The organism is Nonlabens sp., assembly GCF_051251825.1.
Taxonomy (GTDB): domain Bacteria; phylum Bacteroidota; class Bacteroidia; order Flavobacteriales; family Flavobacteriaceae; genus Nonlabens.
On record NZ_JBPOGG010000001.1, the window covers coordinates 1 to 57671 of the forward strand.

The 57671-nt window shown below is 35.7% G+C and carries 51 protein-coding genes and 2 tRNA genes; 33 read left to right on the plus strand and 20 right to left on the minus strand.

Features of this window, described 5'->3' with window-relative positions:
- Positions 1-74: 74 nt before the first annotated feature.
- Positions 75-148: transfer RNA gene (locus ACSHWW_RS00005), tRNA-Ile, on the minus strand.
- 71 nt (positions 149-219) lie between these two features.
- Positions 220-627, minus strand: coding sequence for a methylmalonyl-CoA epimerase (gene mce, locus ACSHWW_RS00010; RefSeq protein WP_435680345.1), 408 nt, complete (start codon positions 625-627; stop codon positions 220-222).
- A 55-nt stretch (positions 628-682) separates the two neighbouring features.
- On the opposite strand from mce, the gene rbfA reads away from it, so the two are divergent.
- Positions 683-1078, plus strand: coding sequence for a 30S ribosome-binding factor RbfA (gene rbfA / locus ACSHWW_RS00015; RefSeq protein WP_435680346.1), 396 nt, complete (start codon positions 683-685; stop codon positions 1076-1078).
- Complete coding sequence (locus ACSHWW_RS00020) at positions 1078-2295, plus strand: ABC transporter permease (protein ID WP_435680347.1); 1218 nt, start codon at positions 1078-1080, stop codon at positions 2293-2295. Before rbfA ends, ACSHWW_RS00020 begins: the two co-directional genes overlap by 1 nt.
- Here the strand turns inward: ACSHWW_RS00020 and dusB are convergent.
- Both dusB and ACSHWW_RS00030 read right to left on the minus strand, forming a co-directional pair.
- A complete protein-coding gene (dusB, locus tag ACSHWW_RS00025) occupies positions 2280-3272 on the minus strand; it encodes a tRNA dihydrouridine synthase DusB (RefSeq protein WP_435680348.1) in 993 nt (330 codons plus the stop codon). The two genes, ACSHWW_RS00020 and dusB, sit on opposite strands and share 16 nt — an antisense overlap.
- Positions 3273-3323: 51 nt before the next feature.
- On the minus strand, positions 3324-5735 hold the full coding sequence (locus ACSHWW_RS00030) for a TonB-dependent receptor domain-containing protein (RefSeq protein ID WP_435680349.1): 2412 nt from the start codon (positions 5733-5735) through the stop codon (positions 3324-3326).
- An 88-nt stretch (positions 5736-5823) separates the two neighbouring features.
- Between ACSHWW_RS00030 and lepA the strand changes: the two genes are divergently transcribed.
- Entirely contained in the window at positions 5824-7623 is a 1800-nt protein-coding gene (gene lepA, locus ACSHWW_RS00035) for a translation elongation factor 4 (protein ID WP_435680350.1), read from the plus strand.
- A 320-nt stretch (positions 7624-7943) separates the two neighbouring features.
- Positions 7944-8261, plus strand: coding sequence for a GIY-YIG nuclease family protein (locus ACSHWW_RS00040; protein ID WP_435680351.1), 318 nt, complete (start codon positions 7944-7946; stop codon positions 8259-8261).
- A gap of 274 nt (positions 8262-8535) precedes the next feature.
- On the opposite strand, the gene ACSHWW_RS00045 is transcribed toward ACSHWW_RS00040, so the two are convergent.
- From ACSHWW_RS00045 to ACSHWW_RS00060, 4 genes are all read right to left on the minus strand, one after another.
- Positions 8536-10380: a cation:proton antiporter gene (locus ACSHWW_RS00045; RefSeq protein WP_435680352.1), complete on the minus strand. Its 1845-nt coding sequence runs from the start codon at positions 10378-10380 to the stop codon at positions 8536-8538.
- Between the two features lie 176 nt (positions 10381-10556).
- Positions 10557-12725: a LamG-like jellyroll fold domain-containing protein gene (locus ACSHWW_RS00050; protein ID WP_435680353.1), complete on the minus strand. Its 2169-nt coding sequence runs from the start codon at positions 12723-12725 to the stop codon at positions 10557-10559.
- Positions 12726-12825: 100 nt separating this feature from the next.
- Entirely contained in the window at positions 12826-13575 is a 750-nt protein-coding gene (locus tag ACSHWW_RS00055) for a LytR/AlgR family response regulator transcription factor (RefSeq protein WP_435680354.1), read from the minus strand.
- A 1-nt stretch (position 13576) separates the two neighbouring features.
- On the minus strand, positions 13577-15553 hold the full coding sequence (locus tag ACSHWW_RS00060; RefSeq protein WP_435680355.1) for a tetratricopeptide repeat-containing sensor histidine kinase: 1977 nt from the start codon (positions 15551-15553) through the stop codon (positions 13577-13579).
- A 263-nt stretch (positions 15554-15816) separates the two neighbouring features.
- Between ACSHWW_RS00060 and ACSHWW_RS00065 the strand changes: the two genes are divergently transcribed.
- The 14 genes from ACSHWW_RS00065 (at position 15817) to ACSHWW_RS00130 (ending at position 32053) form a co-directional block, all read left to right on the plus strand.
- Entirely contained in the window at positions 15817-16665 is an 849-nt protein-coding gene (locus tag ACSHWW_RS00065) for a universal stress protein (RefSeq protein WP_435680356.1), read from the plus strand.
- The gene (locus ACSHWW_RS00070) at positions 16665-18887 is read left to right on the plus strand and encodes a SulP family inorganic anion transporter (protein ID WP_435680357.1); all 2223 of its coding nucleotides are present in this window, start codon (positions 16665-16667) and stop codon (positions 18885-18887) included. Before ACSHWW_RS00065 ends, ACSHWW_RS00070 begins: the two co-directional genes overlap by 1 nt.
- 53 nt (positions 18888-18940) lie before the next feature.
- Positions 18941-19795 carry an MBL fold metallo-hydrolase gene (locus tag ACSHWW_RS00075; RefSeq protein WP_435680358.1) on the plus strand — a complete coding sequence of 285 codons (855 nt, stop codon included), beginning with the start codon at positions 18941-18943 and terminating at the stop codon, positions 19793-19795.
- Positions 19796-19800: 5 nt separating this feature from the next.
- A complete protein-coding gene (locus ACSHWW_RS00080) occupies positions 19801-21429 on the plus strand; it encodes a S8 family serine peptidase (protein WP_435680359.1) in 1629 nt (542 codons plus the stop codon).
- Between the two features lie 153 nt (positions 21430-21582).
- A complete protein-coding gene (locus ACSHWW_RS00085; RefSeq protein ID WP_435680360.1) occupies positions 21583-23445 on the plus strand; it encodes a M1 family metallopeptidase in 1863 nt (620 codons plus the stop codon).
- Between the two features lie 180 nt (positions 23446-23625).
- On the plus strand, positions 23626-24006 hold the full coding sequence (gene rnpA, locus ACSHWW_RS00090) for a ribonuclease P protein component (RefSeq protein WP_435680361.1): 381 nt from the start codon (positions 23626-23628) through the stop codon (positions 24004-24006).
- 104 nt (positions 24007-24110) lie between these two features.
- Positions 24111-25757, plus strand: a complete 1647-nt coding sequence (locus ACSHWW_RS00095) for a S41 family peptidase (RefSeq protein WP_435680362.1) — start codon at positions 24111-24113, stop codon at positions 25755-25757.
- 3 nt (positions 25758-25760) lie between these two features.
- Entirely contained in the window at positions 25761-26813 is a 1053-nt protein-coding gene (locus ACSHWW_RS00100) for an OmpA family protein (protein WP_435680363.1), read from the plus strand.
- Between the two features lie 51 nt (positions 26814-26864).
- Positions 26865-27197: an ArsR/SmtB family transcription factor gene (locus ACSHWW_RS00105; protein WP_435680364.1), complete on the plus strand. Its 333-nt coding sequence runs from the start codon at positions 26865-26867 to the stop codon at positions 27195-27197.
- A gap of 46 nt (positions 27198-27243) precedes the next feature.
- A complete protein-coding gene (locus ACSHWW_RS00110) occupies positions 27244-27714 on the plus strand; it encodes a DUF6428 family protein (RefSeq protein WP_435680365.1) in 471 nt (156 codons plus the stop codon).
- A 10-nt stretch (positions 27715-27724) separates the two neighbouring features.
- Entirely contained in the window at positions 27725-28339 is a 615-nt protein-coding gene (locus tag ACSHWW_RS00115; RefSeq protein WP_435680366.1) for a protein-tyrosine-phosphatase, read from the plus strand.
- Positions 28340-28342: 3 nt separating this feature from the next.
- A complete protein-coding gene (gene arsB / locus ACSHWW_RS00120; RefSeq protein ID WP_435680367.1) occupies positions 28343-29371 on the plus strand; it encodes an ACR3 family arsenite efflux transporter in 1029 nt (342 codons plus the stop codon).
- A 37-nt stretch (positions 29372-29408) separates the two neighbouring features.
- On the plus strand, positions 29409-29726 hold the full coding sequence (locus ACSHWW_RS00125) for a DUF6660 family protein (protein ID WP_435680368.1): 318 nt from the start codon (positions 29409-29411) through the stop codon (positions 29724-29726).
- A 53-nt stretch (positions 29727-29779) separates the two neighbouring features.
- A complete protein-coding gene (locus ACSHWW_RS00130; protein ID WP_435680369.1) occupies positions 29780-32053 on the plus strand; it encodes a TonB-dependent receptor in 2274 nt (757 codons plus the stop codon).
- A 70-nt stretch (positions 32054-32123) separates the two neighbouring features.
- On the opposite strand, the gene ACSHWW_RS00135 is transcribed toward ACSHWW_RS00130, so the two are convergent.
- The 6 genes from ACSHWW_RS00135 to ACSHWW_RS00160 form a co-directional block, all read right to left on the minus strand.
- Entirely contained in the window at positions 32124-32330 is a 207-nt protein-coding gene (locus tag ACSHWW_RS00135) for a YgaP family membrane protein (RefSeq protein WP_435680370.1), read from the minus strand.
- Between the two features lie 73 nt (positions 32331-32403).
- Positions 32404-32844 carry a GNAT family N-acetyltransferase gene (locus ACSHWW_RS00140; protein WP_435680371.1) on the minus strand — a complete coding sequence of 147 codons (441 nt, stop codon included), beginning with the start codon at positions 32842-32844 and terminating at the stop codon, positions 32404-32406.
- Positions 32845-32846: 2 nt separating this feature from the next.
- Positions 32847-33107, minus strand: coding sequence for a hypothetical protein (locus tag ACSHWW_RS00145; RefSeq protein WP_435680372.1), 261 nt, complete (start codon positions 33105-33107; stop codon positions 32847-32849).
- Positions 33108-33217: 110 nt separating this feature from the next.
- Positions 33218-33493 (minus strand): acetyltransferase, encoded by a 276-nt coding sequence (locus ACSHWW_RS00150; RefSeq protein WP_435680373.1) that lies wholly within the window; start codon positions 33491-33493, stop codon positions 33218-33220.
- Between the two features lie 27 nt (positions 33494-33520).
- On the minus strand, positions 33521-33952 hold the full coding sequence (locus ACSHWW_RS00155) for an RpiB/LacA/LacB family sugar-phosphate isomerase (RefSeq protein ID WP_435680374.1): 432 nt from the start codon (positions 33950-33952) through the stop codon (positions 33521-33523).
- A gap of 729 nt (positions 33953-34681) precedes the next feature.
- Complete coding sequence (locus tag ACSHWW_RS00160; RefSeq protein ID WP_435680375.1) at positions 34682-34852, minus strand: hypothetical protein; 171 nt, start codon at positions 34850-34852, stop codon at positions 34682-34684.
- A 167-nt stretch (positions 34853-35019) separates the two neighbouring features.
- Here ACSHWW_RS00160 and rnr point away from each other — a divergent pair, with 167 nt between their 5' ends.
- The 6 genes from rnr (at position 35020) to ACSHWW_RS00190 (ending at position 42189) form a co-directional block, all read left to right on the plus strand.
- Positions 35020-37218 carry a ribonuclease R gene (gene rnr, locus ACSHWW_RS00165; RefSeq protein ID WP_435680376.1) on the plus strand — a complete coding sequence of 733 codons (2199 nt, stop codon included), beginning with the start codon at positions 35020-35022 and terminating at the stop codon, positions 37216-37218.
- Positions 37219-37271: 53 nt separating this feature from the next.
- Positions 37272-38435 (plus strand): vWA domain-containing protein, encoded by a 1164-nt coding sequence (locus ACSHWW_RS00170; RefSeq protein WP_435680377.1) that lies wholly within the window; start codon positions 37272-37274, stop codon positions 38433-38435.
- A gap of 80 nt (positions 38436-38515) precedes the next feature.
- Entirely contained in the window at positions 38516-38977 is a 462-nt protein-coding gene (locus ACSHWW_RS00175; protein WP_435680378.1) for a hypothetical protein, read from the plus strand.
- 277 nt (positions 38978-39254) lie between these two features.
- Positions 39255-40157 (plus strand): T9SS type A sorting domain-containing protein, encoded by a 903-nt coding sequence (locus tag ACSHWW_RS00180; RefSeq protein WP_435680379.1) that lies wholly within the window; start codon positions 39255-39257, stop codon positions 40155-40157.
- 490 nt (positions 40158-40647) lie between these two features.
- Complete coding sequence (locus ACSHWW_RS00185) at positions 40648-41322, plus strand: head GIN domain-containing protein (protein ID WP_435680380.1); 675 nt, start codon at positions 40648-40650, stop codon at positions 41320-41322.
- A 123-nt stretch (positions 41323-41445) separates the two neighbouring features.
- Positions 41446-42189 carry a LysE family translocator gene (locus tag ACSHWW_RS00190; protein WP_435680381.1) on the plus strand — a complete coding sequence of 248 codons (744 nt, stop codon included), beginning with the start codon at positions 41446-41448 and terminating at the stop codon, positions 42187-42189.
- 37 nt (positions 42190-42226) lie between these two features.
- Here the strand turns inward: ACSHWW_RS00190 and ACSHWW_RS00195 are convergent.
- Both ACSHWW_RS00195 and folB read right to left on the minus strand, forming a co-directional pair.
- Positions 42227-42297, minus strand: a tRNA-Cys gene (locus ACSHWW_RS00195).
- Positions 42298-42373: 76 nt separating this feature from the next.
- Entirely contained in the window at positions 42374-42730 is a 357-nt protein-coding gene (gene folB / locus ACSHWW_RS00200; RefSeq protein WP_435680382.1) for a dihydroneopterin aldolase, read from the minus strand.
- A gap of 75 nt (positions 42731-42805) precedes the next feature.
- Here folB and ACSHWW_RS00205 point away from each other — a divergent pair, with 75 nt between their 5' ends.
- The 4 genes from ACSHWW_RS00205 (at position 42806) to ACSHWW_RS00220 (ending at position 45755) form a co-directional block, all read left to right on the plus strand.
- Positions 42806-44485 carry a glutamine--tRNA ligase/YqeY domain fusion protein gene (locus ACSHWW_RS00205; protein ID WP_435680383.1) on the plus strand — a complete coding sequence of 560 codons (1680 nt, stop codon included), beginning with the start codon at positions 42806-42808 and terminating at the stop codon, positions 44483-44485.
- Positions 44486-44761: 276 nt separating this feature from the next.
- Entirely contained in the window at positions 44762-45163 is a 402-nt protein-coding gene (locus ACSHWW_RS00210) for a YtxH domain-containing protein (protein WP_435680384.1), read from the plus strand.
- 9 nt (positions 45164-45172) lie between these two features.
- Positions 45173-45559, plus strand: a complete 387-nt coding sequence (locus tag ACSHWW_RS00215; RefSeq protein WP_435680385.1) for a phage holin family protein — start codon at positions 45173-45175, stop codon at positions 45557-45559.
- Positions 45543-45755 (plus strand): DUF6327 family protein, encoded by a 213-nt coding sequence (locus ACSHWW_RS00220; RefSeq protein WP_435680386.1) that lies wholly within the window; start codon positions 45543-45545, stop codon positions 45753-45755. Before ACSHWW_RS00215 ends, ACSHWW_RS00220 begins: the two co-directional genes overlap by 17 nt.
- Positions 45756-45833: 78 nt before the next feature.
- Here the strand turns inward: ACSHWW_RS00220 and ACSHWW_RS00225 are convergent, their stop codons facing one another.
- On the minus strand, positions 45834-46799 hold the full coding sequence (locus ACSHWW_RS00225; RefSeq protein WP_435680387.1) for an SPFH domain-containing protein: 966 nt from the start codon (positions 46797-46799) through the stop codon (positions 45834-45836).
- 71 nt (positions 46800-46870) lie between these two features.
- Between ACSHWW_RS00225 and ACSHWW_RS00230 the strand changes: the two genes are divergently transcribed.
- Positions 46871-47506: a hypothetical protein gene (locus ACSHWW_RS00230; protein ID WP_435680388.1), complete on the plus strand. Its 636-nt coding sequence runs from the start codon at positions 46871-46873 to the stop codon at positions 47504-47506.
- Here ACSHWW_RS00230 and gltX read toward each other — a convergent pair.
- Positions 47503-49020, minus strand: a complete 1518-nt coding sequence (gene gltX / locus ACSHWW_RS00235) for a glutamate--tRNA ligase (protein WP_435680389.1) — start codon at positions 49018-49020, stop codon at positions 47503-47505. The two genes, ACSHWW_RS00230 and gltX, sit on opposite strands and share 4 nt — an antisense overlap.
- A 182-nt stretch (positions 49021-49202) precedes the next feature.
- Here gltX and ACSHWW_RS00240 point away from each other — a divergent pair, with 182 nt between their 5' ends.
- From ACSHWW_RS00240 to ACSHWW_RS00255, 4 genes are read left to right on the plus strand one after another with little or no spacing between them, the layout of a single operon-like run.
- Entirely contained in the window at positions 49203-52745 is a 3543-nt protein-coding gene (locus ACSHWW_RS00240) for a DUF4175 family protein (RefSeq protein WP_435680390.1), read from the plus strand.
- Complete coding sequence (ybeY, locus tag ACSHWW_RS00245; RefSeq protein ID WP_435680391.1) at positions 52732-53151, plus strand: rRNA maturation RNase YbeY; 420 nt, start codon at positions 52732-52734, stop codon at positions 53149-53151. Before ACSHWW_RS00240 ends, ybeY begins: the two co-directional genes overlap by 14 nt.
- Positions 53152-53153: 2 nt before the next feature.
- On the plus strand, positions 53154-55025 hold the full coding sequence (gene mnmG / locus ACSHWW_RS00250) for a tRNA uridine-5-carboxymethylaminomethyl(34) synthesis enzyme MnmG (RefSeq protein ID WP_435680392.1): 1872 nt from the start codon (positions 53154-53156) through the stop codon (positions 55023-55025).
- A gap of 14 nt (positions 55026-55039) precedes the next feature.
- The gene (locus ACSHWW_RS00255) at positions 55040-55885 is read left to right on the plus strand and encodes a class I SAM-dependent methyltransferase (protein ID WP_435680393.1); all 846 of its coding nucleotides are present in this window, start codon (positions 55040-55042) and stop codon (positions 55883-55885) included.
- A gap of 128 nt (positions 55886-56013) precedes the next feature.
- Here the strand turns inward: ACSHWW_RS00255 and ACSHWW_RS00260 are convergent, their stop codons facing one another.
- Positions 56014-56325 (minus strand): hypothetical protein, encoded by a 312-nt coding sequence (locus tag ACSHWW_RS00260; RefSeq protein ID WP_435680394.1) that lies wholly within the window; start codon positions 56323-56325, stop codon positions 56014-56016.
- A 168-nt stretch (positions 56326-56493) separates the two neighbouring features.
- The gene (locus tag ACSHWW_RS00265) at positions 56494-57624 is read right to left on the minus strand and encodes an ATP-binding protein (protein WP_435680395.1); all 1131 of its coding nucleotides are present in this window, start codon (positions 57622-57624) and stop codon (positions 56494-56496) included.
- Between the last annotated feature and the right edge of the window lie 47 nt (positions 57625-57671).

Genomic DNA, 57671 nt, shown 5'->3' on the forward strand with positions numbered 1-57671 from the left:
CCCATGTGATAAAAGATATTTTAATAATAAAATCAAAGAAATAAAAAAAGCTCCAGCGTTAACTGAAGCTTTTGTGGGCCCACCTGGGCTCGAACCAGGGACTTTCTGATTATGAGTCAGATACTCTAACCAGCTGAGTTATAGGCCCGACATCTATCTTTTAAGAATAGTATGTCTTAAAAAGTCTGCAAATTTAAACTATAATTGCTCTTGTACAAACTATTCTTCAATTTCCTGACATAACTCGACAAGAACACCATTAGTTGTTTTAGGATGTACAAACGCAACCCATTTATTATCAGCGCCTTTCTTAGGTTCTTTATTAAGAATAGTAAAACCTTCTTTTTCTAGTCGCAACAATTCTGCTTTAATATCTTTTACCTTAAAAGCAACATGATGAATTCCTTCTCCTCGTTTCTCAATATATTTTGCAATAGCACTGTCTTCATGGGTCGCTGCGAGCAACTCGATCTTATTCTTTCCAGCTTTAAAAAATGAAGTAATCACGTGTTCGCTATCCACAGCTTCACTTTTATAAGGCTTTCTTCCTAGTAACTTCTCATAGGTTTCATTTGCTAGATCAAGATCCTTAACTGCTATTCCTAAATGCTCAATTTTTCCAAACATGACTCTTTATTTATTTTTCAAAAATATCACAAATCCAATTGCGTACCTTTGTCCCATGGAAGAAAGTAATAGACAGAAAAAAATTAGTGGTATCCTTCAAGAGGATATCTCCTCTGTTATACAGGATTATTTGAGAAAAAACACCGTTAAAAATTTACTCGTATCTGTGACTAAAGTAACGGTAACGCCAGATCTGGGATATGCTAAAGCGTATCTTTCTGTTTTTCCAGCAGATAAGGCTCAGGCTGTCGTAAACGAAATCGTAGAGATAGGACCACAATTAAGACATCAAGTTGCGGCAAAGGTGCGCCATCAATTGCGACGCATGCCCGAACTTCAGTTTTTCAATGATGATTCACTAGAATACATGGATCAAATCGATCGAGAATTAAAAGGACTCAATAACCCTATTGATAATCCAGATATACTGCCGCGTAGAAAAAAATCTTAGTGAACTTTTCTTACTACATCGCTAAGCGATATCTAGTCTCTAAAAATGGTAAAAACGCCATTAATATCATTAATATACTCAGTTTTATTATTACAGTTGTAGGTACAGCAGCGTTATTCATTGTACTTTCTGGGTTCTCTGGGTTGAAAGATTTCAGTACAGAATTTAGTAGTTATTTTGATCCAGACCTCAAAGTAAGTCCTTTAAATGGTAAAGTTTTGGAGGTTCCGCTTTCGCGAAAGCGTGAACTTAACAAGCTCTCAGGCGTAGAAATAATAAGTGCTACTATTGAAGAAAAAGCCTTTTTACACTATGATGGCAAGAATGATATCGCTTACATTAAAGGTGTAGAATCCAGCTATGAACAAATCATCAAAACAGACACGATATTGCTCTATGGCAGCTGGTTAGGAGATAGTGATTTACAAGTAGTCGCTGGTGCCGCAATTGCCGACGAGTTATCACTACAAGTCGATAATTACGGACGTTTTCTTCAAATCATGGTCCCTAAACCTGGTAAAAATGCTATAAACGCAATGAATTATCGAGATTCATTTAGTCAGCTGGATGTGGTGGCAACCGGTGTATTTAGTGTTAATGAAAACCTAGACAGCAAGTTCATTTTCACCACAATTACAGCGGCAAGAAAGTTATTAAATTATAGCGCAGATCAATCGAGTAGCCTAGAATTCAAACTTTCACCTGAAGCAAATGAAGATGAACTGCGTGAAGAAATTCAAGCTTTATTTGACGTTCCAGTAGTTATTAAAAACAGATTACAAATGAATGATGGGCTTTATAAAATGCTTAATTCTGAGAATCTTGCGGTGTATCTTATTTTTACGTTGGTACTTATTATTGCTTTATTCAATGTGATAGGTTCTATCATAATGATGATTCTAGACAAGAAAAGGAATTTAAAAACACTCTTAGATTTAGGTGCAAGTGTAACTTCTCTACGCTCTATATTTTTTGTTCAAGGGACTTTAATGACTCTGGCTGGTGGACTGATTGGGCTTTTTATAGGAATGGCCTTTGTCTATTTACAGATAGAATTCCAGTTGCTTTACATCGCACCAGAGATTCCTTACCCGTTTGCGATGAGATTAGGAAATGTATTTTTAGCCCTGGGAACAATTGCAGTGTTAGGAATTATAGCCAGTTATGTGGCTTCCAGACGTATTAATGAAGAGTTGCTTTCTCAGGCAAAGTTATGATCACCAAATTTTTCTAGTACCTCATCAAAAGCGTCAAAAACACCTTGTGAATCATCACTTGTGACCATTTTCATGCGGTATTCCTTGAAGTTAGGAATTCCTTTAAAGTAATTAGTATAATGACGTCTAGTTTCAAAAACTCCTAAGATTTCACCTTTCCAAGCAATGGACATTTCAAGATGACGTCTAGCTACTTCTACACGTTCTTGCATTGTAGGTTTTGCCATGTGTTCTCCTGTTTCAAAAAAATGTTTCACTTCTCTAAAAAACCAAGGATATCCTATACTTGCACGACCTATCATAGCACCATCAAGTCCATACTCGTCGCGCATTTTCATGGCAAGCTCTGGAGTATTTACATCACCATTTCCAAAAACCGGAATGTGCATGCGTGGATTGTTCTTAACATCGGCAATGGGTTTCCAGTTTGCGTTTCCTTTATACATTTGAGCACGTGTGCGACCGTGAATAGAAATAGCTTTAATACCTACGTCTTGTAAACGCTCTGCAACCTCAACTATTTTTATAGAATCATCATCCCAACCTAGTCGGGTTTTCACTGTAATAGGTAAATCTGTATGTTTTACCATGGCTGCTGTAAGAGATACCATAAGGTCGATATCTTTTAATATCCCAGCTCCAGCTCCACGTGAAACAACTTTTTTTACGGGACAACCGAAGTTGATATCTATAATATCGGGCTTAGTACGTTCCACGATTTCTACAGACTGCAGCATCGAGTCTAGATTTGCTCCAAAGATTTGGATTCCTACAGGACGCTCAGCCTCATAGATGTCTAGTTTCATGGTACTTTTTGCGGCATCACGTATCAATCCTTCACTAGATATGAATTCTGTGTAAACCACGTCTGCTCCATTTTCTTTGCAGAGTGCACGGAAAGGTGGATCACTCACATCTTCCATAGGTGCAAGTAGTAGTGGGAAATCGGGTAATTGTATATCTCCTATTTTAGGCATGCTGCAAAAATAAGGTATAATCTAAATTCCGTACCCTAGAACTTCCATATTTTAAAAACCCTTTGAAGTCTTACCAGTACGTTTTTGATCTTCTGGCTCCTCAGTATCGCGATTTTCTAGCCTGAAGTTTCCAAATTTATAGGTGAATCCTAAACTAAATAATTGAGTTTCGGGTAAGGTTAGTTCTCTATTATCTTGATTTTGGTAACGCGTTACAAAAGGCTGATTTGCCGACAGGAAAATGTCACTATAACTCGCAGTTAGTATGGCTCTATTATTCCATAAACTTTTTGAAAAACCTATTTCACTAGTTAGCATGTTTTCATATCGATAAGTACCAAAAAGAATACTAGAGACATATGATGCATTAATATTCATTTTTAAACTACCGTCTTTAGATATGTCAAAAAGGTTTTGAGAATCCAAATAAAATCCTGTGGTACTCGATTTTTGAAGACTTATAGGAGACTGCAACGCATCAATTTCATTTTCCATATAAAAGGCACTAATGCTTGTATAAGTAAGCCAACTCTCATTTAGCATCTTATAAATAGTTGCATCTACACTATATTGAAATTCATAATTCAGGTTGACTGACTGTTGAACTAGTACATTAGTATCATTATTTTGGAAAGCCACGCTATTAATCATATCACTAGTATGGAGATAATAAGCATCAACAAAAAGCTCATTTTTATAATTCCAGCCCAAGTTGATTTTATTAGTAAAAGCAGGAACTAAACCTGGAGTTCCAGTACTCACGTTATTATCATTAATAAAGTTATTAAACGGATTCAAATCTCCTGAGCCAGGACGATCTATGGATCGCTTGTAACTCAAGCTTAAATCGTTATTATCGTTTAAAGTGTGACCTAATGCTAGGTTAGGGAAAAAACCTAAATAATCTTGTTCATTTACAAGACCTAGTGACTTACTATCGCCTTCTACTTGAGTTTGTTCTAGTCGCAATCCACCAGTAAGAGACCACTTTTCCCAATCTCTTGACACTTGCGTGTAAGCCGCATAAATGCGTTCATCATAATCAAAAACGTCTGATAGCGATGGATCTAAAACAGCTCCCATGTTAGTATCAAAATAATCTTGATTACTCTTATTAGATATGTTTGTATACTTCAATCCCGATGAAAAGGTATAAGAGCCAAAAAGGTCTTCATAATCTACTTTTCCAGTAAAAATGTTAGCCTTTTGGAATCCTGTAGTTCTAAAGCTATTAGTTCCTGTAGTAGTTTGCGTGTTGTCAAAAAAGCGGCTTGAAAAGTCTTGAGTATTGTCGTTATCTGTAAAGATATAGGTTCCTTCTACATTTAAATTCCCACCATTATCATTAAGAACACTGTTCCATGCTAGATTTGCGTGGCCACTAGCATAATCCTGACCTACATCAGAGCTAGTATCAAAACCACTGAATGAAGTGCCACCTTGTGGTAAAATAGATGTCTTTACCTGGCTATCCAGTTCCCTGCCATTATTTAATCCCAAATATCCCATAAAGGATAAGCTGTTTTTTTCATTTAACGTAATATCTATAATACTATTTAAAGCATGTGCATCGCTTCTATTTACTGTGTTTACATCTGTAAACCAGCGCGAATTTCTCGTACCATCACTATTAAAAAAACCTACCTGAGACTCTTGAAGCGTCAAATCCTTACGAGGATTATAGTTGTAGTTTGCATACACATTTAACCAATCGTTTTTATAAAACTGGCTGGTTCCTATTTGATATTTTGCATAGGTGTCAATCTCATAATTTCCTGTTACAGATCCTTTATAACCTAGTGATACGTTTTTACTAGTTATAATATTGATGACCGCACCACCATCAGCATCATATCGCGCCGGTGGATTATAAATAACCTCAACACTCTTTACATTATCACCATTATAACCTCTTAGTAATTGTTGTAATTCTTCATCGCTTAGAAAAACTCGTTTATTATTAATATACACTTGAGCGGTGCTACCTTTAACAGTATAACTTCCATTCATTTCAAAAACTCCTGGTGTAGACTCTAAAATTTGAGAGGCATTTCCTGTACTTAGTGAAGTGTTCTCAACATTAAAAATAATGCGATCTGCTTTGCGTTCGATCGTTGGTTTTTTGGCAGTTACAGTTATTGCATCGAGCTGTGCAGCATCTGTTTCTAACACTAGATTATTGAGAGCAGTATCTTTTTGTAGAGTCAGCTTTCGCGAAAGCGTAACATAACCCACAAACGACGCCTTTAAATCATAATCGCCTGCAGTAACATTTGAGATAGAAAACTCTCCAGACTCGTCTGTGGAAGTCCCGAATTTAAAAGTTCCTTCTTCCACATCAAGAAGTACAACGTTTGCAAATGCGACTGGCGCTCCATCGCTATCTATTATGTTTCCTGTAAGATTAACTTGTGCTAGCGTACTTAAAGAGAAGAATAATGATAAAAATGTAATTAGTTTCATTCAGTAATAATTATGCCTCTAAATTAGGAAAGCTCTCCTAAAAATCGGGCAAGGAATTAGATTATATTTGCAGCAGTATCAACGGACTATGAAGAACATACGCAATTTTTGTATCATCGCACACATCGACCATGGGAAAAGCACGCTGGCAGACAGACTGTTAGACGCAACTCACACGGTTACTAAACGTGAATCTCAAGCACAATTACTAGACAGCATGGATCTAGAACGTGAGCGCGGAATAACGATAAAATCCCATGCGATTCAAATGGATTACACAGCTCCAGATGGTGAGCAATACATATTAAACTTAATTGACACACCAGGACACGTAGACTTCTCTTATGAAGTATCACGCTCGATCGCGGCTTGTGAAGGTGCTCTTTTAATAGTAGATGCTGCACAAAGTATTCAAGCACAAACCATTTCAAATCTTTACCTAGCTCTGGAGAATGATCTTGAGATTATTCCTGTATTGAACAAAGTGGATTTACCTAGTGCAAATCCAGAAGAAGTAACAGATGATATCGTTGATTTACTAGGTTGTGATCCTACCGAGGTGATTCCTGCGAGTGCAAAAACAGGTCTAGGAATTCAAGAAATTCTAGATGCGATTGTAGAACGTGTTCCTGCTCCTAAGGGTAATCCAGACGAGCCGTTGCAGGCACTTGTTTTTGATTCACAGTACAACCAGTTCCGTGGTGTGGAAACAATTTTTAGAGTTATAAACGGTTCTATTAAAAAAGGACAGAAAATAAAATTTGTCGCTACCGGCGAGAGCTATTTTGCAGACGAAGTAGGAACTTTGAAACTCAATCAAGTTCCTAAAAAAGAAATAAAAGCTGGTGATGTAGGTTACCTCATCACAGGAATTAAAGAGGCCAAAGAAGTTAAAGTAGGTGACACGATTACAGATCATGCAAATCCTACGACCAACCCAATCGGTGGATTTGAAGATGTAAAGCCTATGGTATTTGCGGGTATTTATCCTGTGGATACTGAAGATTATGAGGATTTACGCTCCAGTATGGAGAAACTCCAGTTGAATGATGCGTCTCTAGTATTTCAAGCAGAAAGTAGTGCGGCATTAGGTTTTGGTTTCCGTTGTGGATTCTTAGGAATGTTGCACCTAGAAATCATTCAAGAACGTCTAGAACGTGAGTTTGACATGACCGTAATTACCACGGTACCTAACGTATCTTATCATGCATATACTAATAAGAATCCAGATGAGATACTTATCGTAAATAATCCAAGTGATCTTCCAGAACCTTCTAGCTTGAATAGAGTTGAAGAGCCCTATATAAAAGCAACCATCATTACAAAATCTGATTTTGTAGGTAATGTAATGTCTTTGTGTATTGAAAAGCGTGGAATAGTCACTAATCAAACATATCTAACGACTGAGCGTGTTGAAATGACCTTTGACATGCCACTGGCAGAGATTGTTTTTGACTTCTACGATCGTTTAAAAACGGTTTCAAAAGGTTATGCTTCATTTGACTACGCACCTATAGGAATGCGCGAGTCTAAACTGGTACGTGTGGATATTTTATTAAACGCACAAACAGTAGATGCATTAAGCGCCTTAATTCACTTTGATAATGCTTACACCATAGGTAAAAAGATGGTTGAAAAGCTACGCGAATTAATCCCAAGACAGCAGTTTGATATTCCAGTTCAAGCAGCGATAGGTGCAAAAATCATTGCTCGTGAAACGATTAAAGCATTACGTAAAGATGTTACTGCAAAATGTTATGGTGGTGATATCTCCCGTAAACGTAAGCTACTTGAAAAGCAAAAGAAAGGTAAGAAACGCATGCGTCAGGTAGGTAACGTAGAGATTCCTCAACAAGCATTTATGGCGGTATTGAAATTGAATGATTAATTGATTATTCAAAAACCGCATTTCGAGAGCACTTCGGCAAGCTCAGCGACCACCTCAATGCTCGCTTTATCGCATATGCGAGGTCTGAGGCTTTCGAAGACTGGATATAGAAAATGCAATACTCACATTAAACGCGTGAGCGAGGTCTTAGGTACAGGAAGACCGCATTTAAAATAAAACGCAATATTCAAATTGAGTTAAGTAAAATCATGACGATTCTCAAAAACCGCATTTCGAGAACCTCAATGCTCGCTTAAAGTTTCTGGAAGCCGTATAAAAAACTATTATTACATTCAACGTGATTTTAAAAACTTTTAAAAATGGCGTTTAAAGTTGGCTTTACTTATCTTTTAGAATGTAGCGACGGTTCTTATTATACTGGTAGTACCGTAGATATTGAATTAAGGGTAGCTCAACATCAAGAAGGAAATGGAGCAAACCACACCAAAAAAAGACTACCTATAAAATTGCTCTATTTTGAGCAGTATCATCGAATAGATTTAGCCTTTTACAGGGAAAAACAAATTCAAGGCTGGAGCAGAAGAAAAAAAGAAGCTTTGATTGAAGGGAAATTTAATGATCTACCTGAACTAGCTAAAGCATATCGTGATATTGAAGATTATAAAAAGATACGGTGATATTTATGCCGCATTTCGAGAGCACTTCGACAAGCTCAGTGACCACCTCAATGCTCGCTACATCGATAATGCGAAGTCTGAGGTTCTCGAAGACTGGATATAGATTAAAACCATACTGGTATTAAACACGTGAGCGAGGTCTTAGGTACTGGAAGACCGCATTAATATACTATAGAAGCGCATTTCGAGAGCACTTCGACAAGCTCAGTGACCACCTCAATGCTCGCTAAATCGATAATGCGAAGTCTGAGGTTCTCGAAGACTGGATTAATTGTTACTCCATCACAACCTCACCACTTGCTTGTACTACTATCTTTTTACCTAGATAAACCAGCTGGCTGTCTTCTTCTACTTCCATATCTAGTGATGTAGATGGAATGATGTCTATGTCATCCTTTTTTCTAATGAATAATGGGATAATATTCTCGTCAGTCTTTGTGATCTCGATCAATCCTTCATAATGTTCTTGAGATTTAATAGCGATTTCATGAATCTCTCCATAATAACGTGCTACTTCCATCATGTTTACATAATCATCTGTAGATGAGAAAAGTCCATGAGTAGGGTTTTGATCAGGATTGCTGACTTCAGTAGAGTGAACTAAACGATAAGCTCCATTTTCACCAAATCTCGCTGCAAAACGTTCAATCGCATAATCGTTAATTTGTGAATTACCTGTAAGTGCCATTAAGAATCCTATGTTATTGAACTCAATATCATCGGTTATAGCATCACTATAAATATCGGCAGCTACGGCGTCTAGACCTTTTTCTTTTGCGATACGTATGTTATTAGTATTTGTATCTACCAGAACGACACTGCGTCCATGTTTCTTTAAGTAGGTAGCGATAAGCCTTGAGAATTTAGAAGCTCCTACAATCATGATTCCGTCAGACTGTTTTAAGAACACACCTACTATTTTTGCAAACAATCTTGCCGTAGTTGCATTTAATAAAACCGTTCCTAGCACGATCATAAATACCAGCGGTGTAATATACTCAGCTCCTTCGATTCCTTGAGCTACTAACTTGGAACCAAATAGTGAAGCAATTCCTGCCGCAACTATACCACGCGGTCCTACCCATGAGATAAATAATTTCTCATTCAGTTTTAAACCACTATTTGTAGAACTTGCAAATACACCTAGCGGACGAATAATAAAAGCAACTATGGCAAATAATACAGCGGTTTCCCATCTATATATAAGGTATAGATCTTCCATATTAATATTTGCTGCAAGTAATATGAATAATATAGAAATCAGTAGAACACTCAACGATTCTTTGAAATATAATAATTCCTTAAGGTTAGGTAAATTGATGTTTCCTAGCACCATACCCATAACTACTACAGCGAGTAATCCTGATTCATGAGCAAAACTATCACTTAATACAAACACTCCTAATACTGCAGCAAGAGTAAATACATTCAATAGATAATGCGGAATTAATTTTTTCTTTATTGAAAAGGCAAGAGCGTGAGCAAAGGAGAATCCAAACGTAAATCCAAAAAGGACAATTTTACCAAATTCTTCAAGTGCTACTAAAGTAAATTCTCCACCAGCGTTTGCACTAATGAATTCAAATACTAAAACGGCAAATAATGCTCCGATAGGATCAATAAGAATCCCTTCCCATTTCAAAATAGAACTCACGTCTTTCTTAAGCGGTATATTCCTTAAAATAGGTGTAATCACAGTAGGTCCAGTGACAATAATTAAAGCCGAAAATAATAGTGATATTTCCCAGCTCAAATCAAATATGTAATGTGCAGCCACACCAGCTCCAGCAAATGTGATAATCACTGCCACTGATATGAGCTTCCCTATCACGGGTCCTGTATTTAAAATTTCTTCCCTTTTAAGAGTCAATCCACCTTCAAATAGGATAATACTTATAGCAAGTGAAACAAAATAAAACAGACTATCTCCAGGAAATAAGCCTTTCTCACCATTCCACATGGGTTCGATTAATTTTGCAGCATCTTCTGTGTAAAGTGTGGCAAGAGGTCCTACTAGGAGACCTATGATAATTAAAGGTAAAATGGCAGGGATTTTAAATCGCCACGCCATCCATTGCGCAAGTATTCCCAGTATTATAATTCCAGCTAGTTCCAGCATCTTAATATATTTTGGTGGAAAATTACGACTTTTCTTTAACGATGTTGTTGTTTACGCTTTCGCGAAAGCGTAATTCTACATGTATTTAACTATATCCTTAATTTTCAATAATTTAAAAGGCTGCCTCAAACAAATTGAGACAGCCTTACCTTAAATTAATACTCCTTGATAGATATTTATCTTTTTATAAATCGCTTAGCAGCTATGCTGCCTAAATTGTTCTCAATGGTAATAATGTAAATTCCACTATTAAGATTAGAAACATCCAGTTTTTGCGCCGTACTAGTTAAAACTTGTTGTCCTTGCATATTAAAAACGGTTACACTTTTAATTTCTTCATCCATCTTAATATTTAGAATACTTGAAGTAGGATTAGGATAAATAGAGAAATCAATTTCTTTATCTCTAGATTCAATTCCTAATGTAGAGTCAAATTCATAAGCACCTCTATCAACCGTTACATTTAAGATACGTTGATTGCCTAACAAATCTGTAGTTATTCCTGCTGGAACTAGACTATTATCTCCAGAGTCAATAGCAGTAGAGCCCGTAGTTAAATTAAAACTGGTATTCAAATTAGGATTAATTGCGCTCGTTGCTGTGGTACCAGTAATTAAAGAAAGACCATCTTCATCAGTATTATTTTTTACAATTCTAGTCGCATTAGTGCTCCCAAATCTTGTTGAGTTCCCAGACCTACCTACTGCTTTTGCTAGTACTGCTCCATTTTGCGTATTATCCCAAAAGATATTATTTGCTACGGTTATATTTCCCCAGAGACCATTATTTCTTGATATATCTACAACTGGATAATCTGTACTTGTTGTTGATGTTCCATTATTTGTATTATTCACAAAAGTATTATTTACAACCTGAGCGTTAAGTACAACATTGGTGAAAAAGGCTCTTAAACGCATTGCTGCTGCTCCAGAACCTGTTCTGCTTTTTGAAGGATCGTCTTCAGTCTTGTTAGCATTAAATAATGAGTTGGTTATTGAAATATTCATAGTCCCTGTAGAACCTGAACGATGATAATCAATTCCTGCTGCTGCGTTTGCTAAATTGTTTTCAATAATACAAGCGTCTATGACCATGTTTGAATCAGACGACGTGGTTGTTAATGCTAATCCAGCTCCAGTAAATGCTGAATTGTTCTTAACAACACTATTCTTAATAGTAAAACTAGATAAGTTAGTTGCTTTAAAAACTCCACCTCCAAAACGGTCATCACCACTTGTTGCATCTGCATTTCCATCTTGAACAGTCAACCCATCAAGGTAAACGTTCTCAGTTAAAACTTCTACAACGTGATAGCTGTTATCATCTCGAGTTGTATTTCCAAAAGATAATGTCGTATTATCATCACCTAATAAATCACCGCTTAAAATAGATTCGTTTGTCGTGTGAATTAAGCTCATATCTCTATCAGACAATGTTACTTCAGTACCTGCAAAGCCACCATATAAATTAGTATTTACTAAAAAACTCGCGTTTCTATCAGTAAGATGAGGTTTATAAGTTCCTTTTGCAACCCATACTTGATCAGATAAATCAGCAATACTTAACGCGTCTTGTAGACTCACATAAGCATCTGCCCAACTAGTTCCATCATTATTTCCAATAGCAGTTGCATCCACAAAGATTATATCAGGAACTGGAACATGATTGTAAATATCCAGTACTTCTGCTGCCGTTATGGCTCTATCAAAAATCTCAACATCATCAATGTTTCCAAAATAATTAACCGGAGAAATTCTAAAAGTAGCGGTAGAAGTTAAAAAATCTATTACGTTATTTGAATCTATATTTGAAAGCGATGCGTTTAAGGAACCATCAATATAAACACTATTTTCATAGCCACTAGCGGTTGGCTCAATTGTAAAAGCAATATGATGCCATAAGCCATCATAAATTGATACAGCTACATTTGATACTTTATCATGAGGATTATTTTTAAATCTAGAAATTAATCTATTTCCAGATGCGGTTCTCATAGAAAATCCATCACCAGAAGCATCAAAAACGTCAAATATGCGTTGATCACCACTAGTAGGTGCTGATCCAGCAACCCAAAAACTGATGCTCATCTCATTATTTGTTCCTGTAAATTGATAGCCGTTTCTTAAAATTGCATTTGCCCTAATAGCAGCATCTGTTGCACCGAATCGGTCTACTCTCAATAAATTTGAAGGAACCGCTCCGCCAGATAAATTTCCGTTTCCAGGATCTGCGATATTTGTTAAATCACCATTTGTAAATGTGTAATGAGCGATTTGATCTGTTGGGATTTGAGCTAGTGTAAAACTACCCCAAAGTAGAATAATTAAAAGTAATTTAGTTTTCATAATAAATTGTTTAATGTGTTAGTACACAACAAATTTGCTACGAAAAACTGGTGTAAATGCTAATGCGTTTCTGAAATAGGGTTTTGGGTTTTTAAGTCCACTAGATGTTTTGTACAATGGTTAAAAACTCCTCTTTTTTGTCGTTTGAAATTGACACTTCTTTATCGTTTTCCATTACAATATAGCCTCCATCTCTCTTAATATACTCTTTTATGTAGGTGAGATTGATGAGATATGATCTATGTGGGCGATAGAACGTTTTTATATTATGAAGTATATCAACAAAAAATCGCAGCGGTTTACTAACTAATATAGTCTTATTATCTATCGTAGAAACGTTTGTATACATACCATCTGCTTTTAATAAAATGATGTCGTTAAAGTTTACAAACTTGATTCCTTCACTGTAAGGCAGTCCTATTTTTTTAAAGTTAGATTCCTGTAAGCTAGACCTTAACTCTGTAAGGCGTTTATTAATTTGAGAATTTCCTAGAAAAGCAATGGCTTTATCTACTGCTTCTTTAACCTGACTAGGTCTTACTGGTTTTAATAAATAATCAATAGCTGAGAGTTGAAACGCTTGAATCGCATATTCACTATAAGCTGTAGTAAAAATGATTTCAAAATTATGAACTTCTTTTTCTATAAAATTTAGAATCTCTAGACCAGAGTGCTCCGGCATTTCAATATCTAAAAATACTATACTTGGCTGCTCTTGTTTTATAAGCTCCACACCAGATAGTAAATCACTGGCTTCTAATATTTTAGTGATTTTTGGACAATTTTCCTCAATCAAGACCTCTAGAACTTGTCTTGCTTTTTTTTCGTCGTCTATGATTAAAGCCTTCATGTTATTGTTTTTGAATTGGAATTTTTAAAATGACTTTTGTTCCTATAGCGTTACCATTATCATTTAAGTCAATTATCTCTACTCCTATTTTCTTTTCCTTACCATAATTTAATAAGTCTAAACGCTCTGTAGTTGCTTTTAAAGCAAATGATTTATGTTGCGTCTCGCGTTTTGCATTAATTTCTTTTGATTTTGCTCTTCCTATACCATTATCCTCAACAGTGCATTCCACTATTTTATCTGAAACTTTAGAAATCGTGATACTCAATTTTCTTTTATCTTTTTTATGCAATAATCCATGCTTTAATGCATTTTCAACATAAGGTTGAATAAGCATGGTTGGAATATTTATGGCATCAGAATTTGCGTTTTCTGACACATGAAAAGAATAATCTAACTGTTCCTCAAAGCGCAATTTTTCTAACTCTAGATATAAGTTTAAGTTATATACTTCATCTGGAATTGAAATAAATCCTGTATCACTAAAGTGAAGATAATTACGGATCAAGTCGGCAAACTTCCCTAAATAATCGCTTGCTAAATTTTTCTGATTTAATACAATGTAATCTTGAATAGAATTAAGTGCATTAAATATAAAATGTGGATTCATTTGTGCTTTTAAAGCTTTTAATTCTGAATCTCTGTACTGCTTTTCTATTGCCAATCTTTTTTGCGTTTCTTTAAGTTCTATGGCAATTAATTCAGCTTTCTTTTTGGCTTTCAACCTGCTGTAATAAACAAGTGAAACCAATAACAATAAACCAACTATCACTAAAGCACCGATAAACAAATCTCTGTTCTTTTGACTTTCTAAACGTGCAATATCTGTTTCTCTCTGGGCAAGTTCTTTTTCACTGATTGCTTTTTCAGTTTCGTATTTAACCTCATAGTCTGCAATTGCGTTTTGCTTCTCAATACCTAAGACAGAATCTCTAAGGACCATATACTTTTTTTGATACTCTAATGAACTTTCAAATTCTCCTTTATTTTCATATAAAGTAGATAACATACTATAATTATGTTGAAGAGACTTTAAATTATCGCCGTTTTCTAAAAGGGTTTTGGATTTTAAAAGATAATTTTCGGCTAGTGCATACTTCTTCCACATGGTAGCATTGTTGCCTAGATTATTATAAGCCACCTGGATACCATTATTACTATTTAATTCAGTAAAGATATTTAAGCTTTTTAAGTAATAATCGTTTGCTTTTTGATAGTTTTCCTTCTTTTCATATATCGATCCTATATTTATATAAAGGTTAGCTAGACTCCTTGGTCTTGTTTCAATTTTCTCTGCAATTTCAGCATACTCTAGTGCTTTATCTAACTGATTTACTCTTTGCTTAGTTGCTGAAAGATTTATGCATACACTTCTTATTAAAGCTTTATTGCTTTGAGCTAGTGAATCGTTATAAATTGCCTCAAATTGGCGATCTGCAGATTCCCATTCTAACATTTCTTGATATACACCACCTAAATTAAAGGTAGTTACTAAGGCTTGCATTTTACCTTTTTTCCCTTGGCTTTCAAAAAATGAAATAGTCTCTTTAAAGGTTTGTATTGCTTTAGGATAATCAGCTTTTGCTTTATAAACATTTGCTAAAGAGCTTTTTGAAATAAAAACAGATATACTATCATTTGTTGAAGCAAATTTATCAATGGCATTATTATAGCTAATAATTGCCGAATCTAAAGCGCCTTTTTTACGATAATAAATACCTAGTTCTCGAGTGAAAATCGCTTCTTGTCTAGCACTTTTTACTTTAGTTGCATGCATTAACCCTTTGTTAATGATATAGAAATGCACTTTTGAATCCTTTTTTCTATACTGAGTTGCACTTTTGTTAAAATTTACAAACAATAAACTGTCATTTTCTATTGAAGAAAAAAATGTTTCAAGGCTATCTATTTCTTTTTCTTGAGAATGACTCCATTGAATGGAAGCAAAAAAAATAAGTATGAATAAGCTAAGTCTCATATGCATTTTAAAATAATTAAAACAAATATCATCTAATCACAAATGCACTTTTTATCAAACTGCTAAATGGTGGTTTTGAACTTCTAAGTTAATGAAAACTATGGAGTTTCTATGGTGACTGTATTCAACTCTTGAATAATGGGCCTACTGATTATATTTTTATTACATTGAGCCTTTAAATCATTAATGTTGTTTTATCTCGCTTTCGCGAAAGCGTAATTAAGCAATAAATTAACGATATCTATAAAATCTAAATAGCCCTATTGAATTCCCAACCCTTTAAAAACATAGCCATAGGAGTAGCATTCTCGCCTACTCTCGAGGCAAACGTGAGTGAAGCAGCTCGATTAACTTGTAGAATGGGAGCAAAATTATCGCTCATTCATGTAGGTAAAGAAAATCAAGAAAAAAAGCAACAGATTGATGATTACATAAAAAATTGTGGTGAAACACAATTATCCTACGAGCTGATTTTTATGGAAGGTGATCCAGTAGCCGTTATTCTGGAAATCGTACGTAAAAGAGATATAGACCTCTTATTATTAGGTGCCTTAAAGCAAGAAAATTTTGTCAATTTTTACCTTGGTTCTATCGCTCGTAAATTAACAAGGTTTGCAAACTGCTCTGTACTCATGATGACTAATCCTAGCATCATTAAAAAACCTTGTAAACACTTGGTTGTTAACGGATTAAAGGACAAGCATACCGAGCGCACCATAGCGACTGCATTTCATGTGGCTTATAATTTAGGAAGTAATCAACTCACGATTGTGGAGGAAATTGAACAGGATAAGATTTCCATTAAAATTGATGACGATCAGAGTTTGCGTAAAGCAAACTTGCTTAAAGAAAAACTTAAAAGACAAGAAGAAACCCGTGTGAGGGAAATTTTAAGTCATATTCCCGAGGAACAAAAAACAAACATTCATATAGATACTCAACCCATTTTTGGCCAGCGAGGTTACTCCATAGGTCACTATGCACAAATTGTACGTGCCGATTTACTCGTTATGAACGCTCCTAAAAAATCTACTTTTCTAGATCGTTTTTTTCCGCATGATCTGGAGCACATTTTAAATGAATTACCTACTGATGTACTAATAGTAAGATAATGCAGAAAAAAACAGACATCAAAGGGTTTTTCAAATCACTGCCCAAAAATATATTTAGTGGTTTTGTAGTAAGTCTTATTGCTTTACCTCTAGGTCTAGGTCTTGCAATGGCAAGTGAAGCACCACCTATAGCTGGTGTGATTGCAGCGGTTATAGGCGGGATTTTAGTATCCATTTTAGGCGGTAGTCATGTGACTATTTCTGGTCCTGGAAATGGACTGGTAGGAGTGATTCTAGTTGCCGTTGCAGCGCTAGGAATTAATGGAACTTATGCGGCAATTATATGCTCTGGTGCATTAATTATGATATTAGGTTTCTTGAGAATGGGGAAACTAGCAGATTTCTTTCCATCCAGTGCTATTCAAGGTATGCTAGCTGCGATAGGTCTTATCATTCTAGGAAAGCAATTCCATATTATGATGGGAAATGAGATAAAATTAGATGGTAGCATTGATTATTTAATCACTATACCTTCTACTATTATAGGTGCTTTTTCTTATGAAAACTCAGGACTTACATATGCTGCGGTTGCTGGAGTTCTCGCTCTAGCGATTATGGTTTTTTATCCTAGAATAAGGAATAAGTACTTTCATCTGGTTCCTGCGCCCATGTGGATTGTATTGATTTCAATAGGTGTGAGCTATTTCTATGAGTTGGTTTTAAAACAACCTCATCCTGTAGATCCTGCCTACATGATTTCTGGAATTCCTACTGGAGCTCAAATCATTTCAGATATTCCTACGCCTGATTTTGGACTGTTGGGAACTTTTAAATTTTGGGGAAGTGTACTAGCAATAACTTTAATCGCAAGTATAGAATCTTTATTAAGCATTAAAGCGGTGGATCAATTAGATCCCGAAAAACGCAGATCAAACGTAAATCGCGATTTAAAAGCACTAGGTCTTGCTACTATAGGAAGTGGATTTTTAGGTGGACTAAATGTAGTCACGGTGATTGCACGTAGTTCTGTAAACGTAAATAATGGTGGTACTAATCGATCTTCAAATTTTGCTCACGCCACGTTTTTGGTAATTTTCATTTTGCTTTTCAGCACTCAATTGACGCGTATTCCTTTACCAGCACTTATGGCTATTCTAGTTTATACAGGTTATAAGCTGGCAGCTCCTGGAAAAGTGGCAAAGATTTTTAAAATAGGTAAAGAGCAACTTATCATTTTCTTGACCACATTGTTAGTAACTCTATTCGTAGGATTGATTTCAGGAATTCTAGCTGGAGTTGTAATGACGTTTATCATTCATGTGATTCTAAATAAAAACTTAGAGTTATTTGTTAAGAACTGGCGCAAACCTAATGTGTTGATGTTTAAAGAAAGGAAAGGAAATCAGCATTATTATATTCATGTAAAGCATTTTTGTACTTTTTTAAACTTCTATAAGCTCAAAGAAAAATTAAACGCTATTCCAGAAACTGAAGATGTGGTGGTGGATTTATCACTTTGCGATTTTGTGGATCATACAGTAATGGAAAACTTGAGCGTTTATCAAGAGGTTTTTCATAAAAGAGGTGGACACCTTGAATTAATAGGTCTAGACTTGCATGGAACAGAATCTGAGCATCCATTTGCAATGCATAGGTTAATTCCAGGAATTCCTTATTTAACAGACAGTCTTACCAAAAGACAATCGACACTTCAAGAAATATCAAGAGACTATCACCTCAACTATGAAGCAGACGTAAAAGAAGATACTGAGGTGCTGGATGATTTTAGATATTTCAGAACTAAGAGAATTGAAAAAATCTATAATCGATTGTTCAATGAAGATGATTCTTTCTCAGTATTTGATATTCATTATTCTGAAGGTGAATTTATTGCCAAAGAAGATGTGCGTACCACAATGCTCCACATAAAATTAGATCACAGCATTCCAGAATTTACACTCGATAGAGAAGGTTTTCTAGAACGTGTCTATGCTATCGCAGGTTATGATGATATTCCTATAGATAATCATTCTGATTTTTCTAAGCGTTTCTATCTCTTAGGAGATGAATCTCAAATGGTTCAAGACTACTTTAATGATGATCTAGTCATCTTCTTTGAAAGTAACTCCTATTATCATGTAGAATCTGACGGGACATCATTGCTTGTATTTAGATCACAACGTACGGCAGGTGTTAAGGAAATCAAGAAATTGATTGATTTTGGTAACAGGCTGAGAAAAATCGTACTTAAAACTCCTGTTTTAGAGCCTGCAATTCTTTAATAATTCTTAAAGCTATTCCAGTAATCTAGCGGATTTTGTATTTTGCATCGACTATGATAATACATCCTATAGAAGCTGGAGATTTTAAGCTTGACGGTGGCGCCATGTTTGGTGTCGTACCTAAGTCTTTGTGGCAACGCACTAATCCAGCAGACTCTAATAACATGATCGACATGGCAGCGCGCTGTTTACTTGTTGAAAATGGTGACCGATTGACACTCATTGATACCGGAATGGGAAATAAGCAGTCGGAGAAATTCTTCGGCTATTACTACATGGATCACGTTCATAATCTGGATAGCTCGCTTAAAAAAGCTGGTTTCTCTCGTGATGATATTACTGATGTGTTTTTAACGCACTTGCACTTTGACCATTGTGGTGGCGTGATTGAAAAGAAGGAAAAAGACTTTTATGAACCTGCTTTCGCGAAAGCGAAATTCTGGACCAACTCTGAGCACTGGAAATGGGCTGTAGAACCTAACGCAAGAGAGAAAGCGTCTTTTCTAACAGAAAACATCAAGCCAATTCAAGAAAGTGGTCAGTTAAATTTCATCTCACAAAACGGTTCTTTTGAAACCAAAAATGAGATGGATTTTGATATTCTATTTGTAGATGGTCATACCGAGAAGATGATGATTCCACATATTACTATAGGAGATAAGACCTTTGTTTACATGGCAGACCTATTACCTACCGCAGGTCACATTCCTATTCCTTATGTAATGGGATATGATACAAGACCTTTATTAACACTCGACGAAAAAGCAAAATTTCTAAATGAGGCTGCCACTAAAGGCTATTACCTCATCCTAGAACACGATCCTAATAATGAAATAATTACAGTGAAACACACAGAAAAAGGTGTGCGTCTCGATAAATCCCTTACTTTTAACGACTTATTTAATTAAAAACTATGAATTACTCTTTTATTAAAAACACAATGTTAACCGTAGCAGCTGCAGGAATGCTAGCTAGTTGTGGTAGTGGATTCAATATTGTATCTCCACCTATTGAAAACATAGACTCAACGCCTATTAAAACAACAGAATTAACAGATGTTGAGGCAAAAAACTGGAAAGATCTAGATTTACAAACAGACACAATTCCTGGAATGAGTGTCAATAAAGCTTATACTGAAATTATTAAAGGTCGTATGGGAACTACTACTGTAGTTGCTGTAATAGACTCTGGAATTGATATTGAGCATGAAGATCTTGATGGTGTCATCTGGACTAATCCAGGTGAAATCGCAGGAAACGGAATCGATGACGATAAGAATGGATACATCGATGATGTACATGGATGGAATTTCATGGGTAATATTGTTGCAGAGAATCTAGAATATGAGCGTATTATAAGAGATAAAGCTATGTTACCAGCAGCTATCGTTGCCAAAGCTCAAAAAGAATATGACGGTGAACTTGCTCAAGCTTCTCAAGCTAAACAACGTTATGAGGAATTACTGCAACAAATTGTAAGTGCAGATAAAGTAATAACTGCTCATTTAGGAAAGTCAGACTACACTGCAGAAGAAGTAGCAGCTATAAAATCTGAAGATGAAGCAATTGTTAAAGCAAAATCTGATTTAAACTTTTTCTATGTAAGAGGTTTACCTAGTACTAAAGATGCTAAGGAGACCATAACTGGTCTTATCACAGACGCTGCAGATCTATTAAACGGCGCTAAACTTAAAACAAACTACCGTGAAGACGCTATGCCTGGAAACAGTCCTTATTCATATGTTGTAGGTGAAGTTTGGGGTGACAATCAATACAGTGGTCCAGATCCAGAAAAAGCCGATGCTTTTCACGGAACGCACGTTGCTGGTATTATCGCTGCAGAGCGTGATAACGGTCTAGGTGTAAATGGAGTTGCAAATAATGTAAAAATCATGGTACTAAGAGCGGTATCTATGGGTGATGAGTATGATAAAGACATCGCAGCTGCTATAAGATATGCGGCAGATAATGGTGCAAAAGTAATTAATGGTAGTTTCGGTAAATACCACTCTTCAAACCCAGAGTTTGTATGGGATGCTATTAAATATGCAGAAAGTAAAGATGTGCTTTTTGTGAACGCTGCTGGAAATGAAGGTATAGATACAGATTTTACTCAAGTATATCCACAAGATCAAGAACTTGCAGGTTCTGAGATTTCTGATAATTTCCTTACAGTAGGTGCACTTGCTCCATCTTACGGTTCAGACATGATTGCAAATTTCTCAAACTATGGTAAGGCGACGGTTGACGTTTTTGGTCCTGGAGTACAGATTTATTCTACTGGCCCATTAAATGAATATCGCAATGCAAGTGGAACATCTATGGCTTCTCCTGCAGTAGCTGGTGTTGCGGCTGTGATCCGTTCACAGTTCCCTAAATTATCTGCTAGTCAGGTAAAACATATCATTATGGATAGTGGTTTAACTACTGCTGCACGTGTGAATGTAGGTGGTAGTGAAGAAACTAAACCATTCCAAGACATTACTGTTTCAGGAAAAATGGCAAATCTTTATAACGCCTTGATTATGGCGTCTAAGATGTAAGTTCTCATTTAATGTATTATTGAAAAGCCTGTCCAGTTCACGACAGGCTTTTTTTGTACGCTTTCGCGAAAGCGTAATTCAAAAATTCTATCAAATTGTAAAACGTCCCGAAAGCGGTATATTTATCCTCTAATTTCTCAACAAGAATTATCAATGAAAAAAATCATTTTACTTCTCACCACAGCAGTTATTCTAGCAAGTTGTGGCTCTTCTAAAGATGCAGTGGCACAACAAAGCTCTAGCCCCAATGGATACTGGCAGCAAGCAGTGGACTATAAAATGGACGTAGATATGGATGTGGACCGTTATCAATACACGGGAAAACAGACCTTAGTTTACACAAACAATTCTCCAGAAACACTGGATAGAGTCTATTATCATTTGTTTTTTAATGCTTTTCAACCAGGAAGTGAAATGGATGTGCGTTCTCGCACCATCGCAGATCCAGATCGTCGCGTAGGTTCACGTATCGCAGCACTAGAACCTAATGAGGTAGGTTACTTACATGTTTCTAATATGACTCAAGATGGTAAATCCATCCAGCCTCAAGAAGAAGGAACTGTTCTCGTAGTAAAACTTGCTAAAGCACTACAACCAGGACAATCGACTACATTAAAATTAGACTTTGCAGGACAAGTACCTGTTCAAATACGTAGAAGTGGTCGTAATAATAAAGAAGGCGTAGCACTTTCTATGACTCAGTGGTTCCCTAAAATGGCCGAGTTTGACGCTACAGGATGGAACACAAGTCCATATATAGGACGTGAATTTCATGGAGTTTGGGGAAATTTTGATGTGAAATTGACACTTGATAAAGATTATACCGTAGGTGGAACTGGATATTTAAAAAACCCTAAAGACATAGGTCATGGTTATGATAAAGCAAATTCTGGTCCTGCAAAAGGTAAGAACGGTAAACTGACTTGGCATTTTAACGCACCTATGGTTCATGATTTTGCATGGGCTGCAGATCCAGACTACGTTCATGATATTTATAACGGTGCAAATGGAGTAAAACTTCATTTCTTATATAAAGATAACGCGGCGATAAAAGAAAATTGGAAAAATTTACAACCTAAGACTAACGAGATGTTGAAGTATTTCAACGAGCACATAGGTGATTATCCATATAAGCAATACAGCGTTATTCAAGGTGGCGATGGTGGAATGGAATATGCCATGTGTACTTTAATCACGGGTGAACGTAGTTATGGAAGCTTAATGGGCGTGACTGCGCATGAATTTGCACACTCATGGTTCAACCACGTTCTTGCTACAAATGAAATTAAACATGAATGGATGGATGAAGGTTTCACCACTTTTATCTCAAATAAAGCAATGGCATTTATCAACGGTGAAGATCTAGCTACAGCAAATAGCGGCTCTTACAGAGGATATCTAGGACTTGCAAATTCTGGTAAAGAACAACCACAAACTACCCATGCAGATCGTTATGAATATAATGGTGCATATGGTGCAAGCGCTTATAATAAAGGAGCTACGTTCCTAGCGCAATTGGGTTACATTATAGGTGATGAAAAACGTGATGAAGTAGTTAAAGAATATTACAACACATGGAAATTCAAGCATCCAGAACCTAACGATTTCAAGCGTGTTGCTGAGCGTGTGAGTGGTTTTGACCTGGAATGGTATTTACGTGACTGGACCATGACTACAAACGTGATCGACTATGCGGTTGAAAACATGAATAGTTTGGATGGTAAAACGATGGTTTCGCTTACGCGAAAAGGTCTCATGCCAATGCCTCTAGATATCAAAGTAACCATGAATGATGGAACTGAAAAGTGGTTCTATATTCCTCTAGAAGAAATGCGTGGCGAGAAAGCAGTACCAAATAATTGGACTGTTTTGAGCGATTGGGCTTGGGCTTATCCTACCTACGATTTAGAATTAGAAGGTATCAACATAAGGTCCATAAGATCAGTAGAAATAGATCCATTAAACAACATGGCCGATGTGGATAAAGAAAATAACACTTGGCAACTGGAAGAGTAATTTTCAGTAGGCAAGTTCACTTCAAACAAGTTTGAAATGTGAGTAGGCAGTAATTCTTATCGCGGAATTACTGCCTATTTGTTTTTATAGAGTTTTTAAATTCTGTCCAGCTGAACTCAAAAACTAAAACAACTACCTACTGAAAACTGAGACTGAAAACTGAAACCTTATCTTTGCCTCATGCGCTTCACACTAGGAAAAGAAACTAAACTCAAGAGCAAAAAAGCGATTGAACAGCTTTTTACAGATGGGAATTCCATCCGTAAAGGACCGGTGCGTTGTGTATTTCAACTCGTTGATGGAGAGATGCCTCATAAAATAGGTGTCAGTGTTTCCAAGCGGTTCTTTAAAAAAGCTCCAGATCGTAATCGTGTGAAGCGATTATTGCGAGAAGCTTATCGTTTGAATCAACATGATTTACAAGTCAACCTGGAAAACAAACATATCGAGATGATGTTTCTTTTTCAATCTCCTAAAATGCCCGATTTTGATTTTACAGAACAACTAGTAAAAAGGTTGATTTCAGAATTAAATAAAATTCATCGAGAGCCATCGATATAATGGCACTTTAATTGCATGAATCTCAAGGTAAATGATAAGAAAATGAGCTATCTATCGTTTTTATTATATATTTATTGCAATTCGTGCACAACAGCGATCCACTTATGAAAGGTACCATTAATATTAAAAGACAAATTTTACTTCCTATTCTAGGAGCTACTATATTCTTTACTACAGCCAGTTTTCAAAACGACTTTTTTGAAATAGCAAAACAGATTGAGATTTTTACAGAAATGTATAAACAACTCAATATGAACTATGTAGATAAGACTAATCCAGCAGATTTAATGGATAACGCCATTGAAGGAATGCTCTCAGATCTCGATCCATATACTAAGTACTGGACAGAACAAGAAGTAGAAAAATCAATCATTAATAGACGCGGTGCTTATACAGGAATAGGTGCAGTAGTGAGTACTAGAAAAGATAAAGTGATTATCGTAGAGCCATGGAAAGACCATCCGGCAGATCTAGCTGGACTTAAAGCTGGTGATGAAATCATAGAAATAGATGGTGTAAAACTCGCAGACTATAAAGAAAATGCCGGTGATTTACTTAAAGGTAGTGCAGACACAGAATTGAATATCATTTATAAAAGACAAGGAAAAGAAAAAACGGCTACTCTTACACGTAAAGCGGTAGAAGTAAATGCCGTTCCATTTTATGAAATGGCTACTCCTGAAATAGGTTACGTAGTATTATCTAAGTTCAATGCAAAAGCTACAAGAGAAACCAAAGAAGCAATTGCTGCACTTAAAGAAAAAGGAGCTACTAAAATCATCCTAGATTTAAGAGGAAATCCAGGAGGTTTATTAAGTGAAGCTGTTGCCGTTTCTAACCTTTTTATAGAAAAAGACAAATTAATTACCAGTACTAAATCTGTAATTGAACAGTATAATAAAACATACTTGACTAAACGATCTGCATATGATCCAGACATACCAGTTGCTGTACTGATTAACGGTCGCAGTGCGAGTGCTAGTGAAATAGTAAGTGGTAGTATTCAGGATTACGATCGTGGTGTGGTCATCGGTGCGCGTAGTTTTGGAAAAGGACTGGTTCAACGTCCTAAACCACTTTCTTATGGAACACAAGTAAAGATTACTATATCTAGATATTACACGCCTAGTGGTCGCTGTATTCAAGCGCTTGACTACTGGAATCGTGATGAAGACGGTAATGCAGTGCGTACTAAAAAAGAAGATTATAAAGCATTTAAAACAGTAAACAGTGGTCGTACTGTTTATGATGGTGGTGGAGTTCAACCAGATATTGAACTCGCCAGCGCTGCCTACTCACCTATCACAACAGCATTACTTAAAGAAAATGCTATATTTGACTATGCTACAGACTATTACTACAGTCATCCTCAAGTAAGTGATATGGATTCTTTCAGGTTTACTGAAAGTGATTTTAATGATTTTGTAAGTTGGATTGAAAAAAGAGGTTTTGATTTTGACACTGAAACAGAATCTGCGTTTGCACAAGCTTTTAAAACTGCTGAGAAAGAAGAACTGGATGACGATATAAGTACGAGTTATAAAGCAATGCAGGCAGCAATCAATAATGCTAAGAAGAAAGACATTAAAGATAAAAAGGCCGAAATCATGAGCCTGCTTACTGATGAAATCGTGAAAAGATATTTCTATCGTGATGGACTCTATAACTATCAATTAAAATATAATGCAGAAATTCTAGAAGCCGTAAACGTTCTAGAAGATGAAGGTAAATACAAGAGAATCCTTAAATAAAACATGAAACAAATCATATACATCTGTGTATTTCTTATGGCAATTTGCTCCAGTGCGCAAATTACTGTGACGCACTCGGTGTATTTTGACTTAGATAAAGATGAATTCAGTTTTAGTGAAGGAAAGCAGTTAACATCCTTTTTTGATGATTTGATTTATAAACCTATTCTTACGGTTAAGATTTTAGGATACTGTGATGACCGTGGTAGTCACGATTATAATCTAGATCTATCTAATAGACGCGTGGAAACCGTTTCTAAATGGCTAGAAAATCATGATATAGAACTAGAAAATATATCCAAAAAAGTAGAAGGCTTAGGAGAGATTGCTCTTGAAGAAGAACTTGACGCAGAGGAAACTGAAGAAATACGTGCTCAAAACCGTCGTGTAGATGTCGAGTTTTCTCTCAGTGCAGATAAAACAGAGCGCATCGCCATTAAAAAACTGCGCAAAAAAGATCTCACAGAAAAAGAAGCAAAGGAAATTCCTGTTTATGAACAGAAAGTAGTAGCTGCCATAAAAGAAAAACCTACCAGCAAAGAAATCATCCCTACCGCTGCAAAAATTGAAGTTGAAGAAATCGCAGAAGTAGAAAATGAATTTCTAGACATCCCTACTAAGCTTGATCCACCTATTGATAATACTAAAGAACCTTTCAAGACTTTATTGAGTAAAAAGTTAAAAGCTGGTCAGGTCATACGATTAGAAAATATTCTTTTCTATAAAGGTCGTTCTACCATTCTAGAAGAATCGCAGCCACTACTCGATCGCGTTGCAGAGATTTTAATCGCACGTGAAGACATTCATTTTGAAATTCACGGTCATGTATGCTGCATCAACCCATCCTATCCCGACGCTTATAATCGAGACACAAAAAAATCAAACCTTTCTCACGATAGAGCCAAAGCTATTTATAAAACCTTACGCAGTCGTGGCGTTAAACACACACGCATGAAGTTTAAAGGTTATGGGAGAACTAGACCACTAGGTGGGATCGATAAACTGGACCGCAGAGTCGAGCTTTACATCACTAAAATTGATCCGCCTAAAAATTAAAAGCAATTATTCTTTTTTATTTAATTACTTCATCGTAATATTGCGATGAATATGGGAACGACCAAAACAGAAATATTTACTGCACAACAAAACCAAATGGCTCAAATGGCCAAGGCACTTGGTCATCCAGCCCGTATAGCTATTGTGCAATACTTATTACAACAAGATACATGTATATGTGGAGACCTAGTCACAGAAATAGGTCTTGCGCAACCTACTATCTCACAACATCTTAAAGCACTTAAAAACGCAGGGTTGATTAAAGGAAACATAGAAGGTACCAGTACTTGCTACTGTTTAAACTATGAAAATTGGGATCTAATGAAGAGTTTGCTTTCTCCATTATTAAACCTTGAATCTGATAAAACAACAAATTGTTGCTAAAAAAATTTGAATTTATTAATCGTAATATTACAATTAAAGAAAAGCTATGAAATTATCCACATTTAAAAATCAGCTATCACAATTAGAACAAATCGCATTTCAATTACCAGATGGTAGTCTTGTACCATCACACTTTCATGTAACTGAGGTAGGTAAAGTTGTAAAACACTTTATAGATTGTGGTGGTACAGAACGTCTAGAAACTGTAGTTAATTTTCAACTATGGGAAGCAAACGACTATGATCATCGATTACATCCAGAAAAATTAGTTTCTATTATAGAGCTATCTCAGGATAAATTAGGCCTACCAGATGTAGAAATAGAAGTAGAATATCAAGCGGGAACAATTGGTAAATTTGGTATCGATTACAATGGTAAACACTTTCTACTTACTAATAAATTGACCGATTGTCTAGCCAAAGATTCCTGCGGTATACCACCAGAACAATTAAAAAAACCTAAAGTTCAACTTTCTGAGGCCCAAAATACATGCGCTCCAGGATCTGGATGTTGTTAATTTATTGAGTATGTATTTAATCATAAAAAACTTATTGGAAGAATTAGATGTTGCTGTGATTCCGCTTTCGCGAAAGCGTGAACTCGACCAACTTTCCAATTATATAAACGATAGTCTACAAGAACGCGACGCTGCTCAACTTACCTTTATTTGTACGCATAATTCCAGACGAAGCCATTTATGTCAAATTTGGGCACAAATAGCGGCAAATTATTATGGAATCGACCATATTTCCTGCTATTCTGGTGGGACAGAAGTAACTGCCGTATATCCACAGATTATTAATACTCTTGAGGACGCAGGTTTGAGAATTGATCAAAACTTACCGCTGGAAAACCCTAATTATGAGCTAGCATACAGTGATACAGCTCCAGCTATACCAGCTTTTTCAAAACAATTTGATCATGAAGTGAATCCTGTAAGAGAATTTGCAGCGATAATGACATGCGATCACGCCTCAGAAAATTGCCCGATTGTCCCAGGTGCTGAAAAGCGTATTTCAATTACCTACCTAGATCCTAAAGTTAGTGACGGCACACCAGAGCAAAAAGCTATCTACAAAGAGCGCAGCCTTCAAATCGCAACTGAAATGAAGTACGTATTTTCAAATGTGAAACCTCAATAAATAATGAAGAAAAAGCTCTCTTTTCTTAATCAGTACTTGACACTTTGGATTTTTCTTGCCATGGCACTCGGTATAGGACTAGGTTATGCAATTCCTAGTCTTTCAAGTTCTATCAACTCTATGAGTTCTGGAACGACTAATATTCCTATAGCGATAGGATTGATATTGATGATGTATCCGCCGCTTGCCAAAGCTGATTACAAACTCCTGCCGGTTGTATTTAAAAACACAAAAATCCTCAGTATTTCATTAATTCTCAACTGGATCATAGGTCCAGTGTTAATGTTTGCGCTGGCATTAATCTTTTTACAAGATTATCCTGAGTATATGGTAGGGCTTATTTTAATAGGTCTAGCGCGTTGCATTGCCATGGTCCTAGTCTGGAACGATCTTGCCGATGGTTCTCCAGAATATGGCGCTGGTTTAGTAGCGTTAAATAGCGTTTTTCAGGTCTTTGGTTATTCATTCTACGCATGGTTGTTTATCACGGTGTTGCCGCCTTATTTTGGCTTTGATGGCGCCATTGTAGATATTTCTATTGCTACGATTGCTGAGAGTGTCGCAATCTATCTAGGAATTCCATTTCTTATGGGAATCTTGAGTCGTTATTTTCTAGTAAAGGCTCGTGGTAAAGACTGGTATGAAAATGTTTTCATTCCTGCGATCTCACCTATCACTTTAGTCGCTTTATTACTAACTATTGTATTAATGTTCTCGCTTAAAGGAGAGCTTATCGTTGAAATTCCGTTTGATGTATTGTTAATTGCAGTACCATTAATGATTTACTTTATAGTGATGTTCTTGATAGGATTTTTTATAAGTAAATATCGTGGTGCGACTTACAGTGAGAATGCTGCTATTTCCTTCACTGCAGCTGGTAATAATTTTGAACTTGCCATTGCAGTTGCGATTGCAGTTTTTGGATTGAATTCTGGTCAGGCATTTACTGGCGTGATAGGTCCACTAGTAGAAGTTCCTGCGTTGATATTGCTGGTAAGAGTTTCCTTTTGGTTGAAGAAGAGGTATTATTAGACTTAAGAAATAATTCTATGTAGCTTACCTTTACACCGTGAAAATTATACTATTCCTTTTCTCGTTTTATTTTCTAGGTCTGAATATCATGCCATGTAATGATGGAAATATTGAGGTCCATGAGGACGTAGAACAAACTGTAGATAAAGGTGACCATGACGACCATGATCATGAAGATGAATGCTCTCCATTCTGTCAGTGTAATTGCTGCTCGATTCATGTCATTTCTTTTGAGATGGAAACCATAGAGTTTGCCATTTTACCTCAAATAAATTCTCAAATTTCTTTTTACATCACTCCTATTTACGATGGATTTGATGGCTCAATTCTACAGCCGCCACAGTTAAATAGCTAATTTTTCTTAGGAGCAGTGCGCTCCATTTTATTAGTCTATTTAAACTTTATTACATGAAAAAAATATTTTTATGCAGCATGATGTTGCTGTGTTACGCTTTTTGTTTTGGTAACGCTTTCGCGAAAGCGGATTCCAAACAAAAGTTTATCGCGTTGAAGAACGGGACAAAAGTGCAATCTAAAACAACTTACGATATCAACATTACTGTGATGTCTGAAGAAAACAACGAACCATTATTAGGAGCAAACGCAACCATTAAAAGCCTCCAAAAAGGCGCAATGATGGATATTAATGGTAAAGGAACGATTCAAAACCTAGAGGCTGGAACTTATGAACTGACTGTTTCTTTTATAGGTTATGAAAGTCAAAGTGTTACCGCAGTGATTCCAGACCAACTTAATTACAGCTTTAAACTCCATGAGGCTGAAGGTGAACTAGAAGAAATCGTAATTCAATCAACACGCTCATCACGTAGTTTTAAACGCACGCCTACTCGCGTAGAATTTATAGGTGGTGAAGAGATGATAGAGAAAACGGCGATGAATAGCACAAATATTGCTATGGTGTTGAGAGAAAGTACTGGTATTCAAATGCAACAAACTTCTCAAAGCAGTGCTAACCAGTCCATACGTATTCAAGGTCTAGATGGCCGTTATACTCAATTGTTGAAAGATGGATTTCCGCTTTATGGAGGTTTTGCTGGTGGATTAAGTATCATGCAAGTGCCGCCGCTTGATATCTCACAATTTGAGATTATTAAAGGAAGTTCTTCTACACTTTATGGTGGTGGAGCAATTGCTGGACTGGTTAATATGCAGTCCAAAACTCCAAATGATGAGACAGAACTCGATGTAATGCTCGTAGGAACTCAAGCTCTAGGAATCACAGGAAACGTGTTTTACAGCGCTCGTAAAGATAAATGGGGAACAACCATTTATGCGAGCGCAAATTCTCAAAAAGAATATGATCCTGATGGTGATAATTACTCCAACTTACCTCAAGCAAAAACTATATCATTAAACCCTAAGGTTTTTTACTATCCAAGTGAAAACACAACCATATGGCTAGGTCTCAACGGTACATTTGATGATCGTAAAGGAGGAAATCTAGATGCGATAAATGATGATGGTCCTGGTTATACTGAAGAAAATATTTCAAGAAGAATAAGTTCACAAGCAGTTTGGGATACTCGACTCTCTGACCACTCTAGCTTTCAATTTAAAAATAGTGTTTCCTATTTCAATAGAGAATTATTGATTCCTAATATGAGTTTTAAAGGAAATCAAATCAACACTTTTACTGAGGTGAATTATAAAACCAACTCTACTAAAACGGACTGGATCGTAGGTGCAAATTTATATTCTTCAAGTTTTGATGAAGATGCAGTAGTTAATGAGCGCGACCAAAAGGATATCACCGTAGGTGGATTTGTAAATAACATCACAGATTTAAGCGATAACTGGATTCTGGAAACCGGTTTACGTACAGATTATGCAGCTGACTGGGGCTTTTTTGCACTTCCTAGAGCTTCTTTACTTTATAAAAACAACGGTCGTTTCACGAGTCGTTTAGGTGGTGGACTAGGTTATAAAATCCCAGATTTATTTACAGAAGATGCAGAGCGATTGAATTTTCAAAACGTAATGGCCATCGATAAAGATGCGCTCGTTGCAGAGACTTCTTATGGAATGAATCTAGATTTTGATTACGGTTTTTCTATTACAGATGAAATCAATTTCTCCATCAATCAACTATTTTATCTCACTGCTATTGATAATGGGTTGCTTCTTAATTCTAGTACTACCAGTCCTGGAATGTTTGAGTATGCAAACGCTACAGATCTTACTATAAGTCGTGGTGCAGAGACTAATATGAAGTTTTCTTATAAAGACTTTAAATGGTTTTTGAATTACGCTCATATAGACACGCAATTGAATTACCTGAATGGCAATCCACAAAAACCGCTTACTGCAAAACATAATGCTGGTAGTGTGATCATGTATGAAAATGAAAAATGGCGTATAGGTTATGAAACTTACTATACTGGTAAACAGCTATTATTCAACGGTACAGAAACGACAGATTTCTTTACTATGGGATTGCTGGTTATGAAAAACTATGATTGGGGAAATGTGTTTGTTAATTTTGAAAATTTCACAGATCGCAGGCAGAGCCGCTTCTCTCCTACTGTAACGACAGATATTTCAGGTGTTCCTACATTTAATGAAATATATGCACCTACAGATGGATTTATATTCAGTGCTGGGATTATTATAAAGCCATTTGGCAATAAAAGTCATCATGGTCATGGACACCACGATGATTAAATCACATGTTTAAAAGTAAAAAGCTCGATGATGGAATTGAATCAATATCATCGAGCTTTTATATTTAATATCACTTCTTTAAAGGACAAGTGTTAATACCCAAAATACTGTACAACGGGCAAAAATTTATAAAGCTCGTAGCAAGTAAAACACCACCTACCGCTAATAAAACAATACCTACGGTTCCCGAAATTACATTTGTAAAAAATAAAACAGAGACAACTACGGCAAGTAACACTCTGATGATTCTATCGATGGTTCCTATGTTCTTTTTCAAAATCTATAACATTTAAAAGTGAAGCACAATAGTAGTTAAAAAATATAGTCTGGTTTATGATAAATATCAGTTGTTAAAAAACCAAAACCATCGCTTGATGCGGTATTCCATCTTCCAGATATTTTTCACCAGTTGCTACAAATCCTAAGTCAGTATAAAATTTATCGAGGTAACATTGCGCAGATATTTTTATAGTAGGAAAACCTTGAGATTTACAGTAATCTATACTCGCCTGCATGATTTGCTGGCCGTAGGCCTCGCCGCGATTTTTAGGACTTACCACTACTCTACCTATACTGGATTGATTAAAATAATCTCCTGGCTTAAAAATCCTGGTATAAGCCACAATTTGATCATCTACGTAACCTAAAATATGTGTCGCATTTTGATCTTTTCCGTCCATATCTTGATAGACACAATCTTGTTCTACCACAAAAACTTCGGTACGTAATTGTAGCGTTTCATAAAGCTCTTGAATGTTGAAATCCGAAAATGATTTTATAGCAATTTTCATTTCTAGAATTGTTTAGGAACCACTTTAGGTTGTGGTGGCTTTACTCCTATTCTTATATCAGTAATAATTTTTTCTAGCATGTTACCAAATTCCTCATCGCCGGCTGCCATTAATTCCTGACGTCGCGCATCGAGATCATCAAGTGTTTCTTCACGATCATGCTCATCAAATTGTTCTAGATCGCGCCATATTTCCATCAGCTTTTTGTGAGGATGTACTGCAGTTCTTAATTGATGTATTATAATAGAAGCTTCTTTTCTCATAAATTCCCACGTAGGTGGGAATCTCTGAGAAACCAACACCTATTTTAAATTAATTAAATTCTAAAGAAATAGAATTATAGTGTACTTTTTTTACTAAGACGAAAATACCATTATTTCTTACCTCTATAGATCAAAGAAATACGATTGTGTTCTTGTAAAAGTTGTTCGTCTTTCTGATAACTTTTCAATAAATGAATCGCATAATCCAATTGATCTTCGGTGATATTTCTATAAGCTGGCGCAGGCACCACATCACTCCACTTAGCAAATAAGGTATTATCTAATGCGATGCGCCAGTAACAGTGATTATCAAATTTAAGATGATAATATTGATTAGGTAAAGCGTTTCCTAGATCGAGATATTCTTGTCGTTTATTGAGATTCATTTGTGTTTTGCTTTCGCGAAAGCGTACTTATGAACAAGCTATCTTATTCACACGATTTTCATGACGTCCACCGGCAAAATCGGTATCCAGGAATGTTTCAACCATACCTACAGCTTGTTGCTTAGAAGTGAAACGTGCAGGAATACAGATGATGTTTGCATTATTATGTTCACGAGCAAGTCCCGCGATTTCCTTAGACCAGCAAACTGCTCCACGTACCTGAGCATACTTATTAACCGTCATAGAAACACCTTGTGCACTACCGCAAATAACTACTCCTAGATCTGCAGTGTGGTTATCAACATCTTGCCCTACCTTGTGTGCAAAGTCTGGATAATCTACGCTATCAAATGTGTCTGTTCCATGATTAGTCACTTTATAACCTCGTTTTTCAAGCATTTCAACAATGGCTTGTTTATAATCTGGTGCAGCGTGGTCGTTTCCTATGGAGATGTTCATAACAGTGGAGTTTTGTAATACAAATTTAGGGTTAGTTATTGATAATTTAAGGTTATTAACATCGATGGTTTTACACCATTCATAAACAATAGATAACCTGTTGATATCAATTGAAAGAAAGTATTAGGAAGTGAAGCTTGAATAGTCCATCTAACTTTTAAATCCACATAACCAAAATATAACTCATGAATTTAGAAACGAGTTTTAAGACACAAAACAGCGTTCATGAACATGAAATTGAACTAGAGTTTATATACAATCTGTTGTGAATAGTACTTGTGAACAACTGTGTACAAAGTGAGCGATTATCGATTAGAATATTACATAACAATAAGTTAACAATAGGATAACCTGTGTATAAGTCGGGATAAGTCTATAAGTTATCGATTACCTAATTTTTACTTGAAAAGATATACCGCTATTCACACTACATCACCATCATCAATTTTTATTTAAATTTTTAAAAAGAAAATATGATATTGTTTATAATGTGGATAACATTGAAAAAGAGAATTTCTCAGAGTTAAGATTACTCAAGTTATTATAGGAAATGAATTACTGAGTTTGATGCAAAAACTGCTTATCAAAATCTTTAAAATAATTTACAGTGATTTAATTATAAACTATGAGTCAGTAAGATTTCCTATCACTTAAATAATGTGATACATGAATACTTGTTATACTAAATGATATAACCTCTACTCTAAAAAACTTAAAGAATTTTAATATTTAAACTCGAGCTTGAGAAGTATTTTCAATTACTGGAGTAGCGTTTTCATAAATATCTACAGCCTGATTAGTGTCCAGTGCTTTATTTACCAATAGAATAACTAGAATTATCCCTACAAGAAAGATCCCTGTAAATAGTAAAGTGGCCTTAATAGGTTTTCTAGTTTCCATTGTTGAAGTGTTGTTAGTCATAAGACGACTAACATTTAACAAAGTTACAGTAATTTCTTAATTAATTGTTAAATGCATACTATCAAATTGTTAAGAATCCAAGTATTAAGCAGTTATCGTCGCTTGCTCATTTAAAAGATTAACTTTGTAGAAGTATAAAAACGAATATGAAGAAGAAGAAAAGTGGAAGCGCCAAAACAAAGTTTCCCAACCTCACTCAGTCTATACTGAATGTATTAAAAAATGAAGCTAACCAAAGCTTTAACTATAAACAGATTTGCTCAAAGTTGTCTATCACAGACTCAAGTGGTCGCAATCAAGTAATTAAAAAATTACACCAGTTAAAATCTAAAGGTCAAATTGAAGAACTCGATCGTGGTAAATTTAAAATTATCAAAGCGATTGATTATTACACTGGTAGAATAGACATAAGTACACGTGGTACAGGTTATGTGATTACTGAAGAACTGCAAGAAGATATTATGATACCGCGCCGTTCTCTAGGTCAAGCCTTAAATGGTGATCAAGTAGAAGTGTACGTTTATCATAGACGTAGAGGACAACAACCTGAAGGTGAAATTACTAAAGTAATAGAACGCAAGAAAACAGAATTTGTAGGAACGATTGAAGTTCTTGAAAAGTTTGCTTTTGTAAACGTGACAGATCCTAAAATACCTACTGATTTCTTTATTCCAGGTCGTGAGATCAATGGAGCAAAAGATGGTCAAGTAGTTCTTATAGAATTTGTAGAATGGAATGATAAACAAGACTCACCTAACGGTAGAGTAAAAGCTGTCCTAGGAGAACCTGGAGAGCACGATACAGAGATTCATGCTATTCTTGCTCAATATGGATTACCATATGAGTTCCCTGCAGCTGTTGAAAATTATGCAAATGATCTAGATAAAAGTATCACGGCTCAAGAAATAAGCAAGCGTCGCGATATGCGAGAATCACTTACTTATACCATTGATCCTGCCGATGCTAAGGATTTTGATGATGCACTTTCTTTTGAAAAATTAGAAAATGGTCACTATGAAATCGGAATCCACATTGCAGATGTGAGCCACTACGTTAAAGAAGGAACACCACTTGATGATGAAGCTTATGAACGTGCGACGTCTGTTTATCTTGTGGATCGAGTGGTTCCTATGTTACCAGAGGTACTTTCTAACGGAGTTTGTTCTTTAAATCCACATGAGGATAAATTATGTTTCTCATCTGTTTTTGAAATGGATGATAACGGTAAGGTTTATAAACAATGGTTCGGTCGTACCATCATTCATTCAGACCAGCGATTTGCTTATGAAGAAGCGCAACACATTATAGAAACTGGTAAAGGAGAAATTCCTAGTGATATATCGCTTTCGCGAAAGCAAACTACAGTAGATCCTGCCATAGTAGAAGCAACGCTCACCTTAGACAGTATTGCAAAGAAAATGCGTAATGAACGCATGGTTCAAGGTGCATTAAGCTTTGATAAAACAGAAGTGAAATTTAATTTAAACGAGAAAAGTGAACCGGTAGGTGTATATTTTAAAACATCTAAAGATGCTAATAAACTCATAGAAGAATTCATGCTACTGGCCAATAGAAAAGTAGCAGCATTTATAGGAAAACGTGATCCTAAACATACGTTTGTATATCGTATTCACGATGAACCTAATGATGAAAAACTAGGTGCGCTGGCAAAGATTGTAACGCGATTTGGTCACAAACTAGATTTAAGAGATCGCAAGCACATTACTCAATCGTTAAATAAATTATTGAGCGATGTAAAAGGAAATAAAGAGCAAAACATGGTAGATACACTAGCGATCAGAACCATGTCTAAGGCTGAGTATTCTACAAATAACATAGGTCACTACGGTCTAGCATTTGATTATTACTCACATTTCACTTCACCTATACGTCGTTATCCAGATGTTATGGTACACCGTTTATTACAACATTATCTTGATAAAGGAAAAAGCGTGAGCGAGGAACTTTATGAAGAAAAGTGTCACCATTCTACAAATATGGAAATTCTTGCTACTAAGGCTGAGCGTGATTCCATCAAGTATATGCAAGTAAAGTTCATGAAAGATCATGAAGATGAGCAGTTCCTAGGAGTTATATCTGGAGTTACAGACTGGGGAATTTATGTAGAAATTATATCTAATAAATGTGAAGGAATGATACGTCTAGGTGATCTGGATGATGATAGTTATGAGTTTGTAGAAGAAGAGTTTGCTGTGGTAGGTCGCAAGACTAAAAACGCTTACCGTTTAGGCGACGAGGTTTATGTAAAAGTAAAAAATGCAGATCTTGTAAAGAAACATCTTGATTTCTGGATGATAGGAAGTAAAGAAGCGGTAGAGAAATAATAATTAACGCAACCTTTTTCATGAAAATGCATCTAGATGTAAACTACTTAGCTATGAAAAAAATATCATATTTCTTATTTTCTGCTTTACTATTAATTTTTGCTTCTTGTGATGGTGATTCAGCTCCTGGAGATGCTGCTGGTTCGTCTGGAGATTCTGGAATTTTCGGTGGCGGCAATGGTGGTAATAATGATCCTAGTGCTGGATTAATAACTGCAGGAGAATGGAATGATTTGGAGAATTGGAATTTCTGGATAAATTTAGGTCAAAATGAAGATTTTCAAGGCCTCACAGACCAATGGGAAATTTATAATTCAAATCGATTTGATGTTGAAGTTACAGCAACTCAAGGATCACCTGTTAATAATGTCCTGATTGAACTATTAGATCAAGGAGTTGTAAAATGGACTTCGAGGACTGATAATTTTGGGAAAGCTGTTGTATGGTTTGATCCTTATTCAAGTACTACACTCACTGATTTTTCTAACCTAGAATTAAGAGTGAATAACAATATTCAAACTACTCCTGTAATACCTTATAATTCAGGTGTTAATAATGTAAGTATATCAACTTCAACACCTGTTGATGATAGAATCGAACTTTCATTTATAGTAGATGCTACAGGTTCTATGAGTGATGAATTAGAATTTTTAAAAACAGACCTTATAGACATAATGTCTCAAATTGAACAATCACGTCCTAATTCTGAGATAAGGTTAAGCACTGTTTTTTATAGAGACCAAGGAGATGATTATGTAACAAGAGAATTATCTTTCACTCAAGATGTTAATGCGGTTAATACTTTTATCAATCAACAATTTGCTGGTGGTGGTGGCGATTATCCAGAAGCTGTTCATTCTGGAATGGATGTGGCAATTAATAATTTTCAGTGGTCTTCAAATGCTTCTACACGTATTGTTTTTATCTTGTTAGATGCGCCACCTCATGAAGATCCACAAGTTATTGATGAAATTCATTCCTTAACAGCAACCGCTGCTTTAAAAGGAATTAAAATTATTCCAGTTACAGCAAGTGGTATTGATAAATCAACTGAGTTCTTAACAAGATCATTAGCACAGTTGACAAATGGAACTTATACATTTATAACTAATGATAGTGGAATAGGAAATGATCATATAGAACCAACTGTGGGAGATTATGAAGTTGAATTTTTAAATGATCTTATTGTTCGTCTTATTGAAAAATATTCCATGTAGATGTTAATGTGGTTGTCCTAATGAACGATTAATATTCAAACTTAGAATAGTATTTTAAGAAAGGTAAAAGACATTAAATCATGAAAAATACTTTCTTAATAGCAGTTATCATTTTTCTCACTTCTTGTAAAACAGATATTCAACCTGTTATAAATAATGAGATTAATACACCTACGTTCAGTTGGTTGCTCGGCAGCTGGCAACGTGTAGATGATCAACCTGGAAGATTCACTTATGAAGAATGGCACAGAACTACTGAAGGTACCTACTTAGGTAAAGGATTAACACTTCAAGATAAAGATACTGTCTTTCAAGAAGCACTTGCTATTTATAAAGTGGATGATTTATGGGTTCTAGAGGTCATAGGCGTTAATGAATCACCTACTATTTTTGAAATAATAGAATTTTCATCAACTAGTTTCACGGCAGTTAATTTAAAAAATGAATTTCCTACTCATATTGAGTATTCTATAGAAAGAGATAGCCTTAAAGCTATAGTTTATAGCAAGGAAAGGTCTATTAATTACACATTTGTCAAATAATAGTGCACTGAATTAGCATTTCTATAATATACATTTTGAAATGTAAATTATATCGCTATATTTGGTTAACCAAAGTGGTGAACCAATTTTATTCATTTAAACCAATGATTTAGAGTACGTTCTATAAAATTTGAATTATAACTTAGGCATCACTCATTAATACTCAAAAAATTAAATTATGAAAACAAAATTACTTTTTACAAAAAAACCTTCTAACACATTATTCGCAATAATAGCATTCTGTTTGTGTTTCAACTTTGGTTTTAGCCAGAATCTTATGCTTAATCCTACATGTGATCTTCACGGTACAGCTTCAGGAAGTACTACGGATAATGCAGATTCTTATGACATGACACCTAATAATACAATTAAGGATGAAACAGGTGCTGATATTCCTAGTCCTTATCAAGCGGTTTGGGATAATGATGCTCTAGAAGATTGGTTAGAATTACAATACGTAGGTGCTCCAGGATCATTAGATGAGCAACCTGGTTCTACTAGTAGTGGTAACATGTCTAGAGGTGTAAAATTATACGACGATGGTAATCCTGATTTAAATACAGCAAATAATACTACTGGTAACCTTTGCTCCAGACGTATTTATCAAAGAGTGAACGGACTTACAGTAGGGACACAATATACTTTCTCTGTTGAGATGCGTTCTGAAGCGGCTGGAACTCCAGTAGAAATGTATATTTTAAATACTGAAATAGCTGATGAAGTTGGTATTAATACAAATGGAGGTTCTGATGCAGTGGTTGATGGATTTTTAAACTATACCAATACAGCGTTAGATACTTGGGAAACGGCAACTTTTTCTTTTACAGCAAGTGACACTTTTGCGGTAGTTTATTTGAGATCCTTAAACACTACAGGAGGAGCAGATGAGGTGTTTTTCGACAATTTCTCACTTACGGCATCTACAGCGTCTATAGATGATTTTTCTATTGCAAACGTTAAGATGTATCCTAATCCTGCTAGTGATGTTTTAACTATTGAAACAACTAATGGAATGAACATAGCTACTGTAGAGGTATTTGATATCTTAGGAAAGGAAATTATGAATACACCATTGCAAAACAATACTTTAAACGTTTCAGAATTAACTCAAGGATTGTACTTAGTTAAAATGACTTCAGATGAAGGAACTTCAATTAGTCAAAAACTAGTTATTGAATAATCGTTTATTCATTTTTATATTTAAAAGCCTAGTGATTTCACTAGGCTTTTTTTATTACACAATTTTTTTATTACACATATTGCAGCCCTTCTTTATCATAAAAGAACATACTTTTCACAGGTATCCGATTCATTATCAATTGTTAAGATCTCAGTAATTTAGTACTACTACTGTTTTTTATCGGTTTTTTACTTTCATTTATCGATAAGCATGTATTTCTTCTCAGCCATTTCCTTCATTTCTCTAAAGTGCCGCAAATTTGTATTCGATTTCATAATTAGATAAGTAGGATTAAAAAAGTAATTACATTTTTTCCCTAAAAAAGGTAATGCACACTAAAATGATATAGTATTCCCTAAATGCTATAACATTGATTAAAGAGGAAAGTTTTTTTGGTTAGTTAAAAAGGTAGTTCATCGCAAGATTTGCTACCTTTTTTTGTGAACTGTAACAATTTAAAAAAGAACACATCTTTATAAAAACAGATCACATGAAATTCATTCCATTCTTTATAGCACTTTTTATTACTGCAACAGGTTTTACCCAGAATCCTCGTGAAGTTGAATTAGGATCATTTGACACTATTAAAGTATATGATCTCATTACAGTAAATCTTGTTAAGTCCACAGAGGATAAAATTATCATCTCTGGTCAGGACGCTAGCGATGTAGAATTTGTACATAAAAATGGAACTCTTAAGGTGCGCATGGCATTTGATAGACAGTTTGATGGGACTAAAACATTTGTGCACGTTCATTATACCAGTTTAAAAACTATAGATGGTAATGAAGGCTCGGTAATCACTTCAAATGAGCTCATAGAACAACCACAACTAGAAATAAGAGTTCAAGAAGGTGCTCGTGTAAAAGCTGGTGTTATAGTAGAAAACTTAGATATAAAAGCAGTCTCAGGCGGTATTACTGAAGTAAGCGGTACTGTAGATCAACAAAATATCTCAGTAAATACCGGAGGAATTGTAGAGAATCGAGCTTTGAAATCTAAGAGTACAAATATAAAAGTACGTGCAGGTGGCGAGGTTGAGGTACATGCCATGAATGCTGTAGATATAAGTATTCAAGCTGGTGGAGACGTGGTAGTTTTTGGTAGTCCCAGAGAAGTGAAGCAAAAAACATTTGCAGGTGGACGTATTAAAATTATGGAATAATATACCATTTAAAGCTATGAGTTCTTGGATTACGCTTTCGCGAAAGCAATTCCACAATCATCTCTCGAGCTTATAAGAAAACCCAACATTAATTTTTACCTTTGAGCAATAACCATAGTTTCTATGCTCGAAGACATTCTTAGTGCCATTCCGCTGGGATTTTTATTAGCCTTTATGCCAGGAGCAGTCTTTTTTGCTCTACTGGAAACTAGTGTTATTAAAGGTTTTAGAGCAGCAGTAGCACTTGATGTAGGAGTAATAGTCGCTGACGTCTGTTTTATCCTCATAGGTTATTTTGCAACGAGCTCAATTCTAGAAAAACTTAAAGACGATCCTGCCTTATTTGTTTTTGGTGGAGCGATATTATGTGTTTATGGTGTTATATCTTATATAAAAACTAAGAAATCATACCTCAAAGAAGTCAATACGCAGGAAATCATATTGCAAAAAAATAATTATCCTAAACTCTTTATTAAAGGTTTTTTTCTCAATTTCATTAATATAGGAGTACTACTTTTTTGGTTGTTGATGATAGTAAGTATAGGTCCTTCACTAGATAATGATTCGGATCGTATTAGAAATTTCTTTATTGCAGTTCTGGTCATCTATTTCTTAATCGATCTTGTAAAAATAGTTGCCGCAAAAAGTCTCAATCGCTACCTCACACCTTTTAGAATATTCTGGTTGAAAAGGATTATTGCGATTATCATAGGGATATGTGGAATCGTACTCGTTTTAAAAGGAACTTTTCCTAGCGCCTCAGAAAATATAGAAGAACAACTCCACATCATGCCAGAACTACCAGATCCAGTCGCTCCAGAGCTGGAAGGAATTAAGAGTAGTCCAGTGGTTAATGATTCTATTTAACAAAAAAAATCCCTCACCATAAGATGAAGGATTTAAGAGGCGTCTAGCGGATTCGAACCGCTGTACTAGATTTTGCAGACCCATGCCTAGCCGCTCGGCCAAGACGCCTTTTGAGCACGCAAAAATAACAAAAAAGTTCTCTTAATCACTATTATTACACAAAATCACTCTTTAGTATTGACTACTAGCGACTTTGACTCATAGAAATTACTACTCGCGCCACATCACCACCTATAGGAGGATTGATTTTTGCCACTTTTACATGTGCTTTTTCAACTAGAGATTCTTCTTTAAAAATACGATCAAGAATACGTTGAGCAACTTGTTCTAGTAATTTAGAACGTATCGCCATTTCTTCAACGATGATTCTATTCAGTGAAACATAATCTACGGTATCATTGAGCTCATCAGTTTGAGCACTTTTAGAAAGATCAGCGGTTACCTCTAGATCCACTCTATATTCACTACCTATCATTGCTTCTTCATCGAGGCAACCATGGTTAGTAAATACCTTTACGTTTTCAAGTATAATTGTATGCATGAGGTAAAGATACTACCTGCAATGCTAGCAGTAAAATAAGATGTAAATTTGTGTATCTAAATATTGAAAAGAGCCATGAGCGAATCTACCAAACCAAATAACTTCATAGAAGACATTATAGAAGACGATTTAAATAATGGTCTTTCTCAAGATAAATTACGTTTCCGTTTTCCTCCAGAGCCTAATGGGTTTTTACATATAGGTCATGCGAGTGCAATATGTTTAAATTTTGGGCTAGGATTAAAGTATAATAGACCTGTAAACTTACGTTTTGATGATACTAATCCTGCAAAGGAAGAAGCAAAATACGTTGCCGCTATTCAAAAAGATGTAGAATGGCTAGGTTATAAATGGGATAATCTATGCTACGCATCAGACTATTTCCAGGAACTTTATGACTGGGCAGTACAAATGATTAAGGACGGGAAAGCTTATGTAGATTCACAATCCAGTGAAGAAATGGCAGCTCAAAAAGGAACTCCTACACAACCTGGAGTAGATGGACCTTATCGCAACAGAAGTGTAGAAGAAAATCTAGCGCTTTTTGAAGGAATGAAGAATGGAGAGTACGGTGAAGGAGAACATATCCTACGTGCTAGAATTGATATGCAATCTAACAATATGCTCATGCGTGATCCTATCATGTATCGAGTAGTAGATAAAGCACACCATAGAACAGGAACAGATTGGAAAATCTATCCTATGTATGACTGGACGCATGGAGAAAGTGATTACTTAGAGCAAATCTCTCATTCATTCTGTACACTTGAATTTAAGCCTCACAGAGAACTTTATGACTGGTTCCTTGACCAAGTTGCAGATTCTAGTAAAATACGTCCTAAACAACGTGAATTTGCCCGTAGAAACGTATCACATACCGTAACAAGTAAGCGTAAACTACAAAAACTCGTAGAAGCAGGATACGTAACCGGTTGGGACGATCCACGTATGACAACCATTTCTGGTTTGAGACGTCGTGGTTATACACCAGCATCACTTAGAAACTTTGCAGAATCTATAGGAATCGCAAAACGTGATAATCTAGTAGACATGAATCATCTAGAGTTTCACCTGCGTGATGACTTGAATAAAACCGCAGATCGTGTGATGTGCGTTCTAGATCCAGTAAAACTTGTAATTACTAACTATCCTGATGGTCAAGTGGAAATGCTCGAGGCAGAGAATAGTCAGGAAGATGAATCTCGTGGCTATAGAGAAGTTCCTTTTTCTAAAGAACTTTATATAGAACGCGAAGATTATAGAGAAGAGGCAAACAAGAAATTCTTCCGTTTAAAAAATGGTAAAGAAGTACGTCTCAAGAACGGTTACATCATTAAAGGTGAAGGTTGCCTCAAAGATGCCGACGGGAATATTACTGAAATCCATGCGACCTATGATCCAGACTCTAAAAGTGGAAGCGGTACTGAGGCAAGCATGCGCAAAGTAAAAGGAACCCTTCACTGGGTAAGTGCTGCACATGCTTTACCTGTTGAAGTACGTCTTTATGATCGATTATTTACGGTGCCGTCTCCAGATACTGATAAGGAAAAAGATTTTATGGAATTTGTAAATCCAAATTCTCTAGAGGTCATCACTGCAATGGCTGAGCCTGCAATGAAGAATCTTAATCCAGGAGATATTGTTCAATTCCAGCGTATGGGATATTTCTGTGTAGATCCAGACACTACCGACGAGAAAATGGTTTTCAATCGTACAGTAACCTTGCGCGATACTTGGGCAAAACTAGAAGATTAGATTTTAGTCTTTAGATGGTTAGGATGCGCTTTCGCGAAAGCGTGCTCTAACCATTTCTTTTTTATAGCAGCGTCTTAGAGTTGTAAACTTGCTTATCATATAATATATTTTTTAATTAAATAATTGAGAATATGTTTGCTTATTGACTATTGTTATAAAATATTTCATAAAATTGGGAATAATTTAGCAATATATACTAAAAGCTTAACTATCAATTAACCAAAATAACTGCGATGTAGACATACCTTTGTAACTCAATAATTTAAAACAAATATTATGTCCAAGTCAAATACAGTGTTTGCTCTACTTACAGGAGCAGCTATAGGAATCGCAGCAGGAGTTTTATATGCACCAGAGAGTGGAGAAAAAACTAGAAAAAAATTAAAGAAACAGGCAAAAAAAGCTCAAGCAGATATAGATGCTCAAGCTCGTAAAACATATGCTCAAGTTTCTGATAAAGCAGCTCAATTAACTTCCACAGTTAGTTCAAAAGCAGTTGAATTAAAAGGTAATGTAGGAGAGCGTATTGAAACAGCTTTGTCTAGTGCAAGTTATAAGGCAGATGATGCTATCGTAGCATTAGAAAATAAGCTTGAACAATTACGTGCTCAAAACGCAAAATTACAGAAGCCTAATTCAGTAGATGGATTAGTGAAGAAGACAAAAGCAACCGTATAAACATTTAGTTTGAGCAAATCAATCAAAGAAAATTTTACTGAATTTACAGCAGCTACACAAGAGTACATTGAGTCCTCTATAAGCTACCACAAGCTAGACCTTTTTAAAAAGGTCATGAAAGGAGTGGTAAGTGGTAGTTATAAACTTATACTAGGATTCTTTCTGTTGATTGCACTTCTATTTTTAAGTGTTGCACTTGCAATATATTTAGGTGATATATTAGAAAGTATCGCGTTAGGATATCTAATTGTAGGCGGTGCATACTTGATTCTTATGTTTGTTCTCTCACTATTTTTAAAGAAATACTTAGAGAAAACCATTTTACGCAAATCAAGTGCTCAATTTTTTAATGAAAATGAGGATATAAAAATTGATCAGTATGAGAGTTTACAATAGTTTTAATGAAATAGATCGCGATTTGAGATATCTTAAATTGCAACAGCAAATCCAGCAGGAAACCATGAAATTGGAACTTAATGAAGTGAAAGAAAGTTTCTCTGCAGTGTCTGTTTTAACTAATATAGTAAGTTCAATAGCTAAGAAAGCTGTAGTTCTTAAGGTAGTTAATAAACTTATAGGCGGCAGAAAGTAAAAACTAAAATTGCTATAAATAAAAAAGCGATTCTCAGATGAGAATCGCTTTTTTGCTTTCATTAAAATAGTTGACTAGTTATTCTTGCCAGCCATCATTATCTTCATTCCTTTTAGCCTCAGCCTCTTTATTCTTGTTTGTTTTCTTCATTTGCTCACCTATTTGAGCACTTGCTGTAAAACTTGCAATCATGTTATTTAACATGTCACTACCAGCTTGTGGTGAGTTAGGTAAAAGAATTAAGTTAGATTGAGTTGCTTCACCTATAGATTGAAGTGTGTCGTAATGTTGAGTAACTACAATCAGCGCACTTGCTTCTTGAGAATTAATCCCTACGTTATTTAGTACATCTACACTTTCTTCTAGTCCACGAGCAATTTCACGACGCTGGTCTGCGATACCTTGACCTTGTAAACGTTTAGATTCAGCCTCTGCACGTGCTTTTGCAACAATCTTGATACGATCAGCTTCTGCTTCATACTCTGCAGCTGTTTTTTCACGTTCTGCGGCGTTAATTCTATTCATTGCTGCCTTTACCTGTACATCTGGATCTATGTCTGTTACAAGTGTTTTAATGATGTCATATCCATAATCCATCATCGCTTCATTCAATTCACGTTTTACTGCGATTGCGATATCATCTTTCTTCTCAAAAACGTAATCCAGTTTCATTTTAGGAACCTCGGCACGTACTACATCAAATACGTAAGACGTTATCTGATCGTGCGGATTTTGAAGTCTGTAGAAAGCATCATACACTTTTTCTCTTCTTACCTGAAATTGTACAGAGATTTTAAGACGTACAAATACATCATCTTTAGTTTTAGTCTCTACAATTACATCCAGTTGCTGAATTTTAAGATTGATACGTCCTGCAATTTTGTCTATCAATGGAACTTTAAACTGCAGTCCAGAATGACGCATACTTGTAAATTTTCCAAAACGCTCAATAAGTGCAGCAGTTTGTTGTTTTACAGTAAAAAATGAACCGAAAAGCAGCAAGGCTGCAAATACGAGAATAATAGGTATTATAAATTGTCCCATAGTTAGTGTTTTTTAAGTTTGTTTAAAGATACATTACAATTAGTCTTATTTTAGCCCTATAAGTTACATTCATGAAAATATTTCTTCCGCTCATAGCGACATTTTTATTCCTTTCAACCGCTCACGCTCAACGTAATTATTCCTATAACAACAGAATAGGACTAGGAATAGACGCTACATTTTTCAATCTACAAACAGACGACGTAGCAGTAGAGGGAAAAGTAGGATGGAGTGCAGGATTAGAAACTAGAGGTGCTTGGAAACCTTACTGGAATATGATTTTTGGAATTCAATTGTTCAATAATAAGTTTTCAGTGAAAGAAGCATTAACTCAGGACGATATTGAAATGAGCGTCATAGGTGCTGAGGTGAAGTTACTATGGGCTTATAAAATCGCAAACAGAGATTATTTATCTCTTGAAGTAGGTCCTGCATTTGCTTTTAATGGAGAATTTAAAGTTGCAGACCGTAGATATGAAGAAAGCATAATAGATGGCTCAAGCGCGGTTACGGTCAAGTCCTTTCAAGAAACTTCACCTATAAATATTAACGGAATTATAGGTTTAAGCGGTGGATTAGAGCAAATTAGATTTTCTGCGCATTACCATTATGCCTTTCTAGATGTGTTGAATGGTAAAAACGCATTAAGTGAAGAACTCAACGGTAATATGAGTTATATCACCGCTGGAGTTCGTCTTTATTTTTAAGAAAGTTGAGCAATAGCTGTTTTGATACGAGAAATCGTTTCATTCTTTCCTATCATACTTGCTATTTCAAATACATCTGGTCCCATAAGGCTACCTACTAGAGCAAGTCTTAAGGGCATCATCACTTTACCAAATCCCATTTCCTGACTCGTGATCCAGCCTTTAATCGCAGCACTTAATCCAGCTGCGCTGTCGTCTTCACATTCTTGAACTACCGTTATCACACTATTCATGATGTCATTAGTATCTTCTTTCCAGGCTTTTTTAGCATTTTTCTCATCATAAGAATCAGGTGCTGTAAAAAAGAATCCTGCGAGTTCAAAAAGATCTTCTGTAAACACAGCACGTTCCTTAACTAGACCACAAACTAAGTTGACATAATCTTGTGAACCGTATTCAATATTTTTTTCTTGTAACGCTTTCGCGAAAGCGGCACCTATAACAGCATCATCTTGTTCCACGTACCATTGTTGTTGGAACCACTTTGCCTTTTCTGGATCAAACTTAGCTCCAGAACTATTTACTTTATCTAAGCTAAACGCTTGAATCAACTCTTCAAGACTGAATATTTCTTGCTCAGTTCCAGGATTCCAACCTAGAAATGCCAACATATTAATAACAGCATCTGGTAAATATCCATCTTCTTTATAACCGGCAAAAGTTTCGTTTTCTTTGGCATCAAACCATTCCATAGGGAATACTGGGAAACCAAATTTAGCTCCATCACGTTTGCTTAATTTCCCTTTCCCTGTAGGTTTTAAGATCAACGGTAAATGTGCAAACTTAGGAGTCTTCCAGCCAAAACTTTCATACAATAAAACATGCAGCGCCATACTAGGCAACCATTCTTCACCGCGAATTACATGAGAGATTTCCATTTCATGGTCATCTACCACGTTTGCAAGGTGATAAGTAGGCATTCCATCGCTTTTAAAAAGGACTTTATCATCAAGAAGTGATGTGTTGATTTCTATTCCCTTACGGATTTCATCAAACATGTGTAAGGTTTTCAACTCAGGTTTAAAACGGATCACATATTCATCTCCACGAGAAAGACGTTCTTCAACTTCGCTAGTAGATAAGGATAACGAGTTTGTGAATTGCCCACGATTGTTGTGGTTGTATATAAAAGTCTCTTTATTTGCTTCGGCAGTGGATCTTGCTTGTGTAAGTTCCTCAGCTGTGTCAAATGCGTAATATGCAGCGCCTTTTTCAATAAGCTCTAGGGCATATTTTTTATACATTCCTTTGCGCTCGCTCTGTCTGTAGGGACCGCAATTGCCTTCTTTCCCTGGACCTTCGTCATAAGGTATCTTGCACCAGTTCAATGCGTTAATGATGTATTCTTCAGCGCCTTCTACGTATCTATTTTGATCAGTATCTTCTATACGCAGTATAAAATCACCACTATGTTTTTTTGCAAACAGATAATTAAATAAAGCTGTTCTCACGCCACCTATGTGTAATGGTCCGGTAGGACTAGGTGCAAATCTCACTCTTACTGAAGTACTCATTATAGCCGTTTTTTAAGGCTGCAAAGATATGATTTGTTCAGTACTATCCACATTCATAGGTGCGGACTTAAGTCTGTAACTAAGAATGTTTTTTCCCATAACCTTAATCGTTTAACATCACCATATCATAAACATACCATGCATTGCGTTATATTTACCTTACAAAGACGACGTAACGAGTAATGGATAATTTTCAAATCATAGAGCACAAGCTCAAACGCTTCATTAAAAAATACTATACAAATGAGATCATACGAGGTATTATCTTGTTTCTTGCGATAGGCTTATTGTATTTTTTATTCACCGCCGTCATTGAGCATTTTTTATGGTTGAGCTCCACGGGAAGAACCATATTATTTGGTCTTTTTGTGTTGGTTCAGGCTGGATTGCTATTTAAATTCATAGGAATTCCGGTGGCTCGATTATTTAAGCTGTTTTCTGGTATCGATTTTAGAGATGCCAGTAGCATGATAGGAACACATTTTCCTGAGGTGTCTGACAAGTTGATTAATGTTCTACAATTACACAAAAATGGAGGAGATGATGAGCTCACTTGGGCAAGTATCAACCAGAAAAGTGAGGAATTGAAACCTATACCGTTTTCGCTGGCGATTGATTTCAAGAAAAACGCTGCTTATTTAAAATATCTAGCGATTCCAGTCTTGATCATCGCGGCTTTATTTTTCACTGGAAATAATGAAATCCTTACTGAAAGCACCAAGCGCGTTGCAGATTTTAACAACGAGTACATTCCGCCAGCACCGTTTAAATTTAATGTGTTGAATGAAGATTTAAACACGTTACAAAAAAGAGACTTTAAATTAAACGTAGAAGTTACAGGAAGGACCATTCCTGAAAATGCGAGTGTTCACTACGGCAATCAGACTTACTATTTGACTCAAGAATCACCAGGTAGATTCAGTTTTGTGTTCAGTAAACCAGCAAGTGATATTCCATTTTATCTCAAGGCAAATGAGGTGCGCAGCGAGGAGTTTTTGCTCGATGTGGATGACGTTCCTACCATTGATCAGTTTGAGCTGGTTATGGATTATCCGTCTTACACTGGTAAAAAAGATGAAGTGCTTAAAAGTACTGGAAATGCACTTGTTCCACAGGGAACTAAGATTACTTGGAAGTTGAAAGCCGCTGCTACAGAGCAAGTTGACTTTAAAACTCGTGAAGAAATTACTCAGTTTAAGAAAGATGGTAAGGAGTTCGCTTTCGCGAAAGCGATATTAAAACCACTTAAATATTCCATCACAACCTCAAATATGTTTGCTAAGGATTATGAGGAACTGAACTTCAAAATAGACGTCACCAAAGATGAGTATCCAGAACTCGCTATGGAGATGAAAAAAGACAGTCTGGACGATGCAATCATGTACTTTCAAGGCAACGTGGCAGATGATTACGGGATCCGTAAGATTCAAGTGGTGTATTATGAAAGTGATAACGCTAGTTCACAAAAGATTTATGAAATAGGTAATAATCGTGGAACATTTGACCAATTTTTATTCACTTTTCCAGGAAATCTTCCGCTTGAAGGTGGAAAGAATTATCAGTTCTATTTTGAAGCCATCGATAATGATTATGTAAATAATTATAAAAGTGCCAAAAGCCAAGTTTATGGTTTCAGAAAATCAACTAAAGAAGAAGAAGAGCAACAACAGTTACAGGACCAAAAGAAATCTGTAGAAGATCTCGAAAAGTCATTGCAAGAACAAGAGCAGAATCAAGAGGAATTAAAGGAAATCACTCAAGAGCAGCTGGAGAAAAATCAGCGAGGATTTAATGATAAGAAAAAACTAGAGCAAGCTTTAAAAAACCAACAAGATCAAGAACAAAAAATGCGTCAACAGATGCAGAAGATGAAGGACAATCTTGAAAAATCTAGTAAGGAACGAGACCCTATGAAAAAGGCGCTGGAAGAGCGCATGGAGCAGAGTGAAGAAGAAATGCGCAAGAATGAGGAATTGCTCAAGGAACTTCAAGAATATCAAGACAAGTTAAGTAAGGAAGAATTACAAGAACAACTTGAAAAGGCTCAAAAGAAATCAAAGGAACAAAAACGTAATCTAGAACAGTTACTAGAACTTACTAAACGTTATTATGTAGCTCAAAAATATGAGCAAATTGCCAAAAAACTTGACGAACTTGCTAATAAGCAAGAGGAGCAGTCTAAGAAAGAAGGCGATGCAAATAAAGAAGAAGATCAGCAAAAATTGAATGAGGAATTCAAGGAATGGGAAGAAGAATTAAAGGAACTTAAAAAGGAAAATGAAGGTCTTAAAAAACCTATGGAGATGGATTTTGAGCCTCAAGAATCTGATGCTATTAAAAAGGATCAGCAGGAATCAAGTGAAGAATTAAAAAGTGGTGATACTCCTAAAGCGCAGAAAAAACAAAAAAGCGCAGCTGATAAAATGAAGCAACAAGCTATGGAAATGGCTGCTCAAATGCAATCAGCAAAAGGTGAAGGAATGAAAGAAGATGCAGATATGTTACGTCAAATTCTTGATAACCTAGTTGTTTTCTCTATAGAACAAGAAGTGGTTCTTGATGGTGTTAAGGGATTAACTCGTAACAGTCCTAATTTTGGTAAAAAATTAAAGATTCAGAAGGATTTAGAACGTGCTTTTAAACATGTGGATGATAGTTTATTTGCACTTGCTTCTCGTAATCCTGAGATAGGAATAGATATTAATAGAGAAGTAACAGATGTTTACTACTATTTAGACAAATCTTTAACGCAGTTAGCTGATTTTGAGATGAATAAAGGTCAGATTTCACAGCAATTCACATTAAAAAGTGCCAATACGCTTGCTAACATGTTGAGTAAAACCATGGATGCCATGAATGATGCTATGTCCATGCCTGGTGAAGGTGAAGGAAAACCTGGTGAAGGACAAAGTGGAGGTTTTCAATTACCTGATATTATAAAGAAGCAAGAATCATTAATGAAAAAAGGTGGCGAAGGAGAAAAACCTGGTGAAGGAAAAGGAGAAAAGCCAGGTGAAGGAAAACCTGGTAAAGCTGGTGCTCCAGGTCAAGGAGGAGAAAATGGAGATCAAGGACAATCTTCAGGTAAAGGTGGAAAGAATGGTGAAGGTGGAAGTACTGGTCAAGGCGGTAAAAATGGAGAAGGATCAACTGGTGAATCTGGCCAAGGCGGACAAGGACAAGGTAATGGTCAAGGTGAAAATGGTGAAGGAAAAGGTACAGACGGAAAATCAGGTACTGGAGCAGATGGTCCAGGTGAAGGTGATGGTCTAGGTAAGGAAGGAGAAAAAAGCTATAAAGAATCTGAGGAAGAAAGTAAACGTATCTATGAAATTTATAAGCAACAACAGGAATTACGTAATCAGCTAGAAGATATGATTCAGCGCGAAGGTCTAGAAGGAGTTGTAAATGATATTACTGATAAGATGAAAGACGTGGAACGTAAACTATTAGATCAAGGATTTAATAGGGAAGTAGAAGAGAGAATGATGGAAATACAGCACGATTTATTAAAGTTAAAGGATGCTGGATTGCAACAAGGTAAAGATGAACAACGTGAAGCAACTACCAATTCGAAAGACTATAATAACGACACAAGAAATAAGATTCCAGATGCTGCTCGCTACTTTAACAGCAAAGAGATTTTAAATAGACAAGTATTACCTTTGCAGCAACAATATAAATTAAAGGTTAAGGAATACTTTAAAAGCGATGGTGGAATTTAATTATCAGACTGACTTTAAGTTAGAGAATGATGTTGCTTATGCAAAATGGCTTGAAGAGGTTGCTCTATCCGAAGCTAAGTCTATAGGAGAAATTTCTTATGTATTCTGTGATGATGATTTTTTACATAAAATAAATTTAGAGTATTTGAATCACGATACTTTGACTGATATTATCACTTTCGATTACTGTGATGAAGATTTCTTGAATGGTGAGATTTATATCAGTGTAGATCGTGTAAGGGAAAATGCAGGTGCTTTTTCAGTTGATTTTAATACAGAGTTACATAGAGTTATTAGTCATGGGTTGCTCCATTTATGTGGTTATCCAGATAAGACAGATGAGGAAAGTAAGCTTATGCGTTCCAAGGAAGATGAAAAAATGAATATGTTTCACGTGAAACAATAGCTATGTTTGATAAAGAATATGATGTAATTGTAGTAGGTGCTGGTCACGCGGGAAGCGAGGCTGCCGCTGCTGCTGCAAATATGGGAGCGAGTACATTGTTGATTACGATGAATCTTCAAACAATCGGGCAAATGTCTTGTAATCCAGCTATGGGTGGTATCGCAAAAGGACAAATTGTTCGTGAGATTGACGCTTTAGGTGGATTGAGTGGAATTGTAAGTGATAAAAGCGCGATTCAATTTAAAATGCTGAACCTTTCTAAAGGTCCTGCAATGTGGTCTCCAAGAACCCAGAATGACAGAATGCGTTTTGCAGAAGAATGGAGAATGCAATTAGAAAATCTAGAACATCTTGATTTTTACCAAGACATGGTTTCTAGTTTAACTATTGAAGGAGATAAAGTAACTGGTGTTAGAACAAGTTTAGGAATTCAAGTCAAAGGGAAGTCTGTTGTATTAACTAATGGAACTTTCTTGAATGGATTAATTCATATTGGAGATAAACAATTTGGTGGTGGACGTGCTGGTGAAAGAGCCGCAACTGGTATTACTGAGCAATTAGTGAGTCTAGGTTTTGACTCTGGAAGGATGAAAACAGGAACTCCACCGCGTGTTGATGGTCGCTCTTTAGATTATTCTAAGATGATTCCACAACCAGGTGATGATTTAGTTTCTAAGTTTAGTTATACTAATCTAACAAGTAAGTTAACAACGCAACGTGATTGTCATATGACATACACGAGTACGTTAGTTCATGATTTGTTACGCGAAGGATTTGATAGAAGTCCTATGTTTAATGGACGTATTCAAAGTATAGGACCTAGGTATTGTCCGTCTATAGAAGATAAAATCGATCGCTTTGCAGATAAAGACCGTCATCAACTATTTGTTGAGCCAGAAGGTTGGGATACTTGTGAGGTTTATGTGAATGGATTTAGTACTTCCTTGCCAGAAGATGTTCAATTTAAAGCTTTGAGATCTGTTGTTGGTTTTGAAAATGTAAAATTCTTTAGACCTGGATATGCCATTGAGTATGATTATTTCCCGCCTACACAACTAATGCATACTCTAGAAACTAAGATTGTAAAGAATCTTTATTTTGCTGGTCAGATTAATGGAACTACTGGTTATGAGGAAGCAGCTTCCCAGGGATTGATGGCTGGTATAAACGCTGTACGCAAAATAAGAGAAGAAGAATCATTTATACTTAAAAGAGATGAAGCTTATATAGGTGTTCTTATAGACGATTTAATCACCAAAGGAACTGAAGAACCATATAGAATGTTTACTTCGCGTGCAGAGTATCGAACCTTATTAAGACAAGATAATGCAGATTTGAGATTAACTCCACGTGCTCACGAACTAGGTTTAGTTACTGATGAGGCAATTAAAAGAGTAGAACGCAAGTCCGAAGAAACCGAAAAAATGGTTCAGTTTCTCAAGAATACTAGTTATGATTTTAAAGAAATGAACGTTTTGCTGGAGAGTAAAAAATCTGCTGCCGTAAAGCAACATGATAAATACTTTAAAGTTTTTGCTAGACCACAGATTGATTTAAGCGACATAAGAGAATTTCCTGAAATCAAATCGTATATTGAAGAACATGACTTGAATGAAGATATCTTAGAACAAGTGGAAGTTCAAGTAAAGTATAGTGGTTACATAGAGAAAGAAAAAAGTAATGCAGATAAGCTACATCGTCTAGAAAATGTAAAGATTCCTGCAGGCTATGATTTTAAATCTATCAAGTCACTTTCCTATGAAGCTCGAGAAAAATTAACTGCAATTCAGCCTGCTACTGTTTCACAAGCTTCTCGTATTTCGGGAGTATCTCCTAGTGATATTTCAGTATTATTAGTACACATGGGAAGATAGTTTCACGTGAAACAATGAAAGATAACGCACCTACTTATACCCATTTTTTAACTGTTCAAGATTATTTCCTGACTCAGGAGAAATTTGAACTATATAAAAATGAACAGACTGAAGTTCTTAAAACCACACCACAACCTGAGAATTTAGAAAGCTATTATGAGAGTGAAAATTACTTATCTCATGACGACTCTCAAGATTCTTTTTTTGCACGTTGTTATCAGTATGCCAAAGGTTGGAATCTTAAAAGTAAAAAATCATTAATTGGTAAATATGCTGTTGATGGTAAAATTCTTGATATTGGCGCTGGAGTAGGAGACGTCGTTGGAGCATTGAAGAAATCAGGATATGATGCTGTAGGATATGAGCCTAGTAAAAAAGCTAGAATTTTTGCTGCTCGTAAAGGAATTGAATTGCTTGATCAAACGGACTCCATTCAGCCAAATTCTATTAAAGTAATTAGCATGTATCATGTTCTGGAACATGTGCCAGACTATGACAAGCAAATTGCAGATATTAAAAATTGGTTACAAGAAGATGGTGTTTTGATTTTAGCATTACCTAACTACAATTCGTTTGACGCAAAATGGTTCAAACAACATTGGGCTGGATATGACGTTCCACGACATCTATTTCACTTCAATAAAAGAGCTGTAAGAAATGTCTTTCAAGGTGATTTTGAAATCGTTTCCACAAAACCTATGTGGTTTGATAGTTTCTACGTTTCCATTTTATCTGCTAGATATCAAAAGAAGAAATTAGCCTTTGTTTACGGAATAATAATCGGGCTTATCTCAAATATCGCTGCACTCTTCTCTAAAGAGCCATCATCAATCGTTTATGTACTCAAAAAACGTAAATAAGCTGTTTTAAGCTGTTGTTTTTCTTCTGGTCAGCACTTATCTATTAAAAATTTAAAAAGTTCAACACGATTCATAGAATTGAGCTGTTTTTAATAAAAATAACTTATTATTTATACTGAATCGATAATTTATATTGATTGTAACCAATAAAGTCCAAAAACGGTAAGTAGAAAATAAATTCCCGTTCTTCCAGCACCTCGATAATCTTGAAGAATTCTTAATCCTATAAGTAGAATTACAAATAGAAATCCGGTGATGATTAATCCAAGCTCGCTTAGTACAATATCTTGCTCTGTGATTAAATCATAAATGCCAAGAGTTAGAAACGAAGTAACTATAACTTCCAATCCTAAAATAGTAATTAAAGATAGTTTCACCATAACGGCTGGTAAATGATCTTTATACATATCTATATAATCCTGTAATGTCTTATTCCACATAAATAATTTCTCGTATGCAGATATAACTACTGTAAGCAGTAGGAAAATGAGAATTAATATGGGACCAGAATATACAATCACTATAAGAATCTTTAACTTAAGGTAATAATAATACCTTTTTCTTACTAAAACCTAATTTGTTATAAATTTAACGACCGTTTGTCGAAATTATGCAGGTTTATGAATCAATCGAGTAAGACCTATTGCAAGATCTGTCAGAATTACTTTTCCATTACCATTGCGCTCTATATGATAAATAGCTTTCTCTATTTCATCACTTATAGGTTGGATACGATGTCCATCTATAAAAGGAGCAAATTTTTCTAGCTGGAAATTTTCCATTTGAGGCGTGAGATAAACCGCACTATTAGCTTTGTAATTTAGTAACATCGCTTGTCTAAAGTATTCTAAACAATAGGATAAAAAACGCTTCTGTGTTTCACGATTTTTTCCAGCAATCATCTCAGCCCAAGCAATCAAGTCATTAATAGCAGATTTGCGTCCACGAGCAGCAAACGCTGTGCGCACCCAAGTAACAAACCATTGTTCAAAATCTACATCTTCAGATTCATTATTAATGGATTGAAGCGCTTTATTATAATCACCATTTGATTGTCGAGCGATTTGTTGTGCTCTTGTAGAATCCAGTTGTTGTCTCTCTACTAATCCTTGAGCGATGGCTTCACTAGATAATTTAGGAATGTGCAGTAATTGACATCTAGACTTAATAGTATTAATAATCTGATCTTCATCTTCGGCGATTAGGATGAAAACGGTCTTTGCAGGTGGTTCCTCTATCAGCTTTAATAATTTGTTTGAAGCTTCGGTATTTAATTTATCGGCACCCCAAATGATGAGTACTTTGTATCCACCTTCATAAGATTTCAAACTCAGTTTACTCACTATTTTTTTTGCCTCGAGAACACCTATTTTACTTTGTTTTTTCTCGATTTCGATCTTTTGATACCAGTCTGCGAGACTACCATATGATTGTTTTTGTAAGAATTCTCGCCATTCAGTAATAAAATCGTCAGCTACCGCTTTATCTTTTACACGAGCATTATTTGCCACAGGATAAGCAAAATGCAAATCGGGATGAGCAACTTGATCAATTTGAGAATCGCAGCGATCTCCAGCATCTTTACATAAAATTCCACGTGCATAAGAGATAGCAAGCGGTAGAACTCCACTACCAGTTGCGCCTATAAATAGTTGAGCGTGAGCAATTCTCCCGTTTTCAACCGTAGATTGAAGGTGTTTCTTAAGATGTTCTAGACCTATGATATCTTGATATCGCATATTGCAAATATAAAAGTATAGGCTCGAGGTTCTATCATAACCGCTAT

What these genes read in the sequence shown, in the direction of transcription:
- mce (WP_435680345.1), bottom strand. Translation starts at nt 627, where the DNA reads ATGTTTGGAAAAATTGAGCATTTAGGAATAGCAGTTAAGGATCTTGAT.
- rbfA (WP_435680346.1), top strand. Translation starts at nt 683, where the DNA reads ATGGAAGAAAGTAATAGACAGAAAAAAATTAGTGGTATCCTTCAAGAG.
- dusB (WP_435680348.1), bottom strand. Translation starts at nt 3,272, where the DNA reads ATGCCTAAAATAGGAGATATACAATTACCCGATTTCCCACTACTACTT.
- ACSHWW_RS00030 (WP_435680349.1), bottom strand. Translation starts at nt 5,735, where the DNA reads ATGAAACTAATTACATTTTTATCATTATTCTTCTCTTTAAGTACGCTA.
- lepA (WP_435680350.1), top strand. Translation starts at nt 5,824, where the DNA reads ATGAAGAACATACGCAATTTTTGTATCATCGCACACATCGACCATGGG.
- ACSHWW_RS00040 (WP_435680351.1), top strand. Translation starts at nt 7,944, where the DNA reads ATGGCGTTTAAAGTTGGCTTTACTTATCTTTTAGAATGTAGCGACGGT.
- ACSHWW_RS00045 (WP_435680352.1), bottom strand. Translation starts at nt 10,380, where the DNA reads ATGCTGGAACTAGCTGGAATTATAATACTGGGAATACTTGCGCAATGG.
- ACSHWW_RS00050 (WP_435680353.1), bottom strand. Translation starts at nt 12,725, where the DNA reads ATGAAAACTAAATTACTTTTAATTATTCTACTTTGGGGTAGTTTTACA.
- ACSHWW_RS00055 (WP_435680354.1), bottom strand. Translation starts at nt 13,575, where the DNA reads ATGAAGGCTTTAATCATAGACGACGAAAAAAAAGCAAGACAAGTTCTA.
- ACSHWW_RS00060 (WP_435680355.1), bottom strand. Translation starts at nt 15,553, where the DNA reads ATGAGACTTAGCTTATTCATACTTATTTTTTTTGCTTCCATTCAATGG.
- ACSHWW_RS00070 (WP_435680357.1), top strand. Translation starts at nt 16,665, where the DNA reads ATGCAGAAAAAAACAGACATCAAAGGGTTTTTCAAATCACTGCCCAAA.
- ACSHWW_RS00075 (WP_435680358.1), top strand. Translation starts at nt 18,941, where the DNA reads ATGATAATACATCCTATAGAAGCTGGAGATTTTAAGCTTGACGGTGGC.
- ACSHWW_RS00080 (WP_435680359.1), top strand. Translation starts at nt 19,801, where the DNA reads ATGAATTACTCTTTTATTAAAAACACAATGTTAACCGTAGCAGCTGCA.
- ACSHWW_RS00085 (WP_435680360.1), top strand. Translation starts at nt 21,583, where the DNA reads ATGAAAAAAATCATTTTACTTCTCACCACAGCAGTTATTCTAGCAAGT.
- rnpA (WP_435680361.1), top strand. Translation starts at nt 23,626, where the DNA reads ATGCGCTTCACACTAGGAAAAGAAACTAAACTCAAGAGCAAAAAAGCG.
- ACSHWW_RS00095 (WP_435680362.1), top strand. Translation starts at nt 24,111, where the DNA reads ATGAAAGGTACCATTAATATTAAAAGACAAATTTTACTTCCTATTCTA.
- ACSHWW_RS00100 (WP_435680363.1), top strand. Translation starts at nt 25,761, where the DNA reads ATGAAACAAATCATATACATCTGTGTATTTCTTATGGCAATTTGCTCC.
- ACSHWW_RS00105 (WP_435680364.1), top strand. Translation starts at nt 26,865, where the DNA reads ATGGGAACGACCAAAACAGAAATATTTACTGCACAACAAAACCAAATG.
- ACSHWW_RS00110 (WP_435680365.1), top strand. Translation starts at nt 27,244, where the DNA reads ATGAAATTATCCACATTTAAAAATCAGCTATCACAATTAGAACAAATC.
- ACSHWW_RS00115 (WP_435680366.1), top strand. Translation starts at nt 27,725, where the DNA reads ATGTATTTAATCATAAAAAACTTATTGGAAGAATTAGATGTTGCTGTG.
- arsB (WP_435680367.1), top strand. Translation starts at nt 28,343, where the DNA reads ATGAAGAAAAAGCTCTCTTTTCTTAATCAGTACTTGACACTTTGGATT.
- ACSHWW_RS00130 (WP_435680369.1), top strand. Translation starts at nt 29,780, where the DNA reads ATGAAAAAAATATTTTTATGCAGCATGATGTTGCTGTGTTACGCTTTT.
- ACSHWW_RS00140 (WP_435680371.1), bottom strand. Translation starts at nt 32,844, where the DNA reads ATGAAAATTGCTATAAAATCATTTTCGGATTTCAACATTCAAGAGCTT.
- ACSHWW_RS00145 (WP_435680372.1), bottom strand. Translation starts at nt 33,107, where the DNA reads ATGAGAAAAGAAGCTTCTATTATAATACATCAATTAAGAACTGCAGTA.
- ACSHWW_RS00150 (WP_435680373.1), bottom strand. Translation starts at nt 33,493, where the DNA reads ATGAATCTCAATAAACGACAAGAATATCTCGATCTAGGAAACGCTTTA.
- ACSHWW_RS00155 (WP_435680374.1), bottom strand. Translation starts at nt 33,952, where the DNA reads ATGAACATCTCCATAGGAAACGACCACGCTGCACCAGATTATAAACAA.
- ACSHWW_RS00160 (WP_435680375.1), bottom strand. Translation starts at nt 34,852, where the DNA reads ATGGAAACTAGAAAACCTATTAAGGCCACTTTACTATTTACAGGGATC.
- rnr (WP_435680376.1), top strand. Translation starts at nt 35,020, where the DNA reads ATGAAGAAGAAGAAAAGTGGAAGCGCCAAAACAAAGTTTCCCAACCTC.
- ACSHWW_RS00170 (WP_435680377.1), top strand. Translation starts at nt 37,272, where the DNA reads ATGAAAAAAATATCATATTTCTTATTTTCTGCTTTACTATTAATTTTT.
- ACSHWW_RS00175 (WP_435680378.1), top strand. Translation starts at nt 38,516, where the DNA reads ATGAAAAATACTTTCTTAATAGCAGTTATCATTTTTCTCACTTCTTGT.
- ACSHWW_RS00180 (WP_435680379.1), top strand. Translation starts at nt 39,255, where the DNA reads ATGCTTAATCCTACATGTGATCTTCACGGTACAGCTTCAGGAAGTACT.
- ACSHWW_RS00185 (WP_435680380.1), top strand. Translation starts at nt 40,648, where the DNA reads ATGAAATTCATTCCATTCTTTATAGCACTTTTTATTACTGCAACAGGT.
- ACSHWW_RS00190 (WP_435680381.1), top strand. Translation starts at nt 41,446, where the DNA reads ATGCTCGAAGACATTCTTAGTGCCATTCCGCTGGGATTTTTATTAGCC.
- folB (WP_435680382.1), bottom strand. Translation starts at nt 42,730, where the DNA reads ATGCATACAATTATACTTGAAAACGTAAAGGTATTTACTAACCATGGT.
- ACSHWW_RS00205 (WP_435680383.1), top strand. Translation starts at nt 42,806, where the DNA reads ATGAGCGAATCTACCAAACCAAATAACTTCATAGAAGACATTATAGAA.
- ACSHWW_RS00210 (WP_435680384.1), top strand. Translation starts at nt 44,762, where the DNA reads ATGTCCAAGTCAAATACAGTGTTTGCTCTACTTACAGGAGCAGCTATA.
- ACSHWW_RS00220 (WP_435680386.1), top strand. Translation starts at nt 45,543, where the DNA reads ATGAGAGTTTACAATAGTTTTAATGAAATAGATCGCGATTTGAGATAT.
- ACSHWW_RS00225 (WP_435680387.1), bottom strand. Translation starts at nt 46,799, where the DNA reads ATGGGACAATTTATAATACCTATTATTCTCGTATTTGCAGCCTTGCTG.
- ACSHWW_RS00230 (WP_435680388.1), top strand. Translation starts at nt 46,871, where the DNA reads ATGAAAATATTTCTTCCGCTCATAGCGACATTTTTATTCCTTTCAACC.
- gltX (WP_435680389.1), bottom strand. Translation starts at nt 49,020, where the DNA reads ATGAGTACTTCAGTAAGAGTGAGATTTGCACCTAGTCCTACCGGACCA.
- ACSHWW_RS00240 (WP_435680390.1), top strand. Translation starts at nt 49,203, where the DNA reads ATGGATAATTTTCAAATCATAGAGCACAAGCTCAAACGCTTCATTAAA.
- ybeY (WP_435680391.1), top strand. Translation starts at nt 52,732, where the DNA reads ATGGTGGAATTTAATTATCAGACTGACTTTAAGTTAGAGAATGATGTT.
- mnmG (WP_435680392.1), top strand. Translation starts at nt 53,154, where the DNA reads ATGTTTGATAAAGAATATGATGTAATTGTAGTAGGTGCTGGTCACGCG.
- ACSHWW_RS00255 (WP_435680393.1), top strand. Translation starts at nt 55,040, where the DNA reads ATGAAAGATAACGCACCTACTTATACCCATTTTTTAACTGTTCAAGAT.
- ACSHWW_RS00260 (WP_435680394.1), bottom strand. Translation starts at nt 56,325, where the DNA reads ATGTGGAATAAGACATTACAGGATTATATAGATATGTATAAAGATCAT.
- ACSHWW_RS00265 (WP_435680395.1), bottom strand. Translation starts at nt 57,624, where the DNA reads ATGCGATATCAAGATATCATAGGTCTAGAACATCTTAAGAAACACCTT.